This is a genomic window from Pseudorhodobacter antarcticus (genome assembly GCF_900110135.1).
GTDB classification, from domain to species: domain Bacteria; phylum Pseudomonadota; class Alphaproteobacteria; order Rhodobacterales; family Rhodobacteraceae; genus Pseudorhodobacter; species Pseudorhodobacter antarcticus.
The window spans coordinates 1-56,183 of record NZ_FOCO01000004.1 but is presented as its reverse complement, the minus strand read 5'-3'; the positions used below and the strand labels follow the sequence as shown (position 1 = coordinate 56,183).

At 57.6% G+C, this 56,183-nt stretch carries 56 protein-coding genes (1 of these 56 running past the window's edge); 21 read left to right on the top strand and 35 right to left on the bottom strand.

The features are described 5' to 3' along the window. The 9 genes from BMY36_RS02840 to BMY36_RS02800 all read right to left on the bottom strand — a co-directional run. Positions 1-926, bottom strand: the 5' portion of a protein-coding gene (locus BMY36_RS02840) for an ABC transporter ATP-binding protein (RefSeq protein WP_050518031.1). The gene continues 142 nt to the left of window position 1, outside the view; only the first 926 of its 1,068 coding nucleotides appear in the window; it begins with the start codon at positions 924-926; the stop codon falls past the left edge of the window. 3 nt (positions 927-929) lie between these two features. Then, positions 930-3,086 carry an ABC transporter permease gene (locus tag BMY36_RS02835; RefSeq protein ID WP_175469240.1) on the bottom strand — a complete coding sequence of 719 codons (2,157 nt, stop codon included), beginning with the start codon at positions 3,084-3,086 and terminating at the stop codon, positions 930-932. Between the two features lie 58 nt (positions 3,087-3,144). Beyond that, positions 3,145-4,173: an ABC transporter substrate-binding protein gene (locus BMY36_RS02830; RefSeq protein ID WP_050518033.1), complete on the bottom strand. Its 1,029-nt coding sequence runs from the start codon at positions 4,171-4,173 to the stop codon at positions 3,145-3,147. Positions 4,174-4,287: 114 nt separating this feature from the next. Then, positions 4,288-4,920 (bottom strand): sugar transferase, encoded by a 633-nt coding sequence (locus BMY36_RS02825; protein ID WP_050518087.1) that lies wholly within the window; start codon positions 4,918-4,920, stop codon positions 4,288-4,290. After that, the gene (locus BMY36_RS02820) at positions 4,917-5,744 is read right to left on the bottom strand and encodes an NAD-dependent epimerase/dehydratase family protein (RefSeq protein ID WP_050518034.1); all 828 of its coding nucleotides are present in this window, start codon (positions 5,742-5,744) and stop codon (positions 4,917-4,919) included. The genes BMY36_RS02825 and BMY36_RS02820 overlap by 4 nt, the downstream gene beginning before the upstream one ends. Beyond that, positions 5,741-6,184 (bottom strand): MarR family winged helix-turn-helix transcriptional regulator, encoded by a 444-nt coding sequence (locus tag BMY36_RS02815; RefSeq protein ID WP_050518035.1) that lies wholly within the window; start codon positions 6,182-6,184, stop codon positions 5,741-5,743. The genes BMY36_RS02820 and BMY36_RS02815 overlap by 4 nt, the downstream gene beginning before the upstream one ends. Continuing rightward, a complete protein-coding gene (locus BMY36_RS02810; protein WP_050518036.1) occupies positions 6,181-7,017 on the bottom strand; it encodes a carbon-nitrogen hydrolase family protein in 837 nt (278 codons plus the stop codon). Before BMY36_RS02810 ends, BMY36_RS02815 begins: the two co-directional genes overlap by 4 nt. A 3-nt stretch (positions 7,018-7,020) precedes the next feature. Next, entirely contained in the window at positions 7,021-7,278 is a 258-nt protein-coding gene (gene grxC, locus BMY36_RS02805; protein ID WP_050518037.1) for a glutaredoxin 3, read from the bottom strand. A gap of 33 nt (positions 7,279-7,311) precedes the next feature. Continuing rightward, positions 7,312-8,034 carry a double zinc ribbon domain-containing protein gene (locus BMY36_RS02800; protein WP_050518038.1) on the bottom strand — a complete coding sequence of 241 codons (723 nt, stop codon included), beginning with the start codon at positions 8,032-8,034 and terminating at the stop codon, positions 7,312-7,314. A gap of 23 nt (positions 8,035-8,057) precedes the next feature. Between BMY36_RS02800 and BMY36_RS02795 the strand changes: the two genes are divergently transcribed. After that, positions 8,058-8,882 (top strand): methyltransferase domain-containing protein, encoded by an 825-nt coding sequence (locus BMY36_RS02795; protein ID WP_244888651.1) that lies wholly within the window; start codon positions 8,058-8,060, stop codon positions 8,880-8,882. 47 nt (positions 8,883-8,929) lie between these two features. Beyond that, a complete protein-coding gene (gene hemH / locus BMY36_RS02790) occupies positions 8,930-10,015 on the top strand; it encodes a ferrochelatase (RefSeq protein WP_414811665.1) in 1,086 nt (361 codons plus the stop codon). Between the two features lie 90 nt (positions 10,016-10,105). Here hemH and BMY36_RS02785 read toward each other — a convergent pair whose 3' ends face one another. After that, positions 10,106-10,285 carry a hypothetical protein gene (locus BMY36_RS02785; RefSeq protein ID WP_050518039.1) on the bottom strand — a complete coding sequence of 60 codons (180 nt, stop codon included), beginning with the start codon at positions 10,283-10,285 and terminating at the stop codon, positions 10,106-10,108. A gap of 272 nt (positions 10,286-10,557) precedes the next feature. Further along, entirely contained in the window at positions 10,558-11,151 is a 594-nt protein-coding gene (locus tag BMY36_RS02780; RefSeq protein WP_050518040.1) for a L,D-transpeptidase, read from the bottom strand. Between the two features lie 158 nt (positions 11,152-11,309). On the opposite strand from BMY36_RS02780, the gene dalA reads away from it, so the two are divergent. Beyond that, complete coding sequence (dalA, locus tag BMY36_RS02775; protein ID WP_050518041.1) at positions 11,310-11,822, top strand: divisome-associated lipoprotein DalA; 513 nt, start codon at positions 11,310-11,312, stop codon at positions 11,820-11,822. Positions 11,823-11,852: 30 nt separating this feature from the next. Here dalA and BMY36_RS02770 read toward each other — a convergent pair whose 3' ends face one another. The 8 genes from BMY36_RS02770 to hslO form a co-directional block, all read right to left on the bottom strand. Next, a complete protein-coding gene (locus BMY36_RS02770; RefSeq protein ID WP_050518090.1) occupies positions 11,853-12,353 on the bottom strand; it encodes a L,D-transpeptidase family protein in 501 nt (166 codons plus the stop codon). An 82-nt stretch (positions 12,354-12,435) separates the two neighbouring features. Beyond that, a complete protein-coding gene (locus tag BMY36_RS02765; RefSeq protein ID WP_050518042.1) occupies positions 12,436-13,230 on the bottom strand; it encodes an ion transporter in 795 nt (264 codons plus the stop codon). A gap of 20 nt (positions 13,231-13,250) precedes the next feature. Continuing rightward, positions 13,251-14,471, bottom strand: coding sequence for a class I SAM-dependent RNA methyltransferase (locus BMY36_RS02760; protein ID WP_050518043.1), 1,221 nt, complete (start codon positions 14,469-14,471; stop codon positions 13,251-13,253). Continuing rightward, positions 14,468-16,312, bottom strand: coding sequence for an ABC transporter ATP-binding protein (locus BMY36_RS02755; protein WP_050518044.1), 1,845 nt, complete (start codon positions 16,310-16,312; stop codon positions 14,468-14,470). The genes BMY36_RS02760 and BMY36_RS02755 overlap by 4 nt, the downstream gene beginning before the upstream one ends. Continuing rightward, positions 16,309-18,150, bottom strand: a complete 1,842-nt coding sequence (locus tag BMY36_RS02750) for an ABC transporter ATP-binding protein (protein ID WP_050518045.1) — start codon at positions 18,148-18,150, stop codon at positions 16,309-16,311. Before BMY36_RS02750 ends, BMY36_RS02755 begins: the two co-directional genes overlap by 4 nt. A 64-nt stretch (positions 18,151-18,214) precedes the next feature. Continuing rightward, positions 18,215-19,342 carry a CCA tRNA nucleotidyltransferase gene (locus BMY36_RS02745; RefSeq protein WP_050518046.1) on the bottom strand — a complete coding sequence of 376 codons (1,128 nt, stop codon included), beginning with the start codon at positions 19,340-19,342 and terminating at the stop codon, positions 18,215-18,217. After that, complete coding sequence (locus tag BMY36_RS02740) at positions 19,339-19,926, bottom strand: CoA pyrophosphatase (RefSeq protein WP_050518047.1); 588 nt, start codon at positions 19,924-19,926, stop codon at positions 19,339-19,341. Before BMY36_RS02740 ends, BMY36_RS02745 begins: the two co-directional genes overlap by 4 nt. Next, positions 19,916-20,902 carry an Hsp33 family molecular chaperone HslO gene (hslO, locus tag BMY36_RS02735; RefSeq protein ID WP_050518048.1) on the bottom strand — a complete coding sequence of 329 codons (987 nt, stop codon included), beginning with the start codon at positions 20,900-20,902 and terminating at the stop codon, positions 19,916-19,918. Before hslO ends, BMY36_RS02740 begins: the two co-directional genes overlap by 11 nt. A 77-nt stretch (positions 20,903-20,979) precedes the next feature. Between hslO and BMY36_RS02730 the strand changes: the two genes are divergently transcribed. Beyond that, positions 20,980-21,426 carry an NUDIX hydrolase gene (locus BMY36_RS02730; protein ID WP_050518049.1) on the top strand — a complete coding sequence of 149 codons (447 nt, stop codon included), beginning with the start codon at positions 20,980-20,982 and terminating at the stop codon, positions 21,424-21,426. Here the strand turns inward: BMY36_RS02730 and BMY36_RS02725 are convergent. After that, positions 21,423-22,691: a PP2C family protein-serine/threonine phosphatase gene (locus tag BMY36_RS02725; protein WP_231579632.1), complete on the bottom strand. Its 1,269-nt coding sequence runs from the start codon at positions 22,689-22,691 to the stop codon at positions 21,423-21,425. The two genes, BMY36_RS02730 and BMY36_RS02725, sit on opposite strands and share 4 nt — an antisense overlap. A gap of 165 nt (positions 22,692-22,856) precedes the next feature. Between BMY36_RS02725 and BMY36_RS02720 the strand changes: the two genes are divergently transcribed. After that, complete coding sequence (locus tag BMY36_RS02720; protein ID WP_050518050.1) at positions 22,857-23,186, top strand: Hpt domain-containing protein; 330 nt, start codon at positions 22,857-22,859, stop codon at positions 23,184-23,186. Between the two features lie 2 nt (positions 23,187-23,188). On the opposite strand, the gene ilvA is transcribed toward BMY36_RS02720, so the two are convergent. Next, positions 23,189-24,436 (bottom strand): threonine ammonia-lyase IlvA, encoded by a 1,248-nt coding sequence (gene ilvA / locus BMY36_RS02715; RefSeq protein ID WP_050518092.1) that lies wholly within the window; start codon positions 24,434-24,436, stop codon positions 23,189-23,191. 111 nt (positions 24,437-24,547) lie between these two features. Here ilvA and BMY36_RS02710 point away from each other — a divergent pair, with 111 nt between their 5' ends. After that, a complete protein-coding gene (locus tag BMY36_RS02710) occupies positions 24,548-25,786 on the top strand; it encodes an argininosuccinate synthase (protein ID WP_050518051.1) in 1,239 nt (412 codons plus the stop codon). Positions 25,787-26,018: 232 nt separating this feature from the next. Next, positions 26,019-26,654 (top strand): peptide-methionine (S)-S-oxide reductase MsrA, encoded by a 636-nt coding sequence (gene msrA / locus BMY36_RS02705; protein WP_050518052.1) that lies wholly within the window; start codon positions 26,019-26,021, stop codon positions 26,652-26,654. Here the strand turns inward: msrA and BMY36_RS02700 are convergent, their stop codons facing one another. From BMY36_RS02700 to BMY36_RS02690, 3 genes are all read right to left on the bottom strand, one after another. Then, on the bottom strand, positions 26,655-27,521 hold the full coding sequence (locus BMY36_RS02700; RefSeq protein ID WP_050518053.1) for a ribokinase: 867 nt from the start codon (positions 27,519-27,521) through the stop codon (positions 26,655-26,657). Between the two features lie 5 nt (positions 27,522-27,526). Continuing rightward, positions 27,527-29,785 carry an NADP-dependent malic enzyme gene (locus BMY36_RS02695; RefSeq protein WP_050518054.1) on the bottom strand — a complete coding sequence of 753 codons (2,259 nt, stop codon included), beginning with the start codon at positions 29,783-29,785 and terminating at the stop codon, positions 27,527-27,529. 63 nt (positions 29,786-29,848) lie between these two features. Next, complete coding sequence (locus BMY36_RS02690; RefSeq protein ID WP_050518055.1) at positions 29,849-31,573, bottom strand: glycosyltransferase 61 family protein; 1,725 nt, start codon at positions 31,571-31,573, stop codon at positions 29,849-29,851. Between the two features lie 127 nt (positions 31,574-31,700). Between BMY36_RS02690 and hslV the strand changes: the two genes are divergently transcribed. Continuing rightward, positions 31,701-32,264, top strand: a complete 564-nt coding sequence (gene hslV, locus BMY36_RS02685) for an ATP-dependent protease subunit HslV (RefSeq protein ID WP_050518056.1) — start codon at positions 31,701-31,703, stop codon at positions 32,262-32,264. 12 nt (positions 32,265-32,276) lie between these two features. Continuing rightward, entirely contained in the window at positions 32,277-33,578 is a 1,302-nt protein-coding gene (gene hslU, locus BMY36_RS02680; RefSeq protein ID WP_050518093.1) for an ATP-dependent protease ATPase subunit HslU, read from the top strand. Positions 33,579-33,643: 65 nt separating this feature from the next. Here hslU and BMY36_RS02675 read toward each other — a convergent pair whose 3' ends face one another. The 3 genes from BMY36_RS02675 to BMY36_RS02665 form a co-directional block, all read right to left on the bottom strand. Further along, entirely contained in the window at positions 33,644-34,213 is a 570-nt protein-coding gene (locus BMY36_RS02675; protein WP_050518057.1) for a Smr/MutS family protein, read from the bottom strand. After that, positions 34,213-35,199, bottom strand: coding sequence for a murein transglycosylase A (mltA, locus tag BMY36_RS02670; RefSeq protein ID WP_050518094.1), 987 nt, complete (start codon positions 35,197-35,199; stop codon positions 34,213-34,215). Before mltA ends, BMY36_RS02675 begins: the two co-directional genes overlap by 1 nt. Positions 35,200-35,261: 62 nt before the next feature. Continuing rightward, positions 35,262-35,921, bottom strand: a complete 660-nt coding sequence (locus BMY36_RS02665) for a Tim44/TimA family putative adaptor protein (protein ID WP_050518058.1) — start codon at positions 35,919-35,921, stop codon at positions 35,262-35,264. Positions 35,922-36,074: 153 nt separating this feature from the next. On the opposite strand from BMY36_RS02665, the gene BMY36_RS02660 reads away from it, so the two are divergent. Further along, positions 36,075-36,524 (top strand): FxsA family protein, encoded by a 450-nt coding sequence (locus tag BMY36_RS02660; RefSeq protein WP_050518095.1) that lies wholly within the window; start codon positions 36,075-36,077, stop codon positions 36,522-36,524. Between the two features lie 54 nt (positions 36,525-36,578). Continuing rightward, positions 36,579-37,082 (top strand): protein-export chaperone SecB, encoded by a 504-nt coding sequence (gene secB / locus BMY36_RS02655; RefSeq protein ID WP_050518059.1) that lies wholly within the window; start codon positions 36,579-36,581, stop codon positions 37,080-37,082. A gap of 46 nt (positions 37,083-37,128) precedes the next feature. On the opposite strand, the gene dnaQ is transcribed toward secB, so the two are convergent. Genes dnaQ through BMY36_RS02635 form a run of 4 tightly spaced genes read right to left on the bottom strand, consistent with a single transcriptional unit; the run spans position 37,129 to position 39,840 of the window. Next, complete coding sequence (dnaQ, locus tag BMY36_RS02650; RefSeq protein ID WP_050518060.1) at positions 37,129-37,821, bottom strand: DNA polymerase III subunit epsilon; 693 nt, start codon at positions 37,819-37,821, stop codon at positions 37,129-37,131. Beyond that, positions 37,814-38,404: a dephospho-CoA kinase gene (gene coaE, locus BMY36_RS02645; protein ID WP_050518061.1), complete on the bottom strand. Its 591-nt coding sequence runs from the start codon at positions 38,402-38,404 to the stop codon at positions 37,814-37,816. The genes dnaQ and coaE overlap by 8 nt, the downstream gene beginning before the upstream one ends. Next, positions 38,405-39,244, bottom strand: a complete 840-nt coding sequence (locus tag BMY36_RS02640) for a shikimate dehydrogenase (RefSeq protein ID WP_050518062.1) — start codon at positions 39,242-39,244, stop codon at positions 38,405-38,407. Continuing rightward, positions 39,241-39,840, bottom strand: a complete 600-nt coding sequence (locus tag BMY36_RS02635; protein ID WP_050518063.1) for a Maf family protein — start codon at positions 39,838-39,840, stop codon at positions 39,241-39,243. Before BMY36_RS02635 ends, BMY36_RS02640 begins: the two co-directional genes overlap by 4 nt. Positions 39,841-40,232: 392 nt before the next feature. Here BMY36_RS02635 and hemJ point away from each other — a divergent pair, with 392 nt between their 5' ends. The 7 genes from hemJ to BMY36_RS02600 all read left to right on the top strand — a co-directional run bounded on the left by hemJ (position 40,233) and on the right by BMY36_RS02600 (position 47,657). Further along, positions 40,233-40,679: a protoporphyrinogen oxidase HemJ gene (gene hemJ / locus BMY36_RS02630; RefSeq protein ID WP_050518064.1), complete on the top strand. Its 447-nt coding sequence runs from the start codon at positions 40,233-40,235 to the stop codon at positions 40,677-40,679. A gap of 133 nt (positions 40,680-40,812) precedes the next feature. Beyond that, complete coding sequence (gene rho, locus BMY36_RS02625; protein ID WP_050518065.1) at positions 40,813-42,111, top strand: transcription termination factor Rho; 1,299 nt, start codon at positions 40,813-40,815, stop codon at positions 42,109-42,111. A gap of 25 nt (positions 42,112-42,136) precedes the next feature. Continuing rightward, positions 42,137-43,426 carry a tRNA uridine-5-carboxymethylaminomethyl(34) synthesis GTPase MnmE gene (gene mnmE, locus BMY36_RS02620; protein WP_050518066.1) on the top strand — a complete coding sequence of 430 codons (1,290 nt, stop codon included), beginning with the start codon at positions 42,137-42,139 and terminating at the stop codon, positions 43,424-43,426. Between the two features lie 11 nt (positions 43,427-43,437). After that, positions 43,438-45,303, top strand: a complete 1,866-nt coding sequence (gene mnmG, locus BMY36_RS02615; protein ID WP_050518067.1) for a tRNA uridine-5-carboxymethylaminomethyl(34) synthesis enzyme MnmG — start codon at positions 43,438-43,440, stop codon at positions 45,301-45,303. Then, positions 45,303-45,929, top strand: a complete 627-nt coding sequence (rsmG, locus tag BMY36_RS02610; protein ID WP_050518068.1) for a 16S rRNA (guanine(527)-N(7))-methyltransferase RsmG — start codon at positions 45,303-45,305, stop codon at positions 45,927-45,929. Before mnmG ends, rsmG begins: the two co-directional genes overlap by 1 nt. Next, positions 45,922-46,749, top strand: a complete 828-nt coding sequence (locus BMY36_RS02605) for a ParA family protein (RefSeq protein WP_050518096.1) — start codon at positions 45,922-45,924, stop codon at positions 46,747-46,749. The genes rsmG and BMY36_RS02605 overlap by 8 nt, the downstream gene beginning before the upstream one ends. Beyond that, on the top strand, positions 46,749-47,657 hold the full coding sequence (locus BMY36_RS02600; protein WP_050518069.1) for a ParB/RepB/Spo0J family partition protein: 909 nt from the start codon (positions 46,749-46,751) through the stop codon (positions 47,655-47,657). Before BMY36_RS02605 ends, BMY36_RS02600 begins: the two co-directional genes overlap by 1 nt. Before the next feature lie 20 nt (positions 47,658-47,677). On the opposite strand, the gene hemW is transcribed toward BMY36_RS02600, so the two are convergent. Genes hemW through rph form a run of 3 tightly spaced genes read right to left on the bottom strand, consistent with a single transcriptional unit; the run spans position 47,678 to position 50,169 of the window. After that, positions 47,678-48,847 carry a radical SAM family heme chaperone HemW gene (hemW, locus tag BMY36_RS02595; protein ID WP_231579633.1) on the bottom strand — a complete coding sequence of 390 codons (1,170 nt, stop codon included), beginning with the start codon at positions 48,845-48,847 and terminating at the stop codon, positions 47,678-47,680. Next, complete coding sequence (rdgB, locus tag BMY36_RS02590; RefSeq protein ID WP_050518070.1) at positions 48,844-49,452, bottom strand: RdgB/HAM1 family non-canonical purine NTP pyrophosphatase; 609 nt, start codon at positions 49,450-49,452, stop codon at positions 48,844-48,846. The genes hemW and rdgB overlap by 4 nt, the downstream gene beginning before the upstream one ends. A 3-nt stretch (positions 49,453-49,455) precedes the next feature. Continuing rightward, positions 49,456-50,169: a ribonuclease PH gene (gene rph / locus BMY36_RS02585; protein ID WP_050518071.1), complete on the bottom strand. Its 714-nt coding sequence runs from the start codon at positions 50,167-50,169 to the stop codon at positions 49,456-49,458. A 118-nt stretch (positions 50,170-50,287) separates the two neighbouring features. On the opposite strand from rph, the gene hrcA reads away from it, so the two are divergent. Both hrcA and BMY36_RS02575 read left to right on the top strand, forming a co-directional pair. After that, positions 50,288-51,367: a heat-inducible transcriptional repressor HrcA gene (gene hrcA, locus BMY36_RS02580; protein WP_050518072.1), complete on the top strand. Its 1,080-nt coding sequence runs from the start codon at positions 50,288-50,290 to the stop codon at positions 51,365-51,367. A 6-nt stretch (positions 51,368-51,373) separates the two neighbouring features. After that, a complete protein-coding gene (locus tag BMY36_RS02575) occupies positions 51,374-51,943 on the top strand; it encodes a nucleotide exchange factor GrpE (protein ID WP_050518073.1) in 570 nt (189 codons plus the stop codon). Positions 51,944-51,973: 30 nt separating this feature from the next. Here BMY36_RS02575 and mutS read toward each other — a convergent pair whose 3' ends face one another. Then, the gene (mutS, locus tag BMY36_RS02570; protein ID WP_050518074.1) at positions 51,974-54,574 is read right to left on the bottom strand and encodes a DNA mismatch repair protein MutS; all 2,601 of its coding nucleotides are present in this window, start codon (positions 54,572-54,574) and stop codon (positions 51,974-51,976) included. Between the two features lie 1,382 nt (positions 54,575-55,956). Here mutS and BMY36_RS02565 point away from each other — a divergent pair. After that, positions 55,957-56,183, top strand: a 227-nt coding sequence (locus tag BMY36_RS02565; protein WP_139193912.1) for a winged helix-turn-helix transcriptional regulator, incomplete at its 3' end; no start/stop codon positions are given.

Sequence of the window (56,183 nt, the reverse complement as noted above, 5' to 3'; positions counted from 1 at the left end):
ACATAGGTCGCCTTGGCAATTTTCGCGGGCATCCCCTGCCCCGCTGCCCCAATCCGAACCCTGCTGGGCCGCACCGCAACCCGTGCCTTTCCGGGGGCCAAACCCCGACTCACCAACTGGTGCCGAAACGATCCAATCCCAATTTCCGCCATACCCTCCGACACGGATAAAATCTCACAAGGAATCAAATTCGCCTCACCGATAAAGTCGGCCACAAACGCGCTCGCCGGGGCTTCATACAATTCGCGCGGCGTGCCTTTCTGGGCGATACCAGCGTTTCGCATCACCACAATCTCATCCGATACCGCCAGCGCCTCTTCCTGATCGTGGGTCACATAAACCACCGTCAGGCCAAGGTTCTGCTGAATTTCCCGAATTTCCTCGCGCACTTGCCGGCGCAATTTCGCGTCCAAATTCGATAGGGGCTCATCAAACAACAAAACCTGCGGCTCCAACACCAGCGCCCGCGCCACCGCGACCCGCTGCTGCTGCCCACCCGAAAGCTCGCTGGGCAAGCGGTCGCCATAGCCGGTCAGGCCAACCAGCCCCAGACCCGCCACCGCCCTGTCCTTCGTCTCCGATTTATCAAAGCCGGAAAACTTCAATCCATAACTTACGTTTTCCATTACCGTCATATGGGGAAACAGGGCGTAACTTTGGAACACCATCGACACATCCCGGTCCGTCGCGGGCAGGGTGGACACATCCTTGTCGCCGATGAAAATCTGCCCCTGGCTGGGCATTTCCAGCCCCGCAATCATCCGCAAGGTCGTGGTTTTCCCGCAGCCCGATGGCCCCAACAGCGTGACCAGCGTGCCCGCCGCCACCTCCAAATCAATGTCATCCACGGCCACCACATCGCGGCCATAAATCTTGGTGACGCCCCGAAAACTGACCGAGGCCGCCTTGGCGTTGATTTTGACCATATCCTAGTGCCCCCCGGAATTTGAACTGCGCCGCCCAATTTTGGTGCGCCCGACCGCCAGTTGCAGCATCCCCACCGCGAACAGCATCACGAAAATCAGCGCGGTCGAATAAGCAATCGCCAGCCCGTAATCATTATTCTCCACCCGCCCGATGATATAGCTGGTGGCCATGTCATACCGTGCGGACACCAGAAAAATCACCGCCGAAATCGCCGTCATCGCGCGCACAAAGCTGTACACCAGCGCAGCCAAAATCGCGGGCCGCAGCAAAGGCAGAATGATAAGGCGGAAGGTTTGCCAAGAATTTGCGCCCAAGGTCAGGCTGCTTTCATCCAACGATTTGTCCAGCTGGCTCATCGACGCAATCCCCGCCCGCACCCCAACCGGCATGTTGCGGAACACGAAGCTGACGACCAGAATAATGCCTGTCCCCGTAATCTCAATCGGGGGGACGTTGAAGGCAAGGATATAGGCCACGCCAATCACCGTGCCGGGGATCGCGAACGACAGCATGGTGCCAAATTCAAACGACCGTTTGCCCGCGAAATTTTGCCGCGTCAAAAGATACGCTGTGATCAAACCCATAACGGCGGTGAACGGGGCCGCAATGGTCGCGATCATGATGGTGGTAAAGAAGCTGTCCCACGCCGACCCGGTCCAGCGCATGCCACCATCCCCCCAAGTCACGGCGAATGCGGTCATATAATGCTTGAAGGTCAGCGTGTCATCGACGCCCCAAAGCTGCACGAAGGAGCCGTAAATGATGTAGCAATAGACCATGATCGTGAACAGGCCCCAAGTGCCCGCGATGGCATAGACGGGCAACGCAATCCGCTTTGGCATCGGTGGGTGGACGCCGGAATCGCCTTTGCCGGTTACGGTGGTATAGCTTTTCTTGCCCAGCCAGAACCGCTGCAAATAAAACGCGCCTAGGGTGAAACCCAACAAAACCATCGCCAAAATCGCAGCCCGGCTTTGATCATATTGCGCGCCGACGATGGCGAAAAAGATCTCGGTACTCAGCACATCGAAATTGCCGCCAAGGACCAAGGGATTGCCAAAATCGGCCATGCTCTCGATGAACCCCAGCAAAAACGCGTTGGCCAAACCGGGGCGCATTAGGGGCAGGGATACGGTGCGAAACGTCTGCCAGCGGTTGGCGCGCAGGGTTTGCGCCGCCTCCTCCATGCTTGGGGAAACACCTTCAACGACGCCGATCATTACCAAAAACGCGATGGGGGTAAAGGCCAGCGTTTGCGCGATCAAGATCCCCGGCATCCCGTACAGCCAGCGGGTGGGCTGCACATCAAACACCCCCGCGACCCATTGGGTGACGGTGCCGGACAGGCCGAACAGCAAGATCAGCGCGAGGCCGATCACGAACGGTGGCGTGATGATGGGCAACACAGTCAGCGCGCGCAGGGATTGTTTGTATTTGAAACCAGACCGGGTGAGGACGAGCGCGAAGATAAGGCCAAGGGTGGTGGTGAGCAGGCCCACCAAAATCGCCAAAAACAGCGAATTCCACGCCGCCCCGCAGTTGGTGCCGCTGAAACAGCCAAGCCCCCAGATGCGGCGGTCCACGAATTTGCCGAAAAATTCCATGATGGAATAGCCGCCATCATCGGAAATAAATGCAGCCCCCAACATTTTGGTGATGGGGAAAAACACGAAGATGGTGACCACAGCCACCACGCCACCAATCGCCGCGGTCACGAAAACATCGCCGTTCACCGCACCGCGTGCTGCGATGCCTTGGGTGAACACAAACAAGAAAGATGACGCGACCAGCAAACCGCCATAACCCATGCCAAACTGACGGTCGCCAAGGTCACCAAACAGCGCGATCATCCAACCGTAGGCATAGCCGCGCAGACCAATCCCAAGCCCTTGGGCCACCAGCCACGCAAAGCCAAAACCGCCCGCGACAATCAACACTTTACCATAAATCGCATCGGTTTTGCGCCTGCGCATGACCAGCAAAGGGGCGGCCAGCGCCAGCAGCATCGGGGCCAGCCACAGCTTTTGCCCCTGCGCGATCAACATAATCGCGGGGGCGTAATCGCTGTCCATCGGCCAGCCATCCAGCAGCCATTTAAAGGTGTAAAAATCCTCCACCCCGTACCAGGGGAGGAGGAGGAACCCCGCCCACCCGATCATGACCCAAAAGATCAGGACCGGGTGAGACGTGCGTTCTGATGTGACGGTGCGCAAGGGTTTACTGTGGCAGCGTGGACACTTCGTTATCCCACTTTTCCAGCAGGCGTTTGCGTTCGTCCGACGATCCGTATTTCGTAAAATCGTAATCAATCAGCTTAATCGTGGACATGTCTGGCGCCTTGTCAGACGATGTGGCGGCCATGTTCGACATCACCTGAAACGCGTTGACTTGCAGGGACAATGTCTGCGCCTCGGCGGTCAGGGCCCAGTCATAGAACTTTTTGGCCTCATCCATATTCCGCGCGCCTTTGACGATGGACATGGAGCCGATTTCATAGCCCGTCCCCTCGCACGGGGCGACGCTGACGATGGGGAAACCCGCAACGGTTTGCGCCACGGCGTCATGCAAGAACACGATGCCGACGGTGGTTTCGCCTGTGCCTGCCGCCTTGATGGGGGCGGAACCCGACTTGGTGTATTGGTTAATGTTGGCGTGCAGGCGTTTCATGTAGTCAAAACCAGCCTCCTCACCAAACAGCTGCACCATGGTAGCAAGGGCGGTATAGGCGGTGCCTGACGAATTGGGATTGGCCATTTGGACCTTCCCCTTGAACTCGGGCTTGGTCAAATCCTCCCAGCAGGCGGGGGCGGTCAGGCCCGCATCGGCCAGCAGTTTGGTGTTGTAGCCAAAACCAAGCGCGCCGGAATAAATCCCGATGGTTTTGTCATTCGCCGATGTGGCCTGTGCGATGGCCCATGGGTGCAACTGGTCGCGCATGGGGGAAACGTAGGGTTCGGTCAAATCCTCCTCTGCGGCTTGCAGATGGGGGTCGCCGGTGCCGCCCCACCAGATATCGCCTTTTGGGTTGGCCTCTTCGGCCTTCATCTGTGCAAAGGTTTCGCCGGATGATTTGCGGGTCATATCAACATCAACGCCGCTGAATTCTTCAAAGCTGCGGGCCATAAGCTGGCACCATTCCTCTTGTGCGGAGCAGTAGAAGTTCAGTTTGCCATCCGCCATTGCGCCGCCCGCAGACAGCCCCGTGGACAGCGCCAAAACGGACGCAGCGAGTGTGGTGTTACGCATGATTTCCCTCCCAGGATTTTCTTTTTTGGTGTCTTATGGCGATAGGTTGCAACGATCGGGGGCACCACGCAACTTATTTTGTCACAAATTGACACAAGCAGGCACGAAAGGCCGTTACGCCCACCGCCCTTTGAAAAACCGTTTTATCAAAATGCCCGTGCCAGTGTGCCAGATCATTAGCAAATCCAAACAAACCGACCAGTTTCGTTGATATATCATGTCCAGCCGCGCCTTGGCGGGCACGCAAATCTGCGCATAAACGCGGTCGGTTTCTGCCGCCGTGGTGCAGGCCGCCAACAGCCTTTCTTCGGTTGCGTGATAGCGCAGGCTGGCAAGACCGGTGATGCCCGTGGGGCTTTTTAAGACCTGCGCATAGAGGTTCGGAAAACGTTCAACATATTCGCGCAACGGCGGGCGGGGGCCGACTAAGCTCATGTCCCCTTTCAGCACGTTCCACAGTTGAGGCACCTCATCCATCCGCGCGCGGCGAATAAAGGCACCCAGCGGCGTGATGCGCCCGGTTTTGTCACCGCCCGAAACGCCCTGTTCGCGGGATGTCACCGTCATCGTGCGCAGCTTCCACAGGTCAAACGGCTGCCCCACACCGCGCATCCGTTCGGCGACGTAAAACAGCGGCAACCCTTCGCGCACCAGCATGACGACCAGTAAAATGGAAAATGGGATGACCAGAATCGGCGACAGCACCGCGACCAAGATCAAATCCACCGCGCGTTTGCTTGCCTTCATGTCGCCATCCCCCGCCATTCCGCAACCATTGCAGCGGCTTGCCCCGCGTGTGCTGGCAGGTCAACAAGCGACCGCAGGCGGGTGATGTCCAGTTCCACCCGTGGGATAACTGCGGGGTTTTGCGGGCCAAAACGCCAATCAGCGCCCGCTGCATCCAGCAAATCCCCCATCGCGACAGTGGCAGCGGCGATGTTCAAAACAGGCGGCAAGGGCACATCGCGCGCGGCCAACCCCGCCAGTTGCACCAAAACGCGCGCCAATGTGGCAGGGCCGATATAGGATCGCACAGGCCCCGCCTGCCCCGCCACAGGGTCCAACTGTGCGGTCAAACCGTGCCTAACATTGCCCAAAAGCGCATCAAACCCGGCAATATTGCCAATGCGCAGCAGGGTTATGCCGGGCGCGGCACCCTGCATCCGCCCCATCGCTGCACGTTCCATCGCCAGCTTTGCCGCACCATATGCGCCCATTGGGGCAGGCACCGCATCTTCGGCCAACACCCCATCAGACGCGCCATAAACAGCAGCGGAGGAGGCCAGAAACACATGCCGCGCCCCTTGGTCAATCGCGGCATTGCAGGCCGCCAAGCCCAGCGCGCTGTTGTGATCGAGCTGTGCTGCATCGCCGCGAATAACCCCGGCCATGCACAAAACCACGCCAGAGGCCGCCGCATCCGGGCAAGGCCCCGCCAAAATATCCCAATGCAAAAAACCGGGCCGCGCATCCCGCGCTTGCCAGATCGGGCGCAATTGCGGCGCGCCGTTTTGGCGCAAGGCGCCGCCAATACGACCCGTGGTGCCCATCACCAGCAAAGGCACGCTCACTCATTCCCCTCCAGCCGCACGCGCAATTCGCGCAGCACGGGCATAAAGGCGCGCACCCGTTCCATTCCCAAATCGGTCACAAATTCCGCAATCAAAGGGGCCACGGATTGTACCGCCGCATCGCGCGCCGCCCGGCCAGAGGGGCTGATCGCCACAAATTTGCGCCGCGCATCATCCCAATCGGGACGAATATGCACATGCCCGGCCCAGTGCAGCTTGGACAATGTGTTGGTCATCGCACCCCGCGTCACGTTGAACGCCCGTGCCAATTGCGCCGGGGACCGTTCATCTGCAACACGCGCCAAATGGTTCAGGACCGAAAAATGCGACAGCTCCATCCCGCGCGGCAAGACTTTGGAAATGCGGTTGCGGGCCAACTGATCGGCCATAAACAATTCGCCGAACAAGGTGACAGCAAGATCTTCGGGGCGTTCGGTCATTCGGGGCCCCCGATTGCGCGATCATGGGTTAGCGATGGCACGCGGGCGCGGGCGGCAGCCACCTGCGCCATATCAATATCGGCGAAATAAACGCCAGGGTCTGTGCCTGCGTCCACCACAACCTCCCCCCAAGGGGCCACGACCATGCTGTGCCCCCAAGTGCGCCGCCCTTTGCCGCCGCTGGTTTCAACGTGAAAGCCGGTTTGCGCGGGGGCCAGCACGAAACAGCCCGTTTCAATGGCACGCGCGCGCAACAGCACCTCCCAATGCGCGGCACCCGTGATGTGGTTGAACGCGGCGGGGATGGTTAAAATCTGCGCACCCGCCTGCGCCAAACGGCGGTAAAGGGCGGCAAAGCGCACGTCATAGCAAATGGTCATCCCCAGCATGCCAAACGGTGTTTGCGCCAAAACCGCCCTGTCACCGGGACGGTAGCCCTGCGATTCGCGGTAGCTTTCCGTCGGGGACACATCGACATCAAACATGTGGATTTTGTCGTACCGCGCTATGATCGCCCCATCCGGGCCAATCAGAAACGACCGATTGGCAAAGCGACCATCGGCATCATGGGTCAATACCGCCAATGACCCGATCAACAGCCAAATCCCCATTTCTGCGGCTACGCTGCGCAAGGCGGCCAGCGTGGGGTCATCCCCTTCATGGCGAAACACGCGGGCCTGATGCGCGCGGCTAGAGGAAAGGCCGTTCGTACATTCCGGCGTCACGACAAACTGCGCACCACCCGCGGCCGCCTTGCGCACCCATGCCAGCGTATCCGGCAAATTCGCTGCCGGATCATCGCTGACATTCAGTTGAACAAGGCCAACGCGCATGGCTTATCCCGCCAACATCGCGTCAAGTTTGCCAGCACTTTCCAGCGCATGCAGATCATCGCAGCCGCCCACATGGGTGCTGCCGATGAAAATCTGCGGCACCGTGCGCCCACCATTTGATCGCGCCATCATCACCCCGCGCAAAGATGGGTCGCGCGAAATATCGTGTTCGGTAAAAGCGGCCCCTTTGGCAGTCAGCAACCGCTTGGCCGCATGGCAATAACCGCACAATGGCGAGGTATAGATTTCAACAGGCTTCATGACACGTCCCCTTTTTCAGCGCACTATAGGGATTTAGTCATCCTTCGCAACGCGCGCCAGTGTCAGAACCGAAACCTGCGCCGCACCCGCCGCCAAACACGCATCCGCCGCCGCACCAAAGGTCGCGCCCGATGTCATCACATCATCCACCAACAGCACATGCCGCCCTTGCATCCGCGCCAGCCGCCGGGGGTGGGCGCGGATCGCATCGGCCATGTTTTCAAACCGGGCAATGCGGTCGCGCCCGCCTTGGCTGGGCGTGGCACGACGCCGCAGCAACAGATCGGGGCAATGGTCCAAGCCCGCCAATTTGGCCAGTTCACGCGACAACAGCGCAGACTGATTATAGCGGCGGCGTAGCAGGCGAAACCAATGCAGCGGGATGGGGGCCACCACCATTCCTGGCTGCAAAATGGGCCGCGCGGCCCGCAGCAACCACGCCCCCGCAGGTTTCACCAAATCCAGTCGGTCGCCATGTTTCAACTGCAACACCATCTTGCGGCCATTGTCCTTGTACAACAGCGCCGCGCGCCCCTGCGACCAAGGCCGCGCCAGCGTCATGCACTCATCGCATTGTGCCAGCGTGCCCGTATCATCGCCCAGCAACGGGATGCCGCAACTGTCGCAGACCATGCCAGAAATGAACGGTGTTGCGCGCCAACACGGGCCGCACAGCCCGAAATCCGATGTCACCAGCGTGTCGCAGCCCATGCATTTTGGCGGATAAACCGCGTGCAGCAAGGCTTGCAATCCCATTCATCCCTCCTATTGTTCGGCGCATGAAAATGCCCCGATTGACCGACACAACCACCCTTGCCCGCAACCGCGCCCGTGCAAAAGGCGCGACGTTCTTGCATGAGGACGTCCGTGACGAGGTTAATGAAAGACTGACAGAGGTTAACAGGTCGTTTACAAACATCGCGATTGTGACCGGGTTTCCCGATTTTTGGCGCAAAACCTTTCCCGCAGCGACAATTGTGCCGGATGAGGAGGTGCTGAACCTGCAACCTGGCGCGCATGATCTGGTGATCCACGCATTGGCGCTGCATTGGGCCAATGACCCGGTTGGCCAGATTATTCAGTGTAAACGTGCCTTGCGGCCGGATGGCTTGTTTCTGGGCGCGCTGTTTGGCGGCCAAACCCTGCACGAACTTCGCGCCTGTTTGGCCGAGGCGGAAGCGGCGGTTACTGGCGGCCTGTCGCCCCGCGTGCTGCCAATGGGTGAAATTCGCGACCTTGGCGGTTTGCTGCAGCGCGCGGGGTTTGCGCTGCCCGTGGCCGACAGTTTCACCCGCACCGTTTTGTACCGCGACCTTTGGCACTTGATGCACGACCTGCGCGCCATGGGCGAAGGCAACGCGCTGGACGCCCGCCTGCGGACTGCGACACCGCGCGCCGTGTTCACCGATGCCGCGCAACGCTATACCCATGCTTACGGCGTGGACGACAAAATCAAAGCAAGTTTTGAGATGGTCTTTCTTACCGGATGGGCCCCGCATGACAGCCAGCAAAAGCCACTGCGCCCCGGATCGGCGGTGCAACGCCTTGCCGATGCCTTGAACGCGCCCGAGATTGTGCTGCCGCAAACCAAGGGCGATGCTTGACCCTGCGCTGTAAGGCGTTATGTGCCAATACGATGCTAAAGGAGCGAATGATGCTGGACGCAAAATACAGCCAACCCGATATTACCCCCGGGCACGGGCGGCTGGCTCATGCCCCCGCAGATCACCCCGTGGTCAAAGCGCCCAAAATCGGGGTGCTGGTGGCCAACCTTGGCACGCCGGACGGCTATGATTATTGGTCGATGCGCCGCTACCTAAACCAATTTTTGTCCGACAAACGGGTCGTCGACATCTCGGATTGGATTTGGCAGCCGTTGTTGCAGCTGGTCATCCTGACGCGCAGGCCCTTTGCATCGGGTGCCAATTACAAACTGATCTGGAACACCGAGAAAAACGAAAGCCCGCTTTTGACGACCACGCGCGATCAAACCACCAAAATCAGCGCAGCCCTGTCGGCGGCTTACGGCGGCGAGGTGATCGTTGATTTCAGCATGCGCTATGGCAACCCGTCCACCGAATCAAAGGTAAAGGCGATGGTAGCGGCGGGTTGTGAAAAGATCCTATTTTTCCCGCTTTACCCCCATTACGCAGGGGCCACATCGGCCACGGCCAATGATGCGTTCTTTGCCGCGCTGATGAAGGAAAAACGCCAACCCACCGCGCGCATTGTGCCGGAATATTTTGAACACCCCCAGTATATCGACGCGCTGGCGGCATCGGTCACCCGCGCCTATGCGGAATTGGATCACACGCCGGATGTGTTGGTTACAAGCTATCACGGCATGCCGATTCGCTATTTGATGGAAGGCGACCCCTACCATTGCCATTGCGCCAAAACCACGCGCCTGCTGCGCGAAAAGCTGGGCTGGGACAAATCCGCGATTGATACCAGCTTTCAATCCGTGTTTGGCCGCGAGGAGTGGTTGAAACCCTACACGGTCGAACATGTGGCGGAGCTGGCCAAGCAGGGCAAGAAAAACATCGCGGTGATCGCCCCTGCGTTTTCATCCGATTGCATTGAAACGCTGGAGGAGATTAACGGTGAGATTCGCGAAGCGTTTGAACACGCGGGCGGCGAACGATTCACCTATATCCCATGCTTGAACGATGACGATGCGCATGTCGCGGCACTGGTCACGATCATTCAAGAAAACCTTGCGGGCTGGGTGAAATAACCCCGGCCCGTTTTCCACAGCGCGCAAGACAAAATAAAAAGACGGCAGGAATAAACCTACCGTCCTTTATTTCGTTGCAATCCCTAAGGATTACTTCGATGCAGCAGCTGCGATAACAAGCAGAAGCAACAAAGGAACAACGATACCGCCAGCAGACGAAGATGTCTGTGCTTCAACGATTGTTGGTTCCATCATTGGCTCAGCCATGCCACCAGCAAATGCTGTCGATGCTGCTACGGACAGAGCCGCGGCGAGTGCAAGTTTCTTCATAGTAACCTCCAGTTTTCGCGCGCCACCGAATTTTTCAGAGGACGATAACGCGCACCCAAGACTATACCTCGTGAGCGGTTTCTAATCAGCTTGGGGTGCGGATTGCAATCTGGGTTGTGAAAAACTAATGCGCTTACCGCCGGTTTCGTCAATTTAGCAACACTCTTGTGCCACATTTCGCGCGCCATGGATCAAAGATGGGGCGACGATGCTTTTGGGCAAGAAAAAAGGGGGCCAAAGCCCCCCCTTTCCCATCATGCTCTAACGCGGCCTTAAATCAACAACACCTGCGTGCCAACCTTGGTCAAACCAAACAGAACCAAGATGTGTTCGTTGTAAAGCCCGACACAGCCGTTGGACGACCGACGACCAATCTTGCGCGTGTCATGGGTGCCGTGGATGCGGTAATAGGTCCACGACAGATACAGCGCATGGGTGCCCAGCGGGTTTTCTGGCCCCGGCCCCACAACATCCGGCCATTCCGGGTTGCGTTCCTTCATCGACGGGGTGGGTCGCCACGTTGGGCCGACAACTTTTTGCACAATCTCGGTGCGGCCACGACGGGTCAAATCCTCAGTCAGGGGCACAGATGTGGGGTACAGTTTGTAAGTGGTCTGATCTTCGGACCAGAAATGCAAAGCCCGCGATGTGGTATCCACCAGAATCGCGCCATTTTTCGTATCTGTGAAATATGGGCGCCAATCCAGCATCCGAAAGCTGGACGTGTTGTTGCGGACGGAATCGTTTGTTTCAAATTCGGTGCTGCCGGTTTGTGCAAAGCCCGGGACGCCCGAAAGGCCAAGACTGGCAGCGGCGGCACCCATCAACACACGGCGATTCATATTCATTGCGCGGCCGGTTTTCATCCGAACGACTCCTTATTACAGCTCTGGTCGAAAAATAACTCTTTTTTGACCGCATTTCAAATCACAGTGACGTGGATCGGCGGAGTAACGCAGAGTTGCGTTTGCTCATATCGGCGCAAAGCGCTAAAGACATAGGGCTTGCTCCGGATGGGAATGAAATGAAAGCTTTATCAGTTGTCGCAATCTGTACTGCATTTGCGCTTGCCGCATGTGGGACCGGAAACCAAATCAGGGTGGGCAGCGATGGCCGCCCCCTGCCGCAGGTTTACACCATTTCGGGCTCGCAAGAGAATAAAATCCCCTTTCGTTTGCTGGATTCTGTGAATGCGTTGCGCGCGGCCAAAGGGGCCCAACCCTTGCAATACAATGCGCAGCTGAACGCGGCTGCGGCCACCCATTCGCGCGACATGTCGGTGCAAAACCGTCCGTGGCATTTCGGGTCTGATGGATCGTCGCCTTTGGACCGTGTGAACCGTGTTGGCTATGCCGGGCGCTTGGTGGGTGAGAATATCTCTGAAACATTTGAAACAGAGCTTGAAACCCTGTCAGCGTGGATGATCAAGCCTGATACACGCGAAATCATCATGGACCCAGCGGCTCGCGAATTGGGCTTTTCCTGGTTCCAAGAGCCGAATGGCAAGATTTGGTGGACGATGGTGACGGGTGCGTGATGAAAATGGGCGCGTCACCGCGCCCATTCTTTACGGATTGATATAAATCGGGGTGCCATCGCGCACCATCGCATAAATATCTTCCATCTGGCGATCCGGCACGGCGATGCAGCCCCAAGTCCAATCGCCTTTGTTATCGCCTTTGTACCCCGTTTTACCGTGGATAAAAATTTCACCGCCCGGCTGTTTGCCGATGGATTTGGCATAGGCGATATCAGCCTTGTTGGGATAGCTGATGCCAATCGACAGGTGGAACCGGCTGCGCGGATTGCGACGGTCGATGTAATACAACCCCTCGGGCGTTTTGCCGTCGCCTTCAATCTGCTTGTGGCCCACAGGTGCAAACCCAAGCGATATTTTATAGGTTTTCAACACTTTTTCGTTGTGAAACAGCTGCATTTCGCGGTCTGCTTTATGCACCACGACCTTGGTCACAGCTGGGCCATTATAGGTGCGAAATTTGGAATCTCCCCCGCAGGCAGCAAGCCCCAAAACCACAAAAAGTGCTGCAACCAGTTTTAGAACCCGCATCATTCGCCCCATGTTTCGCCATCACCGCCTCTGTACGGCCTGATACGCGATTTGCCCAGATGCGCGAATGAATTTTGTGTGACTAGGGCTTTGGCCCGTCAGCTCGGTCCAGCCGCCCCAGATGCCGTTCAATTTCTGCCAAACGGTTGATCACGTCTTCGCGGTATTGGTCGGTGCGTTCCACCTCGGCGGCGTTGTGCGCGTCTTGCATGGAATTCACGATCAAACCCACCAACAGGTTCACCACGGCGAATGTGGTCATCATGATAAAGGGGATGAAAAACGCCCACGCATAGGGGAAATCAGCCATAATCGGGCGCACAATGCCCATCGACCAGCTTTCCAGCGTCATAATCTGGAACAACGAATAGGCGGACCTGCCCATCGTGCCGAACCATTCCGGGTAATCTGCGCCAAACAGTTTGGTCGACATGACAGCGCCGATGTAAAAGATAATCGCCATCAACACGAACACCGATCCCATGCCCGGCAGTGCGGTTACAAACCCTTCGACCACGCGGCGCAGGGACGGCACCACCGAAATAACCCGCAGCACCCGCAAAATTCGCATCGCGCGCAACACCGACAGCGAATGTGCGCCGGGCATAATCGCAATGCCAATCACCACAAAATCAAAGATATTCCAACCCGATTTGAAAAACCGCCAGCCGTGAGCAAACAGTTTCAGCGTGATTTCAACGATAAAAATCGTCAAACACAGGGTGTCGAGCAGCAATATCAAAGGGCCATACGTCGCCATCACGGTTTGCGACGTCTCTAACCCCAGCAGCACTGCGTTGAACAAGATCACCCCGATGATAACGCGTTGCGTCAGGGGGTGGTCAATCCAATGGGCAACGCGCTGGCGCAGGGTCATGGTGTGGGGGTCCGATGGGGTTAAAGGCTGAAACGGGCGGCAAGTTCGACATGGGATGACCAGCGAAATTGATCAATAGGTTGCACCCAATCCAAGCGATAACCCGCCGCAATTAAAATGCGGGCATCCCGCGCAAAGGTCACGGGGTTGCACGACACCGCGGCGATCACAGGCACGCGGGCCGTGGCCAGCGTTTTGGTTTGCGCTTCGGCCCCTGCGCGTGGTGGGTCGATGACCACGGCTTGGATATTCTTGAACTCATCCGGTTCCAGCGGGCGGCGAAACAGGTCGCGGGTTTCCGTTGTGATGCGCTTCAACCCCTCGGCCATGCGCCAGCCTTTGTCCAACGCGGCCATCATCGCAGCGTCCCCTTCGACCGCATGCACCTCGGCCTGTTCGGACAGCGGCAGGGAAAACGTGCCGGACCCTGCGAAAAGATCGGTGATGCGTTTGGCATTGCCCACCGCGTCCATCACGGCGGCCAGCAAATCCGCCTCGCCCGCCTCAGTCGCTTGCAAAAACGCGCCGGGGGGTGGGGCGACACGGGCACGGCCCATGGCCTGCATCGGTGATGCGCGCAGCGCCACTACCTCCGCATCCCAGGACAGGCGCGACAGCCCATGCGCCTCGGCCACCCGCGCGAGTTCTAGGCGCAATTGACCGTCCAGCGGCTTGCCCCCGGTGACGGAAACATCTGGTCCGGCAAGGCTGCGCGTGATGGTCAGCGCCAGTTCGGTTTTGCGCGACCCACCGGTGATCACCAACGCCTCCAACGCGGGGAACGCTGCCATCAGGTCGGGATGCAGCAATTGGCAGTTGGGAACCGCCACCAACGCATCGGACCCGCGCGCATGAAAGCCCAGCAGTGCGCCGCCCTTGGTGCGCCGCCCGGCAATCGTGGCCCGCCTGCGCGAATTGGCGGGCGAGGTGCGAATGGGGCGCAAAATCGCCGCCAACCCCTGCCCTGCCAACGCGGATCGCACGACCTCGGTCTTCCATTCCGCCACAAAATCATCATTGGCATGCTGCATCAGACAACCGCCACAACTGCGGGCATGAACGCAGGGCGGTTTGACCCGATTGACCGATGGGGTGAGGATGCGCGCGTTTTCCAACCGGTTGCCTACAAGATCGCCTTCCACCACCTCACCCGGCAGCATTTGTGCGACAAAGATCGGGCCATTTTCGCCCTGCGTCATGGCCTCGCCCAAATGGCCCAGTTTTTCGATGGTCAGTATCACTCTGCCGCCTCTTCCAATCCGATGAACCCGCCGGATTGCCGGTTCCAATAGCGCGCGTACAGACCATCCAAGGCCAAAAGCGCGTCATGGCTGCCTTCCTCTACAATGCGGCCATTGTCCAGCACCACAATGCGGTCCATTTCCGCAATTGTGGACAGGCGGTGCGCAATGGCCAGCACGGTTTTGCCCTGCATCACGCGGCCAAGGGTGGTTTGAATAGCCGCCTCCACCTCGCTGTCCAGCGCTGATGTCGCCTCATCCAGCACCAAGATCGGCGCGTCTTTTAGGAAAGTGCGGGCAAGGGCGATGCGTTGGCGCTGCCCGCCCGACAGTTTCACACCCCGTTCGCCAAGGAACGCGTCATAGCCCTTGCGGTCATTGTGGTCGATCATTTGGGTGATAAACCCATCCGCCTCGGCGGCGCGGCTGGCCGCGATCAGGGCATCATCATCGGCATCGGGCCGACCGTATTTGATGTTGTCGCGGGCGGACCGGTTGAACATCGCAGTTTCTTGGGTGACCATGCCAATTTGGCGCCGCAGGCTTTCTTGGGTCACATCGCGTACGTCCTGCCCATCAATCAAAACAGCACCTTTTTCGGTGTCATAGAGCCTGAGAAGAAGAGAAACCAATGTCGATTTCCCCGCGCCCGACGCCCCCACAATCCCCAGTTTTTCCCCTGCTTTTATGGTTAGGTTGATGTGTTCCACCCCGCCCCGTTTGCGACCGTAAGCAAAGGTGACATCCTTAAACGTCACCTCACCCTGCACGCGCGGCAGATCAATCGCATCCGGTTTATCGGCCAGTGTGTGCGGCACGGACAGGGTGCGCATCCCATCCTCCACCTCGCCAATGCCCGTATAAATTGACATCAGGGTAAAGCTGACCCAGCCCGACATTTGCGCAATCCGCATGGCAATCGCACCCGCCGCGGCAATCGCGCCCGCCGTTGCCAAATCATGCGCCCACAGCCACAGCGTGCCACCAATCAACAACAGCGGCAGCACGCCCGCCAACGTCATCAAAACCAACCGGAATACAGTGGAAATAACGCCAAATTCCAGTGATCGGTCACGAAACACCTGCATCGCCTTCAGCGCCACGCGGTCCTCAAACGCGGCATGGGCGAACAGTTTAACGGTTTTGATGTTGGTAATCGTATCCACCACCTGCCCCGTCACCATGGCCCGCGCCGCCGCCCGCGCCGACGAATTGACCCGAATTCGCGGCATGAAAAACCGAATGGTGAACACATAGGCGACCAACCAAACCGCCAGCGCCAGCGCCACGCGGTAATCCACCGCGATCAAAAACACGACCGACCCAATCACCGATGCCAGCGCGAAACAGACGGTGTTAATCACCTCGGTCGCCACATCGGTCACGGCCCGCGCGGCCTGCATTTGTTTGGTCGCGATGCGCCCCGCAAAGTCATTGTCAAAAAACGTCACCGCCTGCCCCAACGTCCAGCGGTGCAGTCGCGACAGCACCAAAGGCAGCACATTCGGCCCCACGATGATCGAGTTCGACGCGGCAGACACCGCAAAGGCCAATGGCCGCAGCACAAGGTAAAACCCAACAAACGCGATCAACAGCCAAAACTGTTCGGTGAAAAACACATCCGCGCCCGATGTCAGCGCGGCATCAATCACCCAACCGAGAAATAGCGCCGAAATCACCTCCATCGCGCCCGCAATCGCGGACAATGCCCCCGCCACCCACAGCATCGGCCAACTGCCTTTTAGGCACCACCGAAAAAACGGCCCCAATTGCTGTGGCGGGGCGCCATCTGCCGGGGCAAATGCCTGAATCAAGCCGCCGATGCGTGTGGTAATGTTCATCCCAAATCCTCAGTTCCTAAAAATCCACCGGATTGGCGCGCCCAAAAGCGGGCATAAAGCCCATCTTGCGCCAAAAGCGCCGCATGGTTGCCAATCTCGGCGATGCGCCCGCCTTCCAGCACCACAATCCGGTCCATCGCTGCAATGGTGGACAGGCGGTGCGCAATCGCGATCACGGTTTTGCCCTGCATCACACCATACAGCGTTTCTTGAATCGCCGCCTCCACCTCGCTGTCCAGCGCACTCGTCGCCTCATCCAAAATCAAAATCGGCGCATCTTTCAGGATAACGCGCGCCAGCCCAATCCGTTGCCGCTGCCCGCCAGAAAGTTTCACACCGCGTTCGCCCACATGCGCGTCATAACCTTGCCGCCCTTCCGGGTCTTGCAAATCAAGGATAAACGCGTGCGCCTCGGCGTGTTTGGCGGCTTGCACCATCTCCACCTCACTCGCGTTGGGGCGACCGTACAGAATGTTGTCGCGCACGGAACGGTGCATCAGGCTGCTGTCTTGTTGCACCATGCCAATTTGGCGACGCAGGCTGTCTTGGGTTACGTCCGCAATGCTTTGCCCATCAATCAAAATGCGGCCAGATTCGGTATCGTAGAACCGCAGCATCAGCTTGACCAAAGTCGACTTTCCCGCCCCCGACCGCCCCACAACGCCAATCTTTTCCCCCGGCGCGATGGTCAGCGAAAGGTCTTGCAACCCGCCACTGCCGCGCCCGTAATGATGGCTGACGACGTCCAAAACGATCTCGCCTTTGGTCAGTTGCAGCGGTGCTGCGCCGGGCCTATCCACCAGCGTGATCGGCTGCGCGATGGTTTCCATCCCTTCGGCCACCACGCCCAGCGCTTGCACCAAGCTGGTCGTCGCCCACATCACCCAATAGGTCATATTGTTCAACCGCAACACCAGGGCTGTTGTCGCGGCGACCACCCCAACGCTAGCCGAACCCAGATACCACAAGTACAAAACATATCCCGTGACCGACACAATCAACGCCCCATTCAAAATGGTCAGCGTCACATCCATCGTCGTAATCACCCGCATTTCGCGGGCAAAGGTGGCGCGCGCATTTTCAATCGCGTCGCGGGCATAGGCCAACTCACCATCATGATGCGCAAACATTTTGACCGAATGAATGTTGGTATAGGCATCGACCACCCTCCCCGTCACGGTGGACCGCGCATCCGAACTCGCCTTGGCCGCAGGGCCCGCGCGCCGCAGGGTCCAGCGCACCAACAGCGCGTAAAGCACAAACCAAACCAGCAAGGGAATAATCAAACGCGGGTCCGCATTGGCCAGCAAAATACCCGCGCCAATAAACATCACAAAGGCAAACGCCACGGCATCAAAGGTTTGAAAAACCGCATCGCCAGCCGCAGGCGGGGTTTGCATAATGCGGTTGGCCAGACGCCCCGCAAAATCGGATTCGAACCATCCTACAGGTTGGCGCAGCACATGCGCATGCGCGCGCCACCGGATCAGCGTGCCAAAATTCGGCAGAATGGTGTTGTGCAACAGTGCCGTGTTCAGCCCGGCAAACACCGGCCGGATGAACAAAATGGCAAGGGCCACGGCAATAACCTCGCTCCCGCGCTCTGCCCAGACCTGTTGCGGGCCGCCCGTGGCAAGGTAATCCACCAACCGGCCCACATACCAAATCATCACCACATCGGACGCGGCGATGATCGTGGACAGCAGCGCCGTTACCGCGAAAACCTTTTGAAACGGCTGGATATAGGCGCGCAAAAACGGCCACAATTCACGCGGGGGCGTGTCTGTCTGGGGATAGGGGCCATATGGATTTACCAGCCCCTCAAAATACCGAAACACGGGGTGTTCGTCCTTTATTGGGATACCCGGATCATATAGCGCCGCGCGCGGGAAAGGGAAACAGTCAACCTAGCAGGTCGGATTTTGTCAGCACAAAGCCCGAGGCGACCCAGCGGCTTTCCAAATCGCGCAACGCGGTGCCCAGTGTTGGACCTTGCAAGGCGGGCATCAGATCGGCGGCGGTGACAGGGAAAACCGCAGTCGCACCTGTTTCGGCGGCTGCGTGCCAACCTGTGTGGGGTGGGGTTTCAAACAGCGCGGCACGGCCAAGGATAACGGCGGTGGCGGTTTGCATGCCGTGACGATACGCCAATTCGCCCGGCCCGCGGGTGCTGCCAAATTCATCGCGGATCAACGCAATTTGCGAAATATCTGCGCGCGACAGGCGCAGGGTTTGAATGGCACCGCCCAAAACCGCCAGCCGCGATTGCCAAGCTATCGCGCCAAAATGCACAGCGAGGGGCAACGATTTTGCATCCGCCCCCGGCACGGCGGCGGCCAAAACCCCCGATTGCGCCATCGCCGCCACGGCTTGCGATGGGTTTTCGGCGGCCAACAGTTTGCATATCTCTGCTCCCACGCGCTCGCGCGAAAGCGTCTCTATTCCCGCCAAATTTGCGGCGCAGGCGGCAAGCCCATCGGCATCAAGGCCCTGTTCGGGGTCACCGTACCACGCGAAAAACCGGAAAAACCGCAAGATGCGCAGATAATCCTCTGTAATCCGCAAATCAGGGTCGCCAACAAAACGCACACGCCGCGCCAGCAAGTCGGGCAAGCCGCCCAGCGGGTCCACAACCGACCCATCGGCGCGGGCATAAAGCGCGTTCATGGTGAAATCGCGGCGCATTGCGTCCTGCATCACATCGGTAGAAAACGCGACGACCGCATGACGACCATCGGTGCTGACGTCTTGACGAAACGTCGTCACCTCATGTGGCAACCCTTGGGCAATCACGGTGACGGTGCCGTGGTCGATTCCGGTTGGGATGACCTTGAATCCGGCATTTTGGGCAATGTTCGTGACGTTTTCAGGCAGCGCATCGGTCGCCATATCAACATCATTCACCGCAGCGCCCATCAGCGCATTGCGCACGCAGCCGCCCACAAATAACGCCTGAAACCCCGCGCCTTGCAGCGCGCGGCACAGCGCTTGCGTGCCCGAATGGTCCAACCAAGCGCCTTGTAATTTCATCTGCTCAACCTTTCGGCCAAACCGCGCAAAATGCGGGCTGTGGCCCCCCAAATATAATAGGGCCCATAAGGCACAGTGTAATAACTGCGCAAAACACCGCGCCAAATGCGCTGTTCTACCTTAAAATTGGCGGGGTTTGTGACGAAATCAAACGGTACGGTGAACACTTCATCAACCTCGCCCGCCTCGGGCTTGGGGGTAAAGGGGGCGGTGATTTGGGCCAAAATCGGGGTGATGGTGAAACCTGTCACCGTCTCATGGCTGGGCAATTCGCCCAGAACCTGCACGCAATGGGGGGGCAAACCCACCTCCTCCTGCGCCTCACGCAGGGCGGCGGCGGTTAGGCTGGCATCCGTTTCATCCAACTTGCCGCCCGGAAAGGCGATCTGGCCCGGATGATGCTGCAAGTGCGACGACCGTTTGGTCAACAACAAGCGCGGGCCGCCCGGAAAATCCTGCATCGCCACCAAAACGGCAGTAGCGCGCAGTATCCGACCCGGCGGCAAAACCGTGCCGGGGTTCAAATCAAAATCCGAAGATGCGCCACCGCCAATCAGCGCGCGGCGCAGCGCGTCAGCCTTCATCGGCCCCCACCCCAAGCGTTTTCGGGTCCAGCACATAATGCGAGCCACAAAACTGACAATCGGCGGTCAAAACGCCTTCATCCGTTGTCATTTCTGCAATGTCGTCTGTGCCATAAATCGACAGCGACTGGCGCACACGTTCGGCTGAACAAGTGCAGCCAAAACGAATGGGTTGCGGATCAAACACGCGCGGCTGTTCTTGATGGAACAACCGAACCAGCAAATCTGTGGGCGCAACTTCTGGGCCAATCAGTTCAAGATCCTCAACCGTGTCCAGCAATGTGTTGGCGCGGTTCCAGTTTTCGCCTTCATCGCCGTCCAGCAAATCCTGGTGCGCCAACAGCCCATCAGCTCCCGACCCGCCATCACCCAGCGCAGATGGCGACGCCTTTGGCATCATCTGCAACATCACACCGCCCGCACGCCACACGGCCATTTCACCCGGCAACGTGCTTTTGCCAAAGCTTAGCTGAAACCGGGTTGGCAATTGTTCGGACTGGGCAAAATACGTTTCTGCACAATCCGCCAAAGAGGTTCCGGTGATGGGCGTGATGCCTTGATACGGCACCATCCCTTCGCCTTGGTCGATCAAAATTGCAAAAAATCCCTTTCCAATCAAAGAGAAAGGCGCAGCACCCGACAGGTCCGCGTCTTGGTCATAGCCGGCATAGGCCCGCAGGCGCGCCGGCTCTCCATCATCGGTTGGGCCGTAATAATCGGTGGCGATCATGCGCACCGGGCCGTCGCCGCGAATCTGCAGCGACAATTTCCAGCGCAGTTTGATGGCCTGACCGATCAACGCGGTCAGCAGCGTGGCCTCAGCCACCAGCGCCTCAATCTGCGGTGGGTAGGCGTGTTGTTTCAAAACAGACTCCAACGTGCCATCCAGCCGCACAACGCGGCCCCGGATGTCAGAGTGGTCAAGTTGGAATGGCAGGACGGTGTCGTCCCAGGCGATTTTTGTTCCGATGGTCATGGGGGTTCCCTTGGCAAGCCAGCCTTGGCATACCGCGTTGATATAGGCACGGCAACCAAAGGACCAAGGGCAAATCGATGATCAAATCATATGGTGATGCGCCAAAGCCGGGAAAACGCTATACACGCCGCCCCGGCGTCTATGCGATTTTGCTGCGCAACCACGAAGTTTTGGCGACCTATCAAGCGAAACCGACGCCTGAAATTCAATTGCCGGGTGGCGGAATTGACAAAGGCGAACACCCCATCGCCGCCCTTCACCGCGAAGTGATGGAGGAAACGGGATGGCGCATGGCGATGCAATACAGATTTGGCGCCTTTCGGCGATTCACCTATATGCCCGAATACGATTTATGGGCGGAAAAGCTGTGCACGATTTATGTGGCCCGCCCAACCCTGCAAGTGTCAAAGCCAACCGAACCGGGACATGAAGCGCTGTGGCTGCCGCTTGGGTCCGCATCACAGGTTTTGGGAAACCCCGGCGACCGCGCGATGATGGCGCGGTTCGCAGGGCAATTCGCTTAACCTTTCATCTTGTACAATGCGCCCGACACGTCATCGGGAAAATCCTCACCGCCAAAATAGGCAGCAAGATCCCAGATCAGCGCCTCCAGCAAAGCTGGGTTTGACATGGATTGATTCGCCAGCAAAATCCGGGTCAGCCCCTCTTCGCCCAACTCCTCCCCGCCCGGTGATGGACATTCGGTGACGCCGTCAGATACTAAAAACAAACGGTCGCCTGTGGTCAGCCATGTCTGCACCCGGTCGTATTCCGCATCAGGGATCAGGCCAATCGGCAGGCCACCAGTGCCCACATATTCCACCGTTCCACCTTTGCGAATCACGGCGGGGTGGGGGTGGCCCGCCTGCACCAATTCGACGAACCCGGTTTCCAAATTAATATCGGCATAGGCCAGCGTGAAATACTGCTCCACCTGAATGTCATCAAACATCATGCGGTTCAGGCGGGCTGCCACCACCTCTGGCGGGTGGGCATCGCGCGCGCCCGTTTCATCCACCCTAAGGGCGACATTTTGATCGGGGGTGGAGCCGGATAACAGCCCCGACAACCGCGCAGTCATCATTGCGGATGCAACGCCATGCCCAGACACATCGACCGAATACACACCGATGCGCTGTTCATTTATTTGAAAAAACCCGACCAAATCACCGCCCACATGGCCAGACGGGCGTAGCATGGCCGACACTTCGCCCCCGCCAAAGTCGCGGAACCGTTCGCGAACCAGCGTTTGTTGCAGTTTCCGCGCCTCAATCAAATCGCGGTCAAGCGAATCATATATTTTCTGCAATTCATCCAGCGTGGAACCGACAAGGCGGTTCTTTTCCATCAACTCCGCCTGCATGCCCAAAATCCGTTCCCCAGCGCGCAACCGGGCCCGCAATTCATCAAGGTTCACAGGTTTCGCCAAAAAATCATCCGCCCCGCAATCCAGCCCGTCTGCAATTTCTGCCTTTTCGGATTTCGACGTTAGCAGGATGAAATACCCATAGCCATCACGCGGCAAAACCTTGAATTCGCGGCAAAAATCGAGGCCGTTCATTTCAGGCATCATCCAATCGCTTAGCACAATATCAAAGGCCGTTTCGCGGCACAGGGCCAATGCGGACATGCCCGAATCGGCCTCTGTGACGCGGTAGCCACTGCGGGCCAGCGACATTGTCAAAATCCGCCGCTGCGCCCTGCTGTCATCAACAACCAAAACATGACGCGGCAGCGCTTCGGGCAGCGGGAACCCATGGGTCATGTTCTGTGGTGCGACGGTCAACATCAGGTTTCCTTTGCTAATGTCTGCGTTGATAGCCGCCAAAGTCTTAAAGCCCGGTAAAGCGTAAAGTTTGCGGTTTTCAGCCTGCATGGGATTACCGATTGTTAAATCTTTGGCGGCATCCTGCGTGTTGTGTGGGGTGAAAACTGTGAACCGTTGGGGGTTGCTATGATTGATTGGAATCGCGTGGCCGAATTGCGCCATGAAATTGGGGCAGATGATTTTGCCGAAGTTGTCGACATGTTTTTAGAGGAGGCGGATGAGGTGGCAGCTACGATGGCAGCCAATATCACGCCGGATGCGGTGGAATCCGCCCTGCATTTCCTGAAAGGCAGCGCTTTGAACCTTGGCTTTCGGGAACTGGCGCAGCTGTGCCAAATCGGGGAAAAAGCGGCTTCTTTGGGGGATGTGGGCGGTGTTAACCTTGCGCAGGTCGTCGCCGTTTATGAACGATCAAAATCAGCTTTTACAGCGGGTAAGGCCAGATATGCAGCCTAGGGTTAGATCAGGAATTCGGCAAGCGCCTCATCCGCGGTGATATCGCGATAGGCGAACCCGGCCTTTTCCATATTGCCAAACAGATGACTAAAATTATCGGCATTCTTTGTTTCGATCCCGATCAGGACCGACCCAAAATTGCGTGCCGATTTTTTCAAATACTCGAACCGGGCGATGTCATCATCGGGGCCCAGCATCATCAAAAACTCTTTCAACGCGCCGGGACGTTGCGGCATGCGCAGGATGAAATACTTTTTCAAACCGGCGTAACGCTGGGCACGTTCCTTTACCTCGGGCAGACGTTCAAAATCGAAATTCCCGCCGGAGGTGACGCAAACAACGGTTTTTCCGACGATTTGATCAGCCAGTTCTGGCAACACATCAACCGACAGTGCGCCTGCGGGTTCCAAAACGATGCCTTCGACGTTCAACATTTCCAGCATGGTTACGCAAATCCGATCCTCGGGCGCCAGCAAGACATGCGCGGGATCGACCGATTTTAGCATCTGATAGGTGCAAGCTCCCAGCCGGGCCACCGCCGCCCCATCAACAAAAGAGTTGATTTTGGGTAGGGTCACAGGCCCTCCATAGGCCAAAGCGGCAGTCAAACTGGCCCCGCCCAAGGGTTCCACAAAGCGAAACTGCGTGTCCGGTGCTTGCGTTCCCAAATAGCCTGTGACGCCCGAGGCAAGGCCGCCACCGCCCACGGGCAGCACCACAAAATCGGGCGCGTGGCCCAGCTGTTCCATAATTTCGACCGCGACACTGGATTGGCCTTCAATCACGTCGGGGTCGTCGAACGGTGACAGAAAATGCGCGCCTTGGTCGCTGCAAAACTTTTGCGCGGCGGTCAGGGTTTGGTCAAAATAATCGCCCGTCAGCACAATCTCGATGCTGTCGCCGCCAAAAACACGGGTTTTGTCGATTTTTTGCTGCGGCGTGGTGACGGGCATAAAAATTGTGCCCCGCACGCCGAAATGACGGCAAGCGTAGGCCACCCCTTGGGCGTGGTTGCCCGCACTAGCCGCCACAAATTTTTCCTGCCCCGGATTGGTGCTGCGGACTTTGCGCATCGCATTGACGGCACCCCGGATCTTGTAGGACCGGACGGGCGACAGATCCTCTCGCTTCAGCCAAATTTCAGCACCATAGCGGGCGGAAAGGTGGTCATTGCGCTGCAACGGCGTCGGATCGAACAGATCGCGCAGGGCATGCGTAGCAAGGCGGGCGGCGGTTGGAAAATCATGCATCCCCCGATTAAACCCAAGCGGGCGATAAAGGCAAGGAAAGGAAACACGCGGCACCGCTTGCCCTTGGGGGCGATACCCAGTAATTGCAGGGAAATCGCCAAGGAGACGCATATGTCCGCTGCCCCAAAATTTGCCCCGAAAAAGGTTGTGCTGGCCTATTCCGGCGGGCTTGATACCTCGATCATCTTGAAATGGTTGCAGACCGAATATGGCTGTGAGGTGATCACCTTCACCGCCGATCTGGGCCAGGGTGAGGAGCTGGAGCCTGCGCGCGCCAAGGCAGTGTTGCTGGGGATTGACCCCAAAAATATCCATATCGTTGACGTGCGCGAAGAATTTGTCCGCGATTTCGTGTTCCCGATGTTCCGGGCAAACGCGCTGTATGAGGGGCTGTATTTGCTTGGCACCTCCATCGCGCGGCCGTTGATTTCCAAGCATCTGGTGGAATTGGCCCACAAACATGGGGCCGATGCGGTGGCGCATGGCGCGACGGGCAAGGGCAACGATCAGGTTCGGTTTGAACTGTCCGCCTATGCGCTGGACCCGTCGATCAAGGTGATTGCACCGTGGCGGGAGTGGGATTTGACCAGCCGGACCAAGCTGCTGGAATTTGCTGAAGCGAACCAGATTCCGATCGCCAAGGATAAGCGCGGCGAAGCGCCGTTTTCTGTGGATGCGAATTTGCTGCACACATCGTCCGAGGGGAAGGCGTTGGAGAATCCGGCGGAGGAAGCGCCCGAATATGTGTACCAGCGGACTGTTTCGCCCGAGGAGGCGCCGAACACGCCAGAGTATATTGAAGTGACGTTTGAGCGCGGCGATGCGGTGGCGATCAATGGCGAGGCGATGAGCCCGGCCACGATTTTGACCAAGCTGAACGAAGTTGGTGGCGCGCATGGGATTGGGCGTTTGGATTTCGTGGAAAACCGGTTCATCGGGATGAAATCGCGCGGGATTTATGAGACCCCCGGCGGCACGATTTTGCTGGAGGCGCACCGCGGGATTGAACAGATCACGCTGGATGCCGGGTCGGGGCATTTGAAAGACAGCATCATGCCACGCTATGCCGAGCTGATTTACAATGGTTTTTGGTTCTCGCCCGAGCGGGAAATGTTGCAGGCTTTGATTGATAAAAGCCAGGAACATGTTTCGGGGACAGTGCGGTTGAAGCTGTATAAAGGGATGGCGAGTTGTGTGGCGCGATGGTCCGAACATTCGCTTTATTCTGAGGCCCATGTTACGTTTGAGGACGATGCGGGGGCGTATGATCAGAAAGATGCGGCCGGGTTTATTCGGTTGAACGCGCTGCGGTTGAAGTTGATTGCGACGCGAAATGCGCGGGTGAAGTGACGCGCGGCTCGCGCGCGATGCGACAGATAACCTATTGAAATTGTTTAAGGTCGCGTATTTTGTTTACGCGATCTTAACATTTGTATCGCGCGGTTCGCAGAGGGTTTCAGGTATTTGGACCAAGCCGAATGGGCAGGGCCGCGCTTCACCATTGCGTGACATCACGGGGTGGTGCGTTGTTGGGGTGGGGTGCATCAGGCAGGTTAAACGCAACTTGAATTGGGAGCGTGTTATGTTGAAATGGGTTTTGACGGCGGCGGTGTTGAGTGCGGGGCTGGCGGCGGGGGCGGTGCAGGCGGCCACGGAAAAGGCCGTTGTGGCGGGCGGGTGTTTTTGGTGCGTTGAGGCGGATTTTGAAAAGGTGGCGGGGGTGAAATCCGTCGTTTCAGGGTACACTGGCGGGACCACTGAGAACCCGACATATGAGCAAGTGACGCGCAAGGGCACCGGGCATTATGAGGCGGTGGAGATTGCGTTTGACCCGGCCAAGATCAGTTATGGCCAGATTTTGCATATGTTTTTCCGCTCGGTTAACCCCACGGATGCGGGGGGGCAGTTTTGTGACCGGGGTGACAGTTACCGCACCGCGATTTTCCCGTTGAACGCTGAACAGGCCGCGATTGCCGAAGGGGCCAAGGCGGATGCTGGGCGGGATTTGGGCAAGAAGATTGTGACGCCGATTTTGGCGGCCAAGCCGTTTTATGAGGCCGAGGCGTACCATCAGGATTATTACAAAGGCAGCAATTTTGTGATTACGCGCGCCGGGCCAAAGCGGCAGTCGGAGGCGTATCAGTTTTACCGCGTGTCGTGTGGCCGCGATGCGCGGGTGCGCGAATTGTGGGGCAGTGCAGCACCCTTTGTGAAGTGATCAAAGGATAGGGGCCAGAAATTCATCCACGTCCGCGCGGCTGGGCATGGCACTGGCCGCGCCGTGGCGCGTGACTTGGATTGCGGCGGCGGCGGCGGCGCGGGTGAGGGCCTGTTCGCGGTCCATACCCGCATCAAGGGCGGCCGCGATGGTGCCTGCAAAGCAATCGCCCGCGCCCGTGGTATCAACCGCGTGAACATCAAACGCGGGGATAGTGAGGGTTTGCGCGTTGAGGCGGTGCCATTCTGCGCCCTGCGCTCCTTTGGTAATGATCACATCGCAATCGGGCAGGCCGCCGAATGTGGATATCATCTGTGCCGCCTCGCCTTCGTTCATCGCGAGGAGGGTGGTGAAGGGTATCACATCCTGAAGCGGGGTGAGTTCGAACGGCGCGGGGGAATAGAGGACGCGCAGGCCCATATCGGCGGCAAGCCGAACAGAGGCGAATTGCGCAGAGGTTTCATTTTGCAACAAAAGCGTATCATCGGGGCGGGCGTTTGCCAGCACGCGCGCGACTTGGGCATCAGAGATTTGACGGTTGGCGCCGGGGTAGAGGGTGATGGCGTTTTCGCCTGAAGGGTCAACCTGAATGATCGCGTGGCCCGTGGCGGTTTTGATCTGTTGGATGTTGGCGGTATCGACGCCGTAATCGCGCAAAAGGTCCAGCGTCCACGCATCATCGCGCCCGATGGCACCGATGTGGAACACCTTTGCGCCCGCCATGGCAGCGGCGACAGATTGGTTTGCGCCCTTGCCGCCCAAGCCGCGCGTGTAGTCGGTTGCCGCCAGCGTTTCGCCGGGCTGGGTGTGGTGCGGCACGCGGTAAATGTGGTCGATGTTGATCGAGCCGAGGGAGTAGATGGCCATTTTGGTTAGCCGACTTTGCAGGCGGCCAGCACGGCCATGTTGAGGATGTCATTCACCGTGGAGGAACTGGTGCAGATTTGGATGGGGTGGGGGACGCCCGTAAGAATGGGGCCAATCACCGTGGCCCCCGCCATTTCCTGCATCAGTTTGACCGAGATGGACGCGGAGTGCCGGGCCGGAACGACGAGGATATTGGCCGGCCCGGTGAGGCGGTTGAAGGGGTAATTGGCGGCGATTTCGGGGTTGAGGGCGACATCGACGGTCATTTCGCCTTCGTATTCGAAATCGACGTTCATCGCGTCCAGCACCTTTGGGGCGGCGTGCATTTTGGTGGCGCGTTCGGAAACCGGATAGCCGAAGGTGGAGAAGGAGACGAAAGCAACGCGGGGTTCAAGGCCGAGATTGCGCGCGACGCCCGCGGCCTTGATCGCGATATTGGCCAGATCATCGGGTTCGGGCCATTCATGCACCAGCGTGTCGGTGATGAGGACAATTTTGCCTTTGTGCAAAAGCGCCGTGACGCCGACCGCGCCATCGGTCGCCTTTGCATCAAACACATGGTTGATCAGCGACAGGACATGCGCGGATTTGCGGGTGGCCCCGGTGACAAGGCCATCGCCGTGGCCGTGGGCGAGCATCAATGCTGCAAACACATGGCGGTCACGGGCGGCGAGGCGGTGGATATCTTGGCGATCATGCCCTTCGCGTTGCAGGCGTTTGTAGAGGAAATCGCGGTAGGATTCGAGGTGGGGCGTGGTGGCGGCGTTGACGATTTCAAGTTCGCGGTGCGCATCGGTAAGGCCAGCGGTGTTGAGTTTTTCCATCACGTCCAGTTCGCGGCCCACGACGATTGATTTGCCAAGGCCCGCGCGTTGATAGGCGACGGCGGCGCGCAGCACGCGGGGATCATCACCTTCGGCAAAGATCATGCGGGCTTGGGCCTGTTTGGCGCGGGCATGGATGCCTTGGAGGATGGAAGCGGTGGGATCCATCCGTGATTTGAGGTTGAGGATATAGGCGTTCATATCGACGATGGGGCGGCGGGCGACGCCAGTGTCCATGCCCGCCTTGGCGACGGCGGGCGGGATGACGTAGATAAGGCGGGGGTCAAACGGGGTGGGGATGATGTAATCGCGGCCAAAGGAGAGTTTGCGGCCGTAGGCCATGGCGACTTCATCTGGCACGTCTTCGCGTGCGAGGGCTGCGAGGGCGTGGGCGCAGGCGATTTTCATTTCATCGTTGATGGCGCGGGCGTGGATGTCGAGCGCGCCACGGAACAGGTAGGGAAAGCCGAGGACGTTGTTGACTTGGTTCGGGTAATCGGAGCGGCCTGTGGCGACGATGGCATCGGGGCGGACGGCGTGAGCCTCCTCGGGCGTAATCTCGGGGTCGGGGTTGGCCATGGCGAAGATGACGGGGTTTTCGGCCATGCTAGACACCATTTCGGGGGTCACGGCCCCTTTGGCGGAGACGCCGAGGAACACATCTGCGCCGATCATCGCCTGTTCAAGCGAGCGGTGGGGGGTGTTGGCGGCGTGGGCGGATTTCCATTGGTTCATGCCTTCAACCCGGCCTTGGTAGATCACGCCTTTGGTGTCGCACATGATGCAATTGTCGTGTTTTGCGCCCATGGATTTGAGGAGTTCAAGGCAAGCGATGCCTGCGGCCCCTGCCCCGTTCAGCACGATGCGGACATCGCCGATTTTCTTGCCCGACAGTTCCAGCGCGTTGATGAGGCCCGCGGCGCAGATCACGGCGGTGCCGTGTTGGTCATCGTGGAACACCGGGATGTCCATAATTTCCTTGAGCCGCTGTTCGATGATGAAACATTCGGGGGCTTTGATATCTTCAAGGTTGATGCCGCCGAAAGTGGGGCCCATCATGGCCACGGCTTTGATGATGTCGTCGGCATCCTCAGAATCCAGTTCGATATCAATGGCGTTTACGTCGGCGAAACGTTTGAAGAGGACGGCTTTGCCCTCCATCACCGGCTTGGACGCCAATGCGCCAAGGTTGCCCATGCCAAGGATTGCGGTGCCGTTGGAAATGACGGCGACCATGTTGCCTTTGACAGTGTAATCATAGGCCGATGCGGGATTGTCTGCGATTGCTTGGACGGGGACGGCGACACCGGGGGAATAGGCGAGCGACAGGTCGCGCTGGGTGGCCATGGGTGTGGTGGGCGTTATTTCATATTTGCCGGGTTTGGGTTCAAGGTGATACGCCAACGCCTCTTCGGGGGTGATGCGGGTTTTTGAGGTCATGGGGCATTTCCTTGCAAATTTTCACAATCTTAGACAGGCGACCCTTGCGGCACAATGCCAATGCTATAACCGTTTGCGCAACCACGGTTTGGATTTGACCAAGGCGGCGTAGCGGCCCGGAAAATCATGCTGCAATTGCGACAGCGCCCAATCCAGCACATCTGGCAGATCGCAGCGTTTGGCGCACCACACAAGGCGCACCAGCGTTTGCCAGCGGGTTTTATCCGCCTGATAGGCCATGTGCAGGGCGACGAGTTCGGCGTGGGGCGTGTCGGCGTGTTTGTGGCAATCAGCCATAAGCAAGCACAGCGCGGCGTTGTTCGTGACCAAATCTGTGTGGCGGTCCAACAATTGCAGCGCGCGGGGGTGGTCCCGCACGGCGATAAGACGATCGGCCAAGGTGTGCAGCGCGGCAGCGCTGGGCAGATCGGGAAGGTGGCCAAGGATGGTGACGATGAAGCTGGACACCTCGGCCACCGCTTGGTTGGACAGGGCGACGGGGACGATGCCGTGCAGATCAAAGCTGGGCAAGGCCAGCGGATCGGGCTGATTGAAATCGGCGAAAAAGCTGATGTAACGGCAGCCGGAGGCATGAGCCACGCCCCAAAAATCGCCCCAGCGGTGGATGGCGGTTTGCAGGGTGCCAAGTTCGATCACATATGCATCGGGGTTGGCGAACAGCATATTCGTGAACCCCGCACCGTGATAAGACACCATCACCTGCGCATTGGCCATAAGGGCAATTTGTTCCAAAGGCGTGAAGTTTTCAAACACCACATATTCAAAGCCGAACAGAGCCAGCATTTCGCAAAGGGCGGCGTCGCCAACCATATCACGTTTGCGGCTTTTTCGATCATCGCGACCGACGAAAAACCGTTTGGGCAGGTGGGTGAAATCATGGCCTTTGATCGCTTGCAAGGCGCGGGTGCGCAGGGCGGCAAGGCCAGAGGTAAAGCTGTTCATTGAGAGGATTGCATGCGCGCCACGGTACGCATCATGGCCGCGAAACATCGCATCTGAGGGCGCGAGAGGGGCCAGATCGCCCACGATGCTGGCCGGAAATTGGTAATAGGCACAAGACAGATCAAAGGCGGTGAGGACCTGATCATAATCAACCGGGGCGCGGTGCAGGTGGATGCGGCCCGCAAATTCGGGGAACAGCGCCGTGGCGAAATCCAGCACAAAAGCGCGGGTTTTTTCGGGGTCGTTGGGGAAATGAAAATGCACATCGCCTTGGTGGCCCTGCGCCACAAGGGCGGCGAGTTGCGACAAGGATTCGGTGATAAAGTGATAATAGTTGAAGGTATTGCGACATTCGATGGCGATGGGCAGGTTTTTGGGCGCAGGTTTTACGGGGATGGAGGCGTGGGCATTGGCTGCTTGGCAGGCGTGGAAATAGGCGACCAGCGCTTCCTCTGGGTCAAAGGCCTGATCTTCGTTTTCCCAACAATAACGGTTGAGAAGGCGGGTGCCGGACGCGCCCGACAGCACGCAACGGCCCTGTGCCAGCGCATAGGATTTGCGAAAAGACGCGTTTTGCAGCAGCACAGGGGCGGTGTTGAATTCCACAGGTTGCGCGAATGTTTTATGGCGGCGGGTGAGGGTGAGAAAGCTGTCAATCCGCTGGTTCATTTCAGGGTAGGCGCTGGCGGAAAAGCCCGTGATCAAGGCGGGCGGCGTGGGGCGCCAGAAAAATTCGGCGGGGGCCTGCAGGGACAGCCCCGCGTCAATCGCCGGGTTCAGGAACAGATCCTGCGGGGGTTGGTGAAAGCTGATTTGGTTGCGCATGGGGCCTTTGGGGGTTGGTGGGACAGGATGCACTGGTTTGCGCGCGGGGGCTAGGGTTGTGTGGCGCGGGCAGGGCCGCCATATAAAGGGGGAGCGATTTGGAGCCCAAACGGTTTGGAGACTGAAGATGGCAGAGGATAAATTTCCCGGTTGGCACGGCACCACCATTTTGGCCGTGCGGCGTGGCGGTGAGGTGGTTGTGGCCGGCGATGGGCAAGTGAGCCTGGGCCAGACGGTGATCAAAGGGTCGGCGCGCAAGGTGCGCAGGCTGTCACCGGGGGGCCGTGATGTGGTGTGCGGGTTTGCGGGGTCGACCGCCGATGCGTTCACCCTGTTGGAACGGCTGGAGAAAAAGCTGGAGGCGGCACCGGGGCAATTGGCGCGCGCCTGCGTGGATTTGGCGAAAGATTGGCGGATGGACAAGTATTTGCGCAATCTGGAAGCGATGCTGATTGTGACAGATGGGGCGGAATTGTTCATTATCACAGGTGCGGGCGATGTTTTGGAGCCTGAGCATGATGTGGCCGCGATCGGGTCTGGTGGCAACTTTGCGCTGGCCGCCGCACGCGGCCTAATGGCGGGCGATCTGCCTGCCGAGGCGGTGGCGCGCCAAGCCATGGCAATTGCTGCCGATATTTGCGTTTACACCAACGGGCGTTTGACCGTTGAAACCATCCGCCCTGCGGTTTGATTGGAGTTTTTGATGACTGACCTGACCCCGCGCGAGATTGTTTCTGAGTTGGACCGCCACATCATTGGGCAAAATGATGCCAAGCGGGCCGTGGCCGTGGCGCTGCGCAACCGCTGGCGGCGCAAGCAATTGGCCGATGATTTGCGCGATGAGGTGTATCCGAAAAACATCTTGATGATCGGGCCGACCGGGGTGGGCAAAACCGAGATTAGCCGGAGGTTGGCAAAGCTGGCCCGAGCGCCGTTTTTGAAAATTGAAGCGACGAAATTTACCGAAGTTGGGTACGTGGGCCGCGATGTGGACAGCATTATCCGCGATCTAGTGGATGCCGCGATGATCGACACGCGCGCGCGGATGCGCGAAGACGTGCGCGCAAGGGCGGCAGCAGCAGCCGAGGAACGGGTGATTGAGGCGATTGCGGGCAAGGATGCGCGCGAACAAACCCGCGAGATGTTTCGCCGCAAGCTGAAAGCGGGCGAATTGGACAATACGGTGATTGAATTGGAAATTGCCGATGCCACAAACCCCTTTGCGGCGTTTGACCCGAATGGGCAAGGCGGGCAAATGGGCGGGATGATGCAGCTGGGCGATCTGTTTGGCAAAATGGGGCGGACCCAAAAACGGCGGCTGACTGTGGCGGAAAGCCATGACCTGCTGGTGTCCGAGGAAGCCGACAAGCTCTTGGATGATGAAGCGGTGAAGCTGGCAGCACTGGAGGCGGTGCAGGAAAACGGCATTGTTTTCATTGATGAAATTGACAAGGTTTGCGCGCGGGCCGATGCGCGCGGCGCCGATGTTTCACGTGAAGGCGTGCAGCGCGATTTGCTGCCGCTGATCGAAGGGACGACGGTTTCAACCAAGCATGGCCCGGTGAAAACTGACCATATTCTGTTCATCGCATCGGGCGCGTTTCACACCGCCAAACCATCGGACCTCCTGCCGGAATTGCAAGGCCGCCTGCCCATTCGGGTGGAATTGCGCGCCCTGACCGAAGGCGATTTTGTGCGGATTTTGACGGAAACCGACAACGCGCTGACGTTGCAATATTCAGCCTTGATGGGGACCGAAGGGGTCAACGTCACCTTTACCGAGGATGGCATCAAAGCCTTGGCGCGGATCGCGGCCGAGGTGAACCAAGCCGTGGAAAACATCGGCGCGCGCAGGCTTTACACAGTGATCGAACGGGTGTTTGAAGAACTGTCCTTCACCGCGCCAGACCGTAGCGGCGAGGCGGTAGAGGTGGACGCGGCCTTTGTGGAAAAACATTTGGGCGAGCTCTCACGGTCTGCCGATCTATCGCGCTACGTTCTATAACCTATTCATCTTGGCAAAAATACCTAGGGGGTGCGGGGGCTGGCCCCCGCTGCCGGCCCCATCACTTACCGCGTCCGCCGCAAATACACATAAAACGCGCCGCTGCCGCCGTGACGCAAATGCGCTTCGGTGACTTGCAAAATCGCGTTGGACAGGGGTGGTTGGCGCAGCCAGTGGGGCAGTTGTTGGCGCAACACGCCGGTGCGGCGGGGGATGAGGCCAATATCCTCGCCCGGTTTGCCTTTGCCGGTGATCACCAGCACAAGGCGCAATGCGGCGGTGTGGGCGTTAAGGATAAAGCGGATAAGTTCGGGATGCGCCTCCGCCAACGTCATGCCGTGCAGGTCGATGCGCGCCTCAGGCGACAGCTTGCCCTTAGTCATTTTGCCAAAGGCTTTGGCATCCATTTGCAGGCTGGGGGGCGGGGCGGTTTGGGGTTTGGGGGTGCTGGGTTTTTCGCCCATGCGGAAAGGGGCGATGCTGTGGGTTTGCGGCCTTGGCGGGGCGGCGGGAAATTCGACGGCCACATCGGGCAGGTTACGGCGGAATATGGGGGCGTGCATGGGGGTGGCGGTGCGGGCGACGGCGCGCCACAGCGCCTCCTCATCCGGGTGCAGGGGGCGGCGGCGCGACATTATTGACCTTCGATTTCGGCCAGTGCGAATGCGCGGTCGATGGGCAAAAGTTGGATCATGCGCCCCCCGTCTTTGATCGTGCCCGCATCTTCGCCCGCTTGGACGCCTGTGCCAAAAAAGATGTCAGCACGCTGCGCACCTTTGATAGCGCCGCCGGTATCTTGGGCGATCATCAGACGGCGCATCGGGTTGTGACCGTCTTTTTCCAGCCAGATCGGGATGCCCAAGGGTGTGAAAGCGGGGTCTACGGCCACGCTGCGCATGGTGGTGATGGAACGGCCCATCGCGCCGATTGGCCCTTTTTCTGCAGCCAAATCAGGCAAGCGGCGAAAGAACACAAAGGACGGGTTGTGGTGCAACAGGCCCGCGCCCATTTCGGGGTTGGCGCGGACCCAGGATTTGATGCCCTGGGCGGAAACGCTGTGTTCATCCATCAACCCTTGGCGGATCATTTCCTGACCCACGGATTTATAGGCATGGCCATTGCGGCCTGCGTAACCGACGCGGAGAACGCCACCATCGGGCAGGCGGATGCGGCCAGACCCTTGGACTTGCAGGAAAAACACCTCAACCGGGTCCTCCAGCCATGCAATCTCTAGGCCCCGGCCGCGCAGCGCGCCTGTGCTTTCAATCGCGGCGCGGTCCAGCCATTGCTGACCATCGGTAAGTTCGGGCGGGCGGGCATAGACGGGATAGGCAAAACGCGGGGTGCGGGTGCGCGAGCCTGCGAGTTCGGGTTCATAATATCCGGTGAACAGGGCGGGGGATACGCCGACTTGGACCGGGCGGAACAGCAGTTCAAAAAAGCTGCGCGCGGCGGCATCTGACGCCATTGCATTGGGGGCAAGGCGGCAAATGGGGGACCATTCGGGGTCTTTGAGCAAGGAACAGGTATCAAGGAAAGTGGACAGGGCGGCGCTATGATCATCGGCCGCCCACCCGTCAAGGTCCTTGAAATCCAGCATTTGTGCGGAGGCGGTGCCCATGGTCAGGCCAATCGCCAAAACTGGGGCGGCCAGACAGGCAAAAATATGGGCCGCGCCACGCATCAGTCCCCGGTGGCGACGAGCAGCCAATTTGGATTATCGGCCCCCATGCGGCGTGCAAAGGTCCAGATATCACGCTGGCGTTTGACTTCGGACATATTGCCTTCGACCACTTCGCCAATTTTATTGCGCACTTCGGTATGGAGTTCGGCAGCCAAACGGACGGAGATTTCACCTTCGCCCGTGGCTGCGTCAAATTCGGCGGCTTGCAGCGTCACTTCACCGATGCCGATGAATTTCGCCTCTACCGTCAGGCCTTGCGCTTCGCGGGCTGCGACCGCCTCAGAGAACGACTCGAACACGTCGGGCGAGAGGAAGGGTTTGATACTGTCCACCTCGCCTTTTTCAAACGCCATGAAGATCATTTCATAGGCACCACGCGCGCCGCCCAAGAATTCGCCCACGTTAAAGCTGGGTTCAGCGGATTTCATCGCGGCCAGCGCCTTGGCGGCGGCGCTGCCATCGGGGACGTGGTCGATGATGTCGCGGTCTGGGCCGCCCTCAATCACCTCAAACCCTTTGCGAGCGGTGGGGGTTGGGGTGTCGGTTGGGGCGTCGGGTTTTTCGAACCCTTCGCGGGTGCCCAAGACGCTTTTCAGCTTCAGGATCAGGAACACCGCGATGCCTGCAAGAACGAGAAGTTGGATGAGCGAAGAATTCATTATGGCCCTCAAGATGCCGGGGGAATGGTCCCGATATAGGTTTTGGGTGTTGGTGTGACACCGCTTTGACCTTATGTAGGGCGTGGGGGGCGGCAAGTCTACCGCCCCATGTGCAAAGAAATTGCGCAAAACCCCGAAAAAGGAGGCCAGATTATGTGGCTGTTGTTGGCTTTTATCGCCGTGCCGTTGATTGAGATCGGTTTGTTCATCAAAGTGGGGGGGTGGCTGACGCTGTGGCCGACGCTGGGAATTGTGCTGGCGACCGGGATGATTGGGATGGTTTTGGTGCGCGCGCAAGGCCTGCGGGTGTTGGCGCAATTGCGACAATCCATGGAGCAAATGCGCGACCCCGTGTCGCCGCTGGCGCATGGGGCGATGATTGTATTCGCGGGGTTGTTGTTGCTGACGCCGGGGTTTTTCACCGATGCGATTGGGTTTTTGCTGTTGGTGCCTGCCCTGCGCCAGTTGATTATTGCGCGGATTGTCGCACGCATGGTTGTGGTGACGCCGCAGCGGCGCGACGATGTGATTGAAGGCGCGTTTTCTGAGGTGGTGCGCGATGCGGGGCCAAAGAAACCGCCATCGGGTTGGACGAAACATTGAAGCGGGGGCGCGGCCCTGCTAGACCATCCGCAACGTATTTTTGGGAGAGTTGATATGACCGAGGGAAATGGGGCAGCGCCCGCAGCGGCGGCACCTGAGCAAGTGAAAATGCAGGTTTTGGGGCAGTTCATGCGCGATCTGTCGTTTGAAAATGCGGTGGCGCAGCGCGGGATGCAGGGCAGCGATGTGCAGCCCGACACGCAAGTTGCGGTAAGTTTGGACGCGCGCAAGCGGTCGGCGGACCACCAGTTTGAAGTGATCACCAAGTTCAAGATCACATCGAAAAACAAAGTGAACGGCGAAGTGCTGTTCGTGGTGGAGCTGGATTACGGCGGGATTTTCCATGTGGAAGGTGTGCCAGAGGACCAGATGCATCCGTTTTTGCTGATCGAATGTCCGCGCATGTTGTTCCCCTTTGTGCGCCGGATTATTTCGGACGTGACGCGGGATGGTGGCTTTCCACCGTTGAACATCGACACCGTGGACTTTTTGGCCCTGTATCGCGCGGAGTTGGCGCGGCGGGTGGAAGAGCAGAAAGAGGCCGCGCCTGTGGCGTAAGGTCATTGATATCTTTGAGAAAGGCCGGGTTTGCGCCCGGCCTTTTTTATTGGCGTTTGGCCCAGATCGCGCTGTCACCCAATTTGGTGATGAAACTTTGATGGGCGTCCGTTTCGGCCTGCGTTAGGCGGGTTGGCAGCGGCGCGGGACGGGGTTTTGGCCGCCAATCGGTGGAAGTGTCGGTGTCGCTGCTGCGCGTGTTGGTTGGGGCGAGGGCGAAATCGGGTTGGCGGCCGCCGATGAGTTCCAAGTAAACCTCGGCTAAAATCTCTGAATCCAGCAGCGCGCCGTGTTTTTCGCGGCCCGAATTGTCGACGCCGAAACGGCGGCAGAGGGCATCGAGGGAGGCAGGCGAGCCGGGGAATTTTTTGCGCGCCATTTGCACGGTATCAAGCGCCTGGGTCATCGGCAATTTGGGCAAGTTCACGAGGCCAAGTTCGTGGTTGAGAAATTTCATATCGAAGCTGGCGTTGTGGATGATCATCAGATCGGGGCCGATGAAATCGAGGAAGGATTGCGCGATGTCGCGAAACAGGGGTTTATCGCGCAGGAAATCATCGCCCAACCCATGCACCTCAAACGCGGCTTTGGGCATGGTGCGTTGGGGGTTGATGTATTGGTGAAAGGTGCGGCCCGTGGGCATGTGGTTGAAAAGTTCCACCGCGCCGATTTCGACGATGCGGTCGCCTTCGGTCGGTTCAAAGCCTGTGGTTTCGGTATCGAGGACGATTTCACGCATAAAGCTGCTTTCGGATATAGGCGATGAGGGCAGTTACGCAGGCGCAGGCGGCGATTATATCAAGCGTTTCAATGATATGGGTGGCGCGTTTGCGTTTTTCCGCATCAGGCATTTGGCGGGCGAGGATGGTTTGGAAATGTGCATCGGTCATGCCGGGGCGGGCGAGGACGCGGGATTTTTGCAAGGCGGGGGGAGCGGTGACGAGGAGGGTGGCGTTTAGGGTGGTTTCGGTTTGGTTTTCGAACAGGAGGGGGATGTCGAGGAGGGCGATGTCAGTTTTGGTGGCTTTGAGAAATTGCGCGCGGTCGATTGCGACGAGGGGGTGGACGATGGATTCGATGCTGGGCAGGGCCGTGGGATCGGCGGCGATGATGGATTTTAGGGTTTGGCGGTCGATTTGGCCGTTTATGGCCGCGTGGGGCCAGATTGCGGTGAGGGGGGCAACGGCGGCCCCGCCCATGGCGTAAAGGCGATGGACGGCGGCGTCGGCGTCCCACACGGGGATGCCTGCATCTGCGAACATCGCAGCGGTGGTGGATTTGCCCATGCCGATGGAGCCTGTGAGGCCAAGGAGATAGGGCATTTACAGCCCCATGACCGTATCGCGGGTTTCCTCGTCCACATCGGGGCGGTGGCCGAACCAACGCTCGAACCCCGGGGCGGCTTGGTGGAGGAGCATCCCTAGCCCATCAACCGTGGTGCAGCCAGCATTGGCAGCGGCGGTGAGAAATTCGGTTTGGATGGGGGTGTAGACGAGGTCGTTGACCACGGCCTTTGGGTTGATCTGCGCCAGCGAGACGTTGAATTCAGGTTTGGAGATCATGCCAAGGGAGGTGGTGTTGATGACGGTGGCAGCGTCGTGGAGGTTGTGGGCGGATTGGACCCAATCGACCACCGTTATTTTTGCGCCAAAATCGGTGCGCAGAGCATCGGCGCGGGCGCGGGTGCGGTTGGCGAGGCGGATTTCGGGGACGCCCACCTCTATTAACGCGGCGATAACGGCGCGGGCGGCACCGCCTGCGCCGAACACCATGGCGGGGCCGGATTTTGGATCCCAATGCGGGGCGTTTTGGCGCAGGTTGGCCATGAAGCCCGCGCCATCGGTGTTATCGGCATGGATTTTACCATCGGCACGGAAAATGAGGGTGTTGGCGGCCCCGATCAACGCGGCGCGGTCGGTGACCACATCGGCAAGGGCCAGCACGGTTTCCTTGTGCGGCAAGGTGACGTTGCAGCCGACAAAGCCCATTTTCGGCAGCATGTGGAGGGCTTGCGGCAGGTCAGCTTGGGCCACGTCCATCGGGATGTAATGCCCCTTGATGCCGTAACGTTTTAGCCAGTAATTGTGCAGGATGGGCGAGCGGCTGTGCGCGATGGGCGAGCCGATAACGCCTGCAAGCGGAATGCGCGGATGGTCGATCATGTGTCTATGAACCCCCTTATTCGTAGATACCCCAAGAGGGGCAAAAGGGGAAGCCCGAGGACGGTGAAATGATCGCCGTCAATTTTGGAGAACAGCCGGATGCCTTCGTGTTCCACCAGATAGCAGCCTGCGGAGTGGCGGATGGTTTGCCAGTTGCGGGTGACGTAGGCGGCCAGCCAAGCATCGGAAAAATCATGCATGGTGAGGCGGGCGCGGCCAGTGTGACGCCATACGGGTTCGCCCCCGTGGTAGGCGACGATGGCGGACAGGAGTTGATGGGTTTGGCCGCGCAACTGGGTGAGTTGGGCGATGGCATCATCTGGGGTATCGGGTTTGCCGAAAGATTGACCCTTGAATTCGAGGATTTGATCGCAGCCCATGGTGAAAGCATCGGGGTGTTTGTCGGCCACTTTGCGGGCCTTCATTTCGGCCAACAGGTCGGCGATGTCATGGGGTTTTGCGCCATCGGTGGTAAGGCTGTTGCGGATTGCGGATTCGTCAATCCGGGCGGGGGCCGACGTGATGGTGAGGCCCGCGGCATGCAGCATTTGGAGGCGGGTGGCAGAAGCGGAGGCCAAGATGAGGGGTGGGTGCATGTGCGCAGTCCTGTGGAAAATCTTGATATGTTCCGGTTTACGGGAATGGGGGTAAGCCGAGCTTGGCACGTTGGTGTGGGTAAGGGGGATGTTTTGTCAAGGATGGGGGGGAGATATCCACCTGTGGGCGGCGGAATTTTTGAGGGCGGGATAAGGGGATAAAGGGGGTGGGGCGTTGATGGAATGAGGGCGCCGTTTTGGGTGTTAGTAATATGATAATTATGGGTTATTTAGGTTTTTAGCAGATCATCCCATGAGATACGCACAGGGGGGTGGTTGTGTACAAGTTGGGGGGTAAGTGAAGATATCCTGATATCCATAGGGCCATCTATTACTTCATCTTTCTATATATATTCTATTATTAAGAAGAAGAGCAGCAAGGGAATTGGACGATGGGGTTTTTGGCGGATGTGTATCTTTGGGTGAAGGCGCTGCATGTGATGGCGGTGATGTCATGGATGGCGGGGCTGTTTTATTTGCCAAGATTGTTTGTGTACCATGCGGAGAAGGTGCAGGTGGGGGAGCCCACGGATGTTTTGTTTCAGACGATGGAAATGAAGCTGCTGCGGTTGATTATGAACCCGTCGATGATTGTGACATGGGTGGCGGGGCTGGCGCTGGTGATGACGCCGGGGGTGGTGGATTGGTCGATGGTGTGGCCCTGGGCGAAGGCGGGGGCGGTGCTGGCGATGACATGGTTCCATATGTGGCTGGCGGGGCGGCGGCGGGAATTTGCGGCGGGAGAGAATGTGCTGACGGGGCGCAGGTATCGGTTGATGAATGAGGTGCCGACAGTTTTGATGGTGGTGATTGTGCTGGCGGTAATTGTGAAGTTTTGAGGGAATAATTGACAAATTGGGAAGGTTGGCTTAAGTGGCAGTCAGCTGGGCCGTCCGGTCTGTGATGCTGTTCCCCTTTTGCGACTGATGCTGCAGCCCGTGTGTGGGCTGTGGGCCAAGGATGATGTTTCCCATGAATGATGATGTTTTGATCGCAGCCGATGATGTGCAGCGCCTGAATTTAGCGGATTTGAAGGCGAAAACGCCTGCGGATTTGTTGGCGATGGCCGAAGAATGGGATGTTGAAAACGCCCCGTCGATGCGCAAAGGGGAGATGATGTTTTCCCTGTTGAAGGAGCATGCGGAAGAGGGTTGGGAAATTGGCGGCGACGGGGTGCTGGAGGTTGTGCAGGATGGGTTTGGGTTCTTACGCTCGCCCTCTGCGAACTATTTGCCGGGGCCGGATGATATTTACGTTTCGCCAGAGATGATTCGGCAGTTTTCGTTGCGCACAGGCGATTCGATTGAAGGTGTGATTGCGGCCCCGCGTGAGACGGAGCGGTATTTCAGCATGACGAAGGTCACGCGGATTAATTTTGATGATCCGGAAAAGGCGCGGCACAAGGTGCATTTTGACAACTTGACGCCGTTGTATCCGGATGAGCGGTTTAAGATGGAAGTGGATGACCCGACGTTGAAGGACCGATCAGCGCGGATTATTGATTTGGTGGCCCCGATTGGCAAAGGCCAGCGTGGGTTGATTGTGGCGCCGCCGCGCACGGGTAAAACGGTGTTGTTGCAAAATATTGCCCATTCGATCGCCACGAATCACCCCGAGTGTTATTTGATTGTGCTGTTGATTGACGAGCGGCCGGAAGAAGTGACGGACATGCAGCGGACGGTTAAGGGCGAAGTTGTCGCCTCGACGTTTGATGAGCCTGCGACGCGGCACGTGGCGGTGGCGGAGATGGTGATTGAGAAGGCCAAGCGGTTGGTGGAGCATAAGCGGGATGTTGTGATCTTGCTGGACAGCATCACCCGGTTGGGGCGTGCGTTTAACACGGTTGTGCCATCATCGGGCAAGGTGTTGACCGGGGGCGTGGATGCCAATGCGTTGCAGCGGCCGAAGCGGTTTTTCGGGGCGGCGCGCAATATTGAAGAGGGTGGGTCGTTGACGATTATTGCGACGGCGCTGATTGATACGGGCAGCCGGATGGACGAAGTGATCTTTGAAGAATTCAAAGGCACGGGCAACTCGGAAATCGTGTTGGACCGTAAGGTGGCCGATAAGCGTGTGTTCCCGGCGATGGATATTTTGAAATCTGGCACCCGAAAGGAAGATTTGTTGGTCGATAAGATTGATCTGCAAAAAACTTATGTGCTACGGCGGATTTTGAACCCGATGGGGACGACGGATGCGATTGAGTTCCTGATTTCCAAGCTGAAACAGACCAAATCGAATTCTGATTTCTTTGATTCCATGAACAGCTGACGGTTTCTGATCCGGAGGATTGGCGATGTTAGAGACTATATTTGCGCTTGCCTCGGGGACGGGGAAGGCTGGGGTGGCTGTTGTGCGACTGTCTGGGCCGCGCGCGCATGACGCGTTGGGGCGCATGGCATCGGTGCCAGAGGTGCGGCGGGCGTCTGTGCGGCGGTTGCAATGGCAAGGCGTGGTTTTGGACGAAGCGCTGGTGTTGGTGTTTGCGCAAGGTGCCAGTTTTACCGGCGAGGACTGTGTGGAGCTGCATCTGCATGGGGGGCGGGCCGTTGTGCAGGCGGTGTTGGTTGCACTTTCAGAAATGCCAGGTTTGCGGATGGCGGAGGCTGGGGAGTTTACCCGGCGCGCGTTGGAAAACGGGTGTTTGGATCTGACGCAGGTGGAGGGGCTTGCGGATTTGATTGACGCCGAGACGGAAGCGCAGCGGGTGCAATCGTTGCGGGTGCTGTCTGGTGCAATTGGGGCGAAGGTTGAGGTTTGGCGGCGCGCGCTGATTAGGGCTGGCGCGCTGTTGGAGGCCACGATTGATTTTGTGGACGAGGATGTGCCGGTTGATGTGATGCCGGAGGTGCGTGAGATCCTTGGTGGGTTGATTGTGGCGTTTCGGGCGGAGGTTGAGGGGGCGAAGCGTGCGGAGCGGGTGCGCGACGGGTTTGAGGTGGCGATTGTTGGGCGGCCCAATGCGGGAAAATCAACGCTTTTGAATGCTTTTGCGGGAAGAAAAGCCGCCATTACGTCAGAGATTGCGGGAACCACGCGTGATGTGATTGAAGTTCGGATGGACCTTGGTGGGTTGGCTGTGACGTTTTTGGACACGGCGGGGATTCGCAAAACCACAGATATTGTTGAAGCCTTGGGTGTTGATCTGGCGATTGAGCGGGCTGTGGCAGCGGATATTCGCGTGTTTTTGTTGGATGCAGAGGGGCCATTCGAAGGCATTGCCGTGCGACCGGGCGATTTGCTGGTTCAGGGGAAAGCGGATATGATCGCGAATGGGGCGGAATTTGCGGTATCTGGTTTGACGGGTGTAGGCGTGTCTGATCTGTTGGGGCGGATATCTGACGGGCTGTCGCTGCGGTCTGTTGGTGATGGCGTGCTGACGCGCGAGCGGCACAGGATTGCAGTAGTGAAGGCCCTGGCGGCGCTGGAGTTGGCGCAGCGTGAGGTTGAGAGCGAATTTGCGGTAGTTGAGATTGCTGCAGAAGAATTGCGGGCGGCTGCGCGTGCGCTGGATGTTTTGTTGGGGCGAATTGATGTAGAGGTTTTGTTGGGAGAAATCTTTTCAAGTTTCTGTATCGGAAAATAGGGACGTTTCACGTGAAACATTTTGATGTCGTTGTTGTTGGTGGTGGGCATGCAGGCTGTGAGGCTGCGGCTGCATCGGCACGCATGGGGGCAAAAACGGCGCTGCTGACCCTGCAAAAAGCGGGTTTGGGCATGATGTCGTGCAACCCGGCCATTGGTGGATTGGGAAAGGGGCATCTGGTTCGCGAGATTGATGCGTTTGACGGGTTGATGGGGGTTGCGGGCGATAAGGCGGGAATACAATTTCGGCTGTTGAATCGCAGCAAAGGGCCGGCGGTGCAGGGGCCGCGCACGCAAGCGGATCGAAAACTGTACAAAAGTGCCATTCAAGACTTGATCGCAGCGCAGCCGAATTTGACGGTGATCGAAGGTGAAGTTGTTGATTTCATTCGGCATGGGCAAGCAGTAACGGGTGCTGTTTTGGCCGATGGCAGCGAGATACAGGCGCGTGCTATTGTTTTGACAGCGGGGACGTTTTTGAATGGTGTTATCCATGTTGGCGACAAGCGGACATCGGGCGGCCGGGTGGGTGAATTGCCGTCAATCCGGCTGGCGGACCGGCTAGTGGCCTTTAATTTGCCGCGGGGACGTCTGAAAACGGGCACGCCGCCACGGCTGGATGGATCAACGATCAACTGGGCGCACCTGGAGTTGCAACACGCAGATGAGCAGCCGACGATGTTGTCGTTTTTGAACGATCAGCCGCAGGCCCGCCAGATTGGTTGCGGTATTACGGAAACCAATCAGCGGACGCATGATATAGTGCGCGAAAATTTGGAACGTTCGGCGATGTATGGCGGGCATGTGGTTGGTGTGGGTCCGCGATATTGCCCATCTATAGAGGATAAGATCGTTCGGTTTGCGGACAAAACATCGCATCAGGTGTTTTTGGAGCCGGAGGGGCTGGATGACACGACGGTGTATCCGAATGGGATATCGACGTCGCTGCCCGCTGAGGTTCAGACGGCTTATGTGCGCTCAATTCGGGGGTTGGAAAATACGGTTATCTTGCAGCCTGGGTACGCGATTGAATATGACTTTTTTGATCCACGCTGTTTGACGCCGAGCTTGGCGGTGAAAGGGTTTGATGGGCTGTTTTTTGCCGGGCAAATCAATGGAACCACAGGTTATGAAGAGGCCGCGGCGCAGGGGTTGGTCGCTGGACTGAATGCAGCGGCGATGGCATTGGGGCGTGCGGAGGTGCTGTTTACGCGGACGTCGAGTTATATCGGCGTGATGGTGGATGACTTGATTTCGCGGGGGGTGACGGAGCCCTATCGGATGTTTACGTCGCGGGCGGAGTACCGATTAATTTTGAGGGCAGATAATGCGGACCAGCGACTGACCCCGCAAGCGATTGCGCTGGGATGTGTTGGTGAAGCGCGCCGTCGTCGATTCGAAGAAAAAGCGGAGCTGTTGGCGCGTTACAAATCGGAATTGGAAGAAAAAACCTATACCTCAAATCAGTTGGCGGGATTTGGGTTTAAAGTTCGTCAGGATGGCGCGCGGCGCACAGCATTTGGTGCGCTGTCGCAATTAGACACACCTTATCAGGAGGTTGCGCTGCGGCTTTTTGATTTCCCCCAGATGCCTGAGGCGGTTTTGGCCCAGCTGTGGCGGGAATCGCTGTATTCAAATTATGCTGATCGTCAGTCAGCCGAGGCCGAAAACCTGAAGCGGGATGAGGATTTGCGGATTCCGGCCGATTTCGATTATGCAGTCTTGCCTGGGTTGTCGGGGGAGCTGCGTGCGAAATTGACTCAGCACAGGCCAAGTACGATCGCGCAAGCCGGTCGAATTGAGGGGATGACGCCTGCAGCACTTGTGTTGGTCTTGTCGCGGATTCGATCACGGCAAACACAAAGGGTGGCGCGCTGATGGCGGGTTTTGATGTGTCCCAAGTCCTTGGGTTTGATGTTTCACGTGAAACAGAAGAGCGATTGTTGCGCTTTTCGGATTTGATAAAAAAATGGAACCCGGCGATTAACTTAGTTTCAAAGTCGAGTGTTGCGGATATTTGGGATCGCCACATTGTGGATTCGGCGCAGATTTTTCCAATGCTGCCTGTGGAAGCGAAGCAGTGTTTGGACATAGGAAGCGGCGCTGGTTTGCCAGGCCTTGTCCTCGCCATTCTGTCGCATGAATTGAGCGCAGATCGACATTTTTCATTGGTTGAATCCGACCAGCGTAAATGCGTTTTCTTGCGGGAGGTAGCGCGTGCCATAGGTCTTGATGTAACCGTAATTTCAGACCGGATTGAGAAATTGCCCCCCCACAGCGCAGACGTCATTTCTGCCCGTGCCTTAGCGCCATTGTCGAAACTTGTGGCGCACGCAGCCTATCATTTGCGCCCAGACGGCGTTTGTTTTTTTCCAAAGGGCGAGATGTATTTGCAAGAGCTTGACGTAGCAAGAATGGCATTTTCTTTTGAATATGAAGTGCTTAACAGCAAGACAGACCTAAAAGGTGCGATTTTGAAGATTTATGGGATTGAAAATGTCTGAATTTCTTTTTCATGGCGCACCGCGAATCATGGCTTTGGCGAACCAAAAAGGCGGAGTTGCGAAGACGACGACCACCATAAACTTGGCGGCGGGGCTTGCGGAGTTGGGTGCGAAAGTTCTTGTGGTAGACCTTGACCCGCAAGGAAACGCGTCAACAGGTCTTGGCATTGAGGTCGCTCAACGCAGCCTGACGACATATGATTTGATGGTTGACGAGTCGCCGTTGGACTTGGTTATTCACGATACAGGCATAGTTGGTGTCTCAATTTGTCCTGCAAACTCTGATTTATCTTCGGCTGATATGGAGCTGATTGCGAATGAGAAGCGGAGCCACCTTTTGCACGATGCGTTGCGTCAGCCAGCAATGGATGCTTTTGGTTTTGATTTTATACTGATTGATTGCCCACCATCGCTTAGCTTGCTGACTGTGAACGCGCTTGTGGCCAGTCATTCGGTTTTGATTCCGCTGCAAAGCGAGTTTTTTGCGTTGGAAGGGCTGTCACAATTGATGTTGACCATTCGTGAGGTGCGACAAACTGCGAACAGTGAACTGCGTATCGAAGGCGTTTTGTTAACGATGTACGATAAAAGAAACAACCTTGCCCAATTGGTTGAGGCGGATGCACGCGAAAATTTGGGCGAGCTTGTGTTTGAAACGATGATTCCCCGGAATGTTCGGATAAGTGAGGCGCCATCCTATGCGTTGCCTGTTCTTGCGTATGATTCAGCGTCAAAGGGTTCAGAAGCGTATCGCGCCCTTTCACTTGAAATTGCCCGGCGTTATGGTGTTGACAGCAAATTGCAGGAAAGCGGTGTCTGATGGAAAAGAAACAAGAGCGTCGCGGGTTGGGTCGGGGGCTTTCCGCGCTGATGGCGGATATAAATGTGACGGCTGATCAAGGCGCAATCACGCCCGAAAGCCGCCGCTTGGGGCAAGTGATTGCTGTTGAAAAGATTTTTCCGAATCCAAACCAGCCTCGGCGTGATTTTACTGCCGCCGCCTTGGATGATCTTGCAGCATCTATTCGCCAAAAAGGCGTGTTGCAGCCTTTGATTGTGCGTCCGATTGCGGGAACGGACAGGTTTGAAATCGTTGCTGGCGAACGACGTTGGCGTGCAGCGCAGATGGCGCAATTGCACAGCTTGCCGGTGGTCGTTCGTGATTTCGATGATACCGAAGTGTTGGAAGTGGCCATAATTGAAAATATTCAGCGGGCTGATCTTAATGCCATTGAGGAAGCAACGGGATTTCGCCATTTGATGGACCAGTTCGGTCATACGCAGGAAAAAATCGCAGAAGCGCTGTCCAAAAGCCGTAGCCATGTCGCTAATATGCTACGCCTTTTGAGCCTTCCTGATGACGTGCAGTGCCTCATTCGTGACGGAAAGCTGTCAGCTGGTCACGCGAGGGCGCTGATCACAACATCTAACCCATCCGTTTTGGCAAAAGCCGTTGTCGAGAAAGGCTTGACTGTCAGAGAGACCGAAGCTTTGGCGAAAGAAACCTCGTCCACACCGCCGCGTGTTAAGTCGGGGGGCGGTGGCGTGCGTTATGAGAAGGATGCGGATACGCGCGCACTTGAAGCTGATCTTTCCGCAAATTTGAAGATGGGCGTCATCATTAGTCACGAACGAGGCGGTGACAGCGGAATATTGTCTATTCGGTATAACACATTGGAAGATCTAGATAATTTGTGCCAAACATTGTCCATGATGGATCGGGATTAAGTCTAGTGTTGCTTTACTTGTTATGGGTCCATTAAGGTATCAATAACAGAATTAAGGACCATCCGCCCTTTTTGCGTAACGAAAAGACGGTTGTTTTTTCGAGCTGTGATTGCGATGGCTTCAAGATGCAGCAGTTTTTCTTCGTCGATGCGACTGCCTGTCAATCCATAGTATCGATTTAGGTCGATGCCATTATCGCGGCGCAGGCCCATCATTAGATACTCTACCCCCTGGTCAGATCGAGAAATAATGTTTCTTCTCTCTGGTAGGGTGCCGGTTTTGATTGCGTTTAGCCACGCATATGGATTTGAAATAGCTTCAGATCCATAGCGCGTACCGTTAAGTGTAAGCCTGCCGTGTGCGCCTGGTCCAATCCCAATATAATCGCCAGCATCCCAATAAATGCAATTATGCTGTGAAATCTGGCTACTTTTAGCATAGTTAGAGACTTCATAGCTGTCAAAGCCAGCGGCGGCAGTCATTTCTTGTGTTGCGATATACATATCAGCGCCAAGGTCTTCGTTCGGCAAGCCGCGCAGCAGCCCTCTTTTGAAGCGGTCACCGAACGCGGTGCCTTCTTCGATGGTCAATTGGTAAAGTGAAAGGTGGCTTCCCGCCATCTCAAGCGCTTCTTTTAATTCGACGCGCCAATTGGCAAGGGTTTGGCTTTGACGCGCATAAATCAGATCAAAGCTGACGCGGTCAAAGTTCGCATGTGCTACGTCGACAGCTTTTCGTGCCTCTGCAACACTGTGGAGCCGTCCCAAAGCTTTTAGGTCCGCATCGTTCAACGCCTGGACCCCTACAGAAACGCGATTAACGCCCGCATCACGATAACTCCGGAACCGCCCTGCCTCTACCGAACTTGGGTTTGCCTCCATTGTGATTTCAATGTCATTTGCCAATGTCCAAGTGTTGCGGATTTTCTCTATGACCTTATGCACCAGATCGGGTGACATAAGAGAGGGCGTGCCGCCGCCAAAAAATACTGATTGCAAAAGGCGGCCTTTGGTTTCCATACCGAGGCGGTCTAGTTCGGATATATAGGCCGTTGCCCATTGATTTTGGTCAATATGAGCGGAAACATGGCTGTTAAAGTCGCAGTACGGGCACTTTGATTGGCAAAATGGCCAGTGCAGGTACAAACCAAAGCCACCAGTTTTCCAATCCTCATCCACGAGCTGTTTCACGTGAAACACCCGGCAACAAGCTTTCGAAAGGCATCGGCGCGATGGCTGATGTTGTTTTTCAATTCTGGTGCCATTTGAGCGAACGTAAGGTCGTACCCGTCTGGTTTGAAAATGGGGTCATAGCCATGGCCCATAGTGCCGCGCATGGGCCATACCACGGCGCCGGGCATCACGCCTTCAAACACTTCATCGTGGCCATCCGGCCAAGCCAAAACCAGGGTGCAACGAAATTGAGCGCAACGGGGATAGGGCGCTTCGATGGCTTCCAGTTCCGCCCATGTCCGCTTCATCGCAATCTCAAAATCACGCCCTGCCGGCGTCTCAGCCCAATCTGCGGTGTAAACACCCGGCGCGCCGCTTAATGCGTCAACGCTGATTCCAGAGTCATCGGCCAAAGTAACAAATCCTGTGGCGCGCGCTGCGGTGTGCGCTTTGATGCGGGCATTGCCGACAAAGTTATCTTCCGTTTCGTCAGGCTCTGGCAAACCAAGCGACGCTGCCGAAATAACGTTAAGATCAAATGCGGCCAACAGCTGTGATATCTCCGTCAGTTTCCCGGCGTTATGTGTGGCGACCAGCAGAGTTTTCTCGGTAAACTGCCGCATCTCTTATACCAGCGCCAATTTTTGTGCTGCCACCAGTTCTGTGCAACCAAGTTCTGCCAAATCCATCAATTGGCCCATGTCCACCCGCGAAAAGCTGGCCCCCTCCGCGGACATCTGCACTTCGATCAAGCGTGCGCCACCGGTCAGGATAAAATTGGCGTCGGTCCCCGCGTTCGAATCCTCGGCATAGTCCAGATCCAGCACGGGTTGGCCTGCATAAATTCCGCAAGACACCGCAACCACATGATCCAAGATTGGGTCAGACGTCACTATGCCCGCCTTAATTAGCTTGTTTACGGCCAAACGAAGCGCGACCCAGCCCCCGGTGATCGCAGCGCACCGCGTCCCGCCATCGGCTTGCAGCACGTCACAATCAATCACAATTTGCCGTTCCCCCAGTGCGCGCCGGTCTACACCCGCCCGCAAAGCGCGCCCAATAAGGCGTTGAATTTCTTGTGTCCGCCCAGACTGTTTGCCAGCCGCCGCTTCCCTGCGGTTGCGGGTGTTGGTCGCACGCGGCAGCATCCCATATTCCGCCGTGACCCAGCCTTGCCCCGTATTTTTCAAAAATGATGGTGCTTTGTCTTCTATCGACGCGGAACACAGCACATGCGTATCGCCCATCTTGATCAGGCAAGACCCTTCTGCGTGCTTCATGACGCCGGTTTCGATGGAAACGCTGCGCATTTGGTCTAGGTGTCTTGCTGATGGTCGCATGGGATGCTCCTTAATTCTGTGTCATGCACAATTACCCGCCCTGTGGATAAGGATGCAAGCGTCATTGACGAATGTGTGCCAGTCTCCTTAGTGTACCTTGCCCTTTGGAAGCAGAGATATGACCGATCCAAAACACCGTGCTGCCCTGATGTCCGACATGAACCAGCGCTCGCGCGAGGTGTTTCGGCTTGTTGTCGAAGGGTATCTGGCGTCGGGCGATCCTGTTGGCTCGCGCACCCTGACCCGCACAATGTCTGAGAAGATCAGCGCGGCCACCATCCGCAACGTTATGCAGGATTTAGAACATCTTGGGCTTTTGGGCAGCCCACACACATCATCTGGGCGTATTCCCACTCAAATTGGCCTGCGCTTGTTCGTGGACGGTGTGCTGGAAGTGGGGGAGGTCGCGTCAGAAGACCGCAATTTGATTGATGCCACGTTGGGCGACAATCAAACCGGTGTGGCCAGCCTTTTGGACCGTGTCGGTCAAACGCTGTCGGGCATCACGCAAGGCGCCAGCTTGGTCCTGACGCCAAAACATGAAGCACCGATCAAGCATATCGAATTTGTCAGCCTTAGCGCGGACCGCGCGCTGGTCGTTTTGGTGTTTGCTGACAATCATGTGGAAAACCGTGTTTTCACCCCACCCCCCGGTCAAACCCCGTCGTCGATGCGGGAAGCGGCGAATTTTTTGAACGCGCTGGCCGAGGGGAAAACCCTGTCAGAACTGCGCAAATCCGTGACAGCCGAGATTAAAACCCGCCGGCAGGAAATTGACCGTTTGGCGCGGGAGTTGGTTGAAACCGGCCTTGCCGATTGGCAAAACGCGGGTGAACAAAGCGAGCGTTTGATCGTGCGCGGCCGTGCCAATCTGCTGGATGGCAGTACCGAGGCGTTGGACTTTGAGCGCATCCGCCATTTGTTCGATGATCTGGAACGCAAACGTGACATCGCCGAATTTCTGGAGCTGACCGAGGACGGCGAGGGCGTGCGCATTTTTATTGGCTCTGAAAACAAGTTGTTCTCACTTTCGGGGTCGTCTCTGGTCGTTTCCCCCTATATGAACGCTGATCGAAAGATCATTGGTGCTGTGGGTGTGATTGGCCCGACGCGGTTGAATTATGGCCGCATCGTTCCCATCGTTGATTATACGGCCCAACTTGTCGGTCGGTTGATTTCGGACCGATCGCGGGGATAAGCCAAGATGAGTGACAAAAGGAAAGACGACGACATGGCCCAAGAACAAGCAGGAAACCCAGAAATGAACGACGCGGATTTGGATATGTCCGAATTTGGCGGGGCGGCTTCGGCCGAAATGGACGCCCTGCGCGCAGAGCGTGATGATTTTCGCGATCGGTTTATGCGTGCGCTGGCCGATGCTGAAAACGCCCGCAAGCGGGGTGATCGCGATCGCCGTGAGGCGGAGCAATATGGCGGATCCAAATTGGCGCGTGATTTGCTGCCCGTTTATGACAACTTGCGCCGCGCGCTGGACACTGCCACCGATCAACACCGGGCCGAGGCGCCAGCGTTGATCACGGGCGTGGAATTGACCTTGCGCGAACTTCTGAGCGTGATGACAAAGCATAATATGACACCGATTATCCCTTCGATTGGGGAACAGTTTGATCCGCAGATGCACCAAGCGATGTTTGAGGCCCCGGTTCAGGGCACCAAAGCGGGTCAGATCATTCAGGTGATGACCGAAGGGTTCTTGCTGCATGACCGATTGCTGCGGCCTGCGCAGGTTGGCGTATCCTCCTCGACCAGCTAAGCGATTAAAATTGGGGGTCGCGGCCCCCAATTACGGCGCTTTCAGCTTGGCTTTCAGGTCATAGATCAGGCGCAGTGCCTCCATCGGGGTCAGTTGATCTGGCAGAATGTCACGCAGCGCCGTTTCCACCTCGGACGCTTTGGTTGGTTTCACGGGTGTGGGGGCGGTCACGCGAAATAGGGGCAAATCGTCGATCAGCGCCCGCTGTTTGCCGCCCTCCCGCTCGCCTTTTTCCAACGCCTCCAGCACCACGCGGGCTCGGTCTGTCACGGCATCGGGCAGGCCCGCCAGTTTCGCAACTTGCACACCATAGGATCGGTCCGCCGCCCCTTTGCGCACTTCATGCAGAAAAATCACGTCACCTTCCCATTCCTTTACCGTGACGGTCGCGTTTTCCACCCCGGCCAGCTTGCCCGCCAGCGATGTCATTTCATGGTAATGCGTGGCAAACAGCGCGCGGCATTGGTTTTTATCGTGCAGATATTCCAGCGTGGCCCAGGCAATCGACAGCCCATCATAAGTGGCCGTGCCTCGCCCGATTTCGTCCAGAATAACCAAAGCGCGCGAATCGGCTTGGTGCAAAATTGCTGCCGTTTCCACCATTTCCACCATAAAGGTGGACCGTCCGCGCGCCAAATCATCGGCAGCGCCCACCCGGCTGAACAATTGGCTGACCAGCCCGATATGGGCCGTTTTGGCAGGAACAAAGCTGCCCGCCTGCGCCAGCAGTGCGATAATGGCGTTTTGGCGCAAGAACGTGGATTTACCCGCCATGTTTGGCCCTGTTAGCAACCAAATTGCTGCTGTACCATCAGCCGTGATATCGCAATCATTGGCGACAAAGGACGCGCTGCCTTGTTTGCGCAATGCGCGTTCCACAACCGGGTGACGGCCGCCCGTAATGGCAAAGGCACGGCTGTTGTCCACGATGGGTGCGGCCCAGTTTTCTTCGGCTGCAAGGTCTGCAAAGCTGGCGGCAAGATCCACCTCGGCAATCGCGCGGGCGGTGGCCGACAGGGTGGCGGCATGGGCCAAAATATGCGCTTTTAAGGTCGCATAGTGACGTTTTTCAATCTCCAACGTCAGGTTGCCCGCGTTCAGAATTTTGGTTTCCATTTCTGACAATGGCACGGTGGTGAACCGCACTTGCCCCGCTGTTGTTTGGCGGTGGATGAAGGTTTCGGACAGGGGTGCGGACAGCATTTTTTCTGCATGGGTTGTGGTGACATCCACGAAATAGCCCAGCACATTGTTGTGCTTGATTTTTAGCGCTGTGATGCCTGTCAGGGTGATGTAATCGGCCTGCATGGCGGCGATCACCGCGCGCCCATCATCGCGCAGTTTGCGCGCGTCATCCAGGTCGGGGTCGTATCCGGGGGCGATAAAGCCGCCGTCCCGCGCCAAAAGGGGCGGTTCGGCAACCAAAGCCGCATCCAGCAGGGCGTGCAGGTCGGTGTGGCCTGTAAGGTCGGCAGCGGCGCGTTGCAGCAGGGTGGGGCCTTTGCCTCCGATCTGGTCAGACAAGCGTTGCGATTGTTCCAGTCCCGACCGAATTGCCGTTAAATCACGCGGGCCGCCCCGGTCCAGCGCAAGGCGGGATAGGGCGCGGTCGATGTCGGGGCAGCGGCGCAGGGCATCGCGCAGATCAACACGAAAACGGCTCTGTTCCAGCAGAAAAGCTACTGTATCCAATCGCGATTGGATCACGTTCAGGTCGCGGGACGGGGCGGACAGGCGGCGTTCCAGCAGGCGACCGCCCGCCGCTGTCAGGGTTTTGTCCACCGCCGCCAGCAGCGACCCATCCTTGCCACCCGACAGTGCCGCGGTGATTTCAAGGTTGCGGCGGGTCGATGCGTCGATTTGCACCGAACCGCCCGGATCTTCTTTTATCGGGGGGCGCAGCAGGGGCAGGTTGCCGCGTTGGGTCAGGTCCAGATAATCGACCAGCGCGCCCATGGCGGACACTTCGGCGCGGTCAAACTGGCCAAACCCCTCCAGCGACGAGACGCCGAACAGATCGCACAGCTTGCGGTCCGCGCCTGTGCTGTCAAAGCTGGACTGCGCCAGACGGGTTAGGGAAGGCCCATCATCCAAGCCCAAATCGAACCCATCCGCGACCAGCAATTCCTTTGGGGCAAGGCGCGCGAGTTCTGGGCCAAGGCGCACGGCAGGGCAGGGCATTACCCGAAATTCACCAGTGGAAATATCACACCATGCCAGGGCGCAAACGTCTCTAACCTCGGCAAAAGCGGCCAGAAAGTTATGGCGGCGGGCGTCTAGCAGCGTGTCCTCGGTCAGGGTGCCGGGGGTGACAAGGCGCACCACATCGCGGGCCACAATAGATTTGCCGCCGCGCTTTTTCGCCGCGGCCGGGTCCTCCATCTGTTCGGCAATTGCGACGCGGAACCCTTTGCGAATCAGGGTTAGCAAGTAGCCTTCGGCGGCATGGACGGGCACACCGCACATGGCGATATCTTCACCCAGATGTTTGCCGCGCTTGGTCAGCGCGATGTCGAGGGCGGCGGCGGCGTTGACCGCATCGTCAAAAAACATCTCATAAAAATCGCCCATGCGGTAAAACAGCAGGGCATCGCGGTTGCGGTCCTTGATTTCCAGATATTGCGCCATCATGGGCGTGACGGTTTCTGTGTTCAAAATGGACCCCCTGGTTGCGCCCCGACCCTACAAAACCAAGGCGAGGGGCGAAAGGGGTTTTGGCTTGCCCGTGAAAACTGGTGCCCCAAGACGGTAGTTGTATTCCCGTTACAGGCACTTCTTCAGGTGGTAGTACCAGCAAAACAAGGGGTAGCGTGGTGGACCACCCGGCGTCAATAGGCACCAGATGGTCTACGGAATGGTCTACGGTGGCTCATGCAGCCCCTCAGCGGGCCTTTGAGACCCTCTTCGGTCCCCGGGGTCTGTGTGCAGTATCAACTAGACTTGGTCCTGCAGCGTCCGTTCTGTCACCCCTGTGGGTCTGTTGAGGTGACGGGGGAGAATACCATGAGCCGTGTATAGATATAGCCTGTGACATTTTTACCCCCAAAAGCAACCCGATGCATCAGGCCGCCAAAGCCATGACTTCGTTAATCTCACCAGTAGGAGGCTCTGATACTTTCCCTCGAACTACTGCGGCGACACCTGAGTTCCATGGAGAGATGAGACAGTAACGGTCAGCTGCTTGAGAGATTGTGCAGTAGCTTCGGCACCCCCTAGGGAACAGGTGCTTCTTGTCAGGGTTTGGGCGTATCAGTGCTGGCATTGTTAGGATTTGTCGGACCCTTGGACAGTTCCCACTTCTGGCAAGCTGAACGACCTCTTCGATGTATCCAAGACGTTGAAACGGCGGCATTGAGTATAGCGTCTCAGCCATTCTAGCGGCCAGTTCGAACACCTCGTGTTGCTTGCGTTTCTCGTCAGGACTATTGGTCGCGTTCACAGGCTGTTTTTTCCTTTGATCTCGTTGCGCACTGAGTTTGCGGCAGCTGGGCGAACAGAACTTCTTGTTACTGCGGAATGGGAATTCGTCACCGCAATGAGGGCATGTGATGGAAGCGGGGATATTGGACATGGATTGCTTTCTTTGAGGATTGCTCCTCAGCTGCGGCATATCTATGCGCGACAAAGCACCCATCCCGGTTGGGCGGAGCAGTTGGCCGTATGACTGAAGAGGAAGGTGAGAAACGCAAAAGCGTCATCAGTACCTTTAGGAGGGACACCTAGGCTTAAACCTAAGATTGAGCATCTGTGGAAAGATCGACCTACTGATGATCAGCTCAAGCTATCGCTACAGAATATGTCGGTGCGATGCTCAGGAAACGTGAGAGCATTGCTCACTCTCGAAGACCCTGAGTGAAAAGGAGGTGACAAGACCCATTGAAGTACCTCACCACGACAAAACCCATAGAGTGTTGATTTCCACTTAGAAGTGAGCCGGTTTATCGAATAATTTCCACTGAGAATTGAGCCATGCGACCCTTCCCCCAGCGCGCTGCGCCACGGGGAGCAATGGAGTGATACACATGGGACTTTTGAACATAATCCGACGCATGTCTTTGCGCGAGAAGCTATCGATCCGGGAGATTTCGCGCCGGACTGGTTTGTCGCGCAACACGATTACGAAGCATTTGAACGCGGGCACGATTGAGCCGCAGTTCACGACGCCAGATCGGCAGAGCAAGCTTGATCTTTTTGCTGATAAATTGGCCGGATGGCTAAAAACTGAAGCTGGGAAGTCGCG

Excerpts from the sequence above, each read along its gene's own strand:
- BMY36_RS02835 (WP_175469240.1), bottom strand. The coding sequence starts at position 3,086 with ATGATCGGGTGGGCGGGGTTCCTCCTCCTCCCCTGGTACGGGGTGGAG.
- BMY36_RS02830 (WP_050518033.1), bottom strand. The coding sequence starts at position 4,173 with ATGCGTAACACCACACTCGCTGCGTCCGTTTTGGCGCTGTCCACGGGG.
- BMY36_RS02825 (WP_050518087.1), bottom strand. The coding sequence starts at position 4,920 with ATGAAGGCAAGCAAACGCGCGGTGGATTTGATCTTGGTCGCGGTGCTG.
- BMY36_RS02815 (WP_050518035.1), bottom strand. The coding sequence starts at position 6,184 with ATGACCGAACGCCCCGAAGATCTTGCTGTCACCTTGTTCGGCGAATTG.
- BMY36_RS02810 (WP_050518036.1), bottom strand. The coding sequence starts at position 7,017 with ATGCGCGTTGGCCTTGTTCAACTGAATGTCAGCGATGATCCGGCAGCG.
- grxC (WP_050518037.1), bottom strand. The coding sequence starts at position 7,278 with ATGAAGCCTGTTGAAATCTATACCTCGCCATTGTGCGGTTATTGCCAT.
- BMY36_RS02800 (WP_050518038.1), bottom strand. The coding sequence starts at position 8,034 with ATGGGATTGCAAGCCTTGCTGCACGCGGTTTATCCGCCAAAATGCATG.
- BMY36_RS02795 (WP_244888651.1), top strand. The coding sequence starts at position 8,058 with ATGAAAATGCCCCGATTGACCGACACAACCACCCTTGCCCGCAACCGC.
- hemH (WP_414811665.1), top strand. The coding sequence starts at position 8,930 with ATGATGCTGGACGCAAAATACAGCCAACCCGATATTACCCCCGGGCAC.
- BMY36_RS02785 (WP_050518039.1), bottom strand. The coding sequence starts at position 10,285 with ATGAAGAAACTTGCACTCGCCGCGGCTCTGTCCGTAGCAGCATCGACA.
- BMY36_RS02780 (WP_050518040.1), bottom strand. The coding sequence starts at position 11,151 with ATGAAAACCGGCCGCGCAATGAATATGAATCGCCGTGTGTTGATGGGT.
- dalA (WP_050518041.1), top strand. The coding sequence starts at position 11,310 with ATGAAAGCTTTATCAGTTGTCGCAATCTGTACTGCATTTGCGCTTGCC.
- BMY36_RS02770 (WP_050518090.1), bottom strand. The coding sequence starts at position 12,353 with ATGCGGGTTCTAAAACTGGTTGCAGCACTTTTTGTGGTTTTGGGGCTT.
- BMY36_RS02765 (WP_050518042.1), bottom strand. The coding sequence starts at position 13,230 with ATGACCCTGCGCCAGCGCGTTGCCCATTGGATTGACCACCCCCTGACG.
- BMY36_RS02755 (WP_050518044.1), bottom strand. The coding sequence starts at position 16,312 with ATGAACATTACCACACGCATCGGCGGCTTGATTCAGGCATTTGCCCCG.
- BMY36_RS02745 (WP_050518046.1), bottom strand. The coding sequence starts at position 19,342 with ATGAAATTACAAGGCGCTTGGTTGGACCATTCGGGCACGCAAGCGCTG.
- BMY36_RS02740 (WP_050518047.1), bottom strand. The coding sequence starts at position 19,926 with ATGAAGGCTGACGCGCTGCGCCGCGCGCTGATTGGCGGTGGCGCATCT.
- hslO (WP_050518048.1), bottom strand. The coding sequence starts at position 20,902 with ATGACCATCGGAACAAAAATCGCCTGGGACGACACCGTCCTGCCATTC.
- BMY36_RS02730 (WP_050518049.1), top strand. The coding sequence starts at position 20,980 with ATGATCAAATCATATGGTGATGCGCCAAAGCCGGGAAAACGCTATACA.
- BMY36_RS02725 (WP_231579632.1), bottom strand. The coding sequence starts at position 22,691 with ATGTTGACCGTCGCACCACAGAACATGACCCATGGGTTCCCGCTGCCC.
- BMY36_RS02720 (WP_050518050.1), top strand. The coding sequence starts at position 22,857 with ATGATTGATTGGAATCGCGTGGCCGAATTGCGCCATGAAATTGGGGCA.
- ilvA (WP_050518092.1), bottom strand. The coding sequence starts at position 24,436 with ATGCATGATTTTCCAACCGCCGCCCGCCTTGCTACGCATGCCCTGCGC.
- BMY36_RS02710 (WP_050518051.1), top strand. The coding sequence starts at position 24,548 with ATGTCCGCTGCCCCAAAATTTGCCCCGAAAAAGGTTGTGCTGGCCTAT.
- msrA (WP_050518052.1), top strand. The coding sequence starts at position 26,019 with ATGTTGAAATGGGTTTTGACGGCGGCGGTGTTGAGTGCGGGGCTGGCG.
- BMY36_RS02700 (WP_050518053.1), bottom strand. The coding sequence starts at position 27,521 with ATGGCCATCTACTCCCTCGGCTCGATCAACATCGACCACATTTACCGC.
- BMY36_RS02695 (WP_050518054.1), bottom strand. The coding sequence starts at position 29,785 with ATGACCTCAAAAACCCGCATCACCCCCGAAGAGGCGTTGGCGTATCAC.
- BMY36_RS02690 (WP_050518055.1), bottom strand. The coding sequence starts at position 31,573 with ATGCGCAACCAAATCAGCTTTCACCAACCCCCGCAGGATCTGTTCCTG.
- hslV (WP_050518056.1), top strand. The coding sequence starts at position 31,701 with ATGGCAGAGGATAAATTTCCCGGTTGGCACGGCACCACCATTTTGGCC.
- hslU (WP_050518093.1), top strand. The coding sequence starts at position 32,277 with ATGACTGACCTGACCCCGCGCGAGATTGTTTCTGAGTTGGACCGCCAC.
- BMY36_RS02675 (WP_050518057.1), bottom strand. The coding sequence starts at position 34,213 with ATGTCGCGCCGCCGCCCCCTGCACCCGGATGAGGAGGCGCTGTGGCGC.
- mltA (WP_050518094.1), bottom strand. The coding sequence starts at position 35,199 with ATGGGCACCGCCTCCGCACAAATGCTGGATTTCAAGGACCTTGACGGG.
- BMY36_RS02665 (WP_050518058.1), bottom strand. The coding sequence starts at position 35,921 with ATGAATTCTTCGCTCATCCAACTTCTCGTTCTTGCAGGCATCGCGGTG.
- BMY36_RS02660 (WP_050518095.1), top strand. The coding sequence starts at position 36,075 with ATGTGGCTGTTGTTGGCTTTTATCGCCGTGCCGTTGATTGAGATCGGT.
- secB (WP_050518059.1), top strand. The coding sequence starts at position 36,579 with ATGACCGAGGGAAATGGGGCAGCGCCCGCAGCGGCGGCACCTGAGCAA.
- dnaQ (WP_050518060.1), bottom strand. The coding sequence starts at position 37,821 with ATGCGTGAAATCGTCCTCGATACCGAAACCACAGGCTTTGAACCGACC.
- coaE (WP_050518061.1), bottom strand. The coding sequence starts at position 38,404 with ATGCCCTATCTCCTTGGCCTCACAGGCTCCATCGGCATGGGCAAATCC.
- BMY36_RS02640 (WP_050518062.1), bottom strand. The coding sequence starts at position 39,244 with ATGATCGACCATCCGCGCATTCCGCTTGCAGGCGTTATCGGCTCGCCC.
- BMY36_RS02635 (WP_050518063.1), bottom strand. The coding sequence starts at position 39,840 with ATGCACCCACCCCTCATCTTGGCCTCCGCTTCTGCCACCCGCCTCCAA.
- hemJ (WP_050518064.1), top strand. The coding sequence starts at position 40,233 with ATGGGGTTTTTGGCGGATGTGTATCTTTGGGTGAAGGCGCTGCATGTG.
- rho (WP_050518065.1), top strand. The coding sequence starts at position 40,813 with ATGAATGATGATGTTTTGATCGCAGCCGATGATGTGCAGCGCCTGAAT.
- mnmE (WP_050518066.1), top strand. The coding sequence starts at position 42,137 with ATGTTAGAGACTATATTTGCGCTTGCCTCGGGGACGGGGAAGGCTGGG.
- rsmG (WP_050518068.1), top strand. The coding sequence starts at position 45,303 with ATGGCGGGTTTTGATGTGTCCCAAGTCCTTGGGTTTGATGTTTCACGT.
- BMY36_RS02605 (WP_050518096.1), top strand. The coding sequence starts at position 45,922 with ATGTCTGAATTTCTTTTTCATGGCGCACCGCGAATCATGGCTTTGGCG.
- BMY36_RS02600 (WP_050518069.1), top strand. The coding sequence starts at position 46,749 with ATGGAAAAGAAACAAGAGCGTCGCGGGTTGGGTCGGGGGCTTTCCGCG.
- rdgB (WP_050518070.1), bottom strand. The coding sequence starts at position 49,452 with ATGCGGCAGTTTACCGAGAAAACTCTGCTGGTCGCCACACATAACGCC.
- rph (WP_050518071.1), bottom strand. The coding sequence starts at position 50,169 with ATGCGACCATCAGCAAGACACCTAGACCAAATGCGCAGCGTTTCCATC.
- hrcA (WP_050518072.1), top strand. The coding sequence starts at position 50,288 with ATGACCGATCCAAAACACCGTGCTGCCCTGATGTCCGACATGAACCAG.
- BMY36_RS02575 (WP_050518073.1), top strand. The coding sequence starts at position 51,374 with ATGAGTGACAAAAGGAAAGACGACGACATGGCCCAAGAACAAGCAGGA.
- mutS (WP_050518074.1), bottom strand. The coding sequence starts at position 54,574 with ATGATGGCGCAATATCTGGAAATCAAGGACCGCAACCGCGATGCCCTG.